46 protein-coding genes and 1 pseudogene (2 of these 47 running past the window's edge) are annotated in these 57671 nt (G+C 58.9%); 23 read left to right on the plus strand and 24 right to left on the minus strand.

Annotated elements, in window-relative coordinates:
- Nucleotides 1-369: the 3' portion of a 6-pyruvoyl trahydropterin synthase family protein gene (locus RAD15_RS24735; protein ID WP_458180801.1), read on the plus strand. Its footprint begins 96 nt before the window's first position; only the last 369 of its 465 coding nucleotides appear in the window; its start codon lies off the left edge, out of view; it ends in the stop codon at nt 367-369.
- Nucleotides 356-1012, plus strand: coding sequence for a 7-carboxy-7-deazaguanine synthase QueE (gene queE, locus RAD15_RS24740; protein WP_458180802.1), 657 nt, complete (start codon nt 356-358; stop codon nt 1010-1012). The genes RAD15_RS24735 and queE overlap by 14 nt, the downstream gene beginning before the upstream one ends.
- Before the next feature lie 126 nt (nt 1013-1138).
- Here the strand turns inward: queE and RAD15_RS24745 are convergent, their stop codons facing one another.
- From RAD15_RS24745 to RAD15_RS24755, 3 genes are all read right to left on the minus strand, one after another.
- Entirely contained in the window at nt 1139-1579 is a 441-nt protein-coding gene (locus tag RAD15_RS24745; RefSeq protein ID WP_458180803.1) for a hypothetical protein, read from the minus strand.
- A 171-nt stretch (nt 1580-1750) separates the two neighbouring features.
- Entirely contained in the window at nt 1751-2248 is a 498-nt protein-coding gene (locus RAD15_RS24750) for a hypothetical protein (protein WP_458180804.1), read from the minus strand.
- 360 nt (nt 2249-2608) lie between these two features.
- The gene (locus RAD15_RS24755; RefSeq protein WP_458180805.1) at nt 2609-3136 is read right to left on the minus strand and encodes a transglutaminase-like cysteine peptidase; all 528 of its coding nucleotides are present in this window, start codon (nt 3134-3136) and stop codon (nt 2609-2611) included.
- A gap of 530 nt (nt 3137-3666) precedes the next feature.
- Between RAD15_RS24755 and RAD15_RS24760 the strand changes: the two genes are divergently transcribed.
- On the plus strand, nt 3667-4014 hold the full coding sequence (locus RAD15_RS24760) for a hypothetical protein (protein WP_458180806.1): 348 nt from the start codon (nt 3667-3669) through the stop codon (nt 4012-4014).
- Between the two features lie 1167 nt (nt 4015-5181).
- Here RAD15_RS24760 and RAD15_RS24765 read toward each other — a convergent pair.
- Complete coding sequence (locus RAD15_RS24765; RefSeq protein WP_458180807.1) at nt 5182-5454, minus strand: hypothetical protein; 273 nt, start codon at nt 5452-5454, stop codon at nt 5182-5184.
- Nucleotides 5455-6375: 921 nt separating this feature from the next.
- Here RAD15_RS24765 and RAD15_RS24770 point away from each other — a divergent pair.
- Nucleotides 6376-6795: a DUF7694 domain-containing protein gene (locus RAD15_RS24770; RefSeq protein ID WP_458180808.1), complete on the plus strand. Its 420-nt coding sequence runs from the start codon at nt 6376-6378 to the stop codon at nt 6793-6795.
- 123 nt (nt 6796-6918) lie between these two features.
- On the opposite strand, the gene RAD15_RS24775 is transcribed toward RAD15_RS24770, so the two are convergent.
- The 6 genes from RAD15_RS24775 to tnpA form a co-directional block, all read right to left on the minus strand.
- Entirely contained in the window at nt 6919-7590 is a 672-nt protein-coding gene (locus tag RAD15_RS24775; protein WP_458180841.1) for a hypothetical protein, read from the minus strand.
- Between the two features lie 53 nt (nt 7591-7643).
- A complete protein-coding gene (locus RAD15_RS24780) occupies nt 7644-8393 on the minus strand; it encodes a P-loop NTPase family protein (protein ID WP_426411869.1) in 750 nt (249 codons plus the stop codon).
- 1550 nt (nt 8394-9943) lie between these two features.
- The gene (locus tag RAD15_RS24785; RefSeq protein ID WP_458180809.1) at nt 9944-10186 is read right to left on the minus strand and encodes a hypothetical protein; all 243 of its coding nucleotides are present in this window, start codon (nt 10184-10186) and stop codon (nt 9944-9946) included.
- Between the two features lie 2 nt (nt 10187-10188).
- A protein-coding gene (gene tnpC, locus RAD15_RS24790; RefSeq protein ID WP_458180810.1) for an IS66 family transposase occupies nt 10189-11837 on the minus strand; the annotation gives its coding sequence in 2 pieces (ribosomal slippage) (nt 10189-10853 and nt 10853-11837; 1650 coding nt in all).
- Complete coding sequence (gene tnpB, locus RAD15_RS24795) at nt 11789-12199, minus strand: IS66 family insertion sequence element accessory protein TnpB (RefSeq protein WP_458180811.1); 411 nt, start codon at nt 12197-12199, stop codon at nt 11789-11791. The genes tnpC and tnpB overlap by 49 nt, the downstream gene beginning before the upstream one ends.
- Before the next feature lie 23 nt (nt 12200-12222).
- Entirely contained in the window at nt 12223-12630 is a 408-nt protein-coding gene (tnpA, locus tag RAD15_RS24800) for an IS66-like element accessory protein TnpA (protein WP_458180812.1), read from the minus strand.
- Between the two features lie 1087 nt (nt 12631-13717).
- Here tnpA and RAD15_RS24805 point away from each other — a divergent pair.
- Complete coding sequence (locus RAD15_RS24805) at nt 13718-14443, plus strand: autoinducer binding domain-containing protein (RefSeq protein ID WP_458180813.1); 726 nt, start codon at nt 13718-13720, stop codon at nt 14441-14443.
- A gap of 279 nt (nt 14444-14722) precedes the next feature.
- On the opposite strand, the gene RAD15_RS24810 is transcribed toward RAD15_RS24805, so the two are convergent.
- The 5 genes from RAD15_RS24810 to RAD15_RS24830 all read right to left on the minus strand — a co-directional run bounded on the left by RAD15_RS24810 (nt 14723) and on the right by RAD15_RS24830 (nt 20814).
- The gene (locus RAD15_RS24810; protein WP_458180814.1) at nt 14723-15901 is read right to left on the minus strand and encodes a hypothetical protein; all 1179 of its coding nucleotides are present in this window, start codon (nt 15899-15901) and stop codon (nt 14723-14725) included.
- Between the two features lie 209 nt (nt 15902-16110).
- Nucleotides 16111-17214 carry a branched-chain amino acid ABC transporter substrate-binding protein gene (locus RAD15_RS24815; protein ID WP_458180815.1) on the minus strand — a complete coding sequence of 368 codons (1104 nt, stop codon included), beginning with the start codon at nt 17212-17214 and terminating at the stop codon, nt 16111-16113.
- Between the two features lie 600 nt (nt 17215-17814).
- A complete protein-coding gene (locus tag RAD15_RS24820) occupies nt 17815-18525 on the minus strand; it encodes a MerR family transcriptional regulator (RefSeq protein WP_458180842.1) in 711 nt (236 codons plus the stop codon).
- Nucleotides 18526-19323: 798 nt separating this feature from the next.
- Nucleotides 19324-19500, minus strand: a complete 177-nt coding sequence (locus RAD15_RS24825; RefSeq protein WP_375849101.1) for a hypothetical protein — start codon at nt 19498-19500, stop codon at nt 19324-19326.
- A 348-nt stretch (nt 19501-19848) separates the two neighbouring features.
- On the minus strand, nt 19849-20814 hold the full coding sequence (locus tag RAD15_RS24830) for a LysR family transcriptional regulator (RefSeq protein ID WP_458180816.1): 966 nt from the start codon (nt 20812-20814) through the stop codon (nt 19849-19851).
- A 482-nt stretch (nt 20815-21296) separates the two neighbouring features.
- Between RAD15_RS24830 and RAD15_RS24835 the strand changes: the two genes are divergently transcribed.
- The 9 genes from RAD15_RS24835 to RAD15_RS24875 all read left to right on the plus strand — a co-directional run bounded on the left by RAD15_RS24835 (nt 21297) and on the right by RAD15_RS24875 (nt 29665).
- Complete coding sequence (locus RAD15_RS24835; protein WP_049823391.1) at nt 21297-21932, plus strand: NodA family N-acyltransferase; 636 nt, start codon at nt 21297-21299, stop codon at nt 21930-21932.
- Nucleotides 21887-22585 carry a chitooligosaccharide deacetylase NodB gene (gene nodB, locus RAD15_RS24840; protein WP_270163074.1) on the plus strand — a complete coding sequence of 233 codons (699 nt, stop codon included), beginning with the start codon at nt 21887-21889 and terminating at the stop codon, nt 22583-22585. Before RAD15_RS24835 ends, nodB begins: the two co-directional genes overlap by 46 nt.
- 16 nt (nt 22586-22601) lie before the next feature.
- Complete coding sequence (gene nodC, locus RAD15_RS24845) at nt 22602-23936, plus strand: chitooligosaccharide synthase NodC (RefSeq protein ID WP_458180817.1); 1335 nt, start codon at nt 22602-22604, stop codon at nt 23934-23936.
- A 50-nt stretch (nt 23937-23986) separates the two neighbouring features.
- On the plus strand, nt 23987-24589 hold the full coding sequence (nodS, locus tag RAD15_RS24850; RefSeq protein ID WP_458180818.1) for a nodulation methyltransferase NodS: 603 nt from the start codon (nt 23987-23989) through the stop codon (nt 24587-24589).
- 175 nt (nt 24590-24764) lie between these two features.
- Nucleotides 24765-25724, plus strand: coding sequence for a nodulation factor ABC transporter ATP-binding protein NodI (nodI, locus tag RAD15_RS24855; protein WP_458180843.1), 960 nt, complete (start codon nt 24765-24767; stop codon nt 25722-25724).
- A gap of 3 nt (nt 25725-25727) precedes the next feature.
- The gene (locus tag RAD15_RS24860) at nt 25728-26516 is read left to right on the plus strand and encodes an ABC transporter permease (RefSeq protein WP_458180844.1); all 789 of its coding nucleotides are present in this window, start codon (nt 25728-25730) and stop codon (nt 26514-26516) included.
- A 188-nt stretch (nt 26517-26704) separates the two neighbouring features.
- A complete protein-coding gene (locus RAD15_RS24865; protein ID WP_458180819.1) occupies nt 26705-27451 on the plus strand; it encodes a sulfotransferase in 747 nt (248 codons plus the stop codon).
- A gap of 506 nt (nt 27452-27957) precedes the next feature.
- A complete protein-coding gene (locus RAD15_RS24870; RefSeq protein WP_458180845.1) occupies nt 27958-28752 on the plus strand; it encodes an SDR family NAD(P)-dependent oxidoreductase in 795 nt (264 codons plus the stop codon).
- A gap of 307 nt (nt 28753-29059) precedes the next feature.
- On the plus strand, nt 29060-29665 hold the full coding sequence (locus RAD15_RS24875) for an LOG family protein (protein WP_458180820.1): 606 nt from the start codon (nt 29060-29062) through the stop codon (nt 29663-29665).
- Here RAD15_RS24875 and RAD15_RS24880 read toward each other — a convergent pair.
- Nucleotides 29662-30044, minus strand: a pseudogene (locus RAD15_RS24880) (VOC family protein). The gene RAD15_RS24875 and the pseudogene RAD15_RS24880 sit on opposite strands and share 4 nt — an antisense overlap.
- 2879 nt (nt 30045-32923) lie before the next feature.
- Here RAD15_RS24880 and RAD15_RS24885 point away from each other — a divergent pair.
- Entirely contained in the window at nt 32924-33340 is a 417-nt protein-coding gene (locus tag RAD15_RS24885) for a hypothetical protein (RefSeq protein WP_458180821.1), read from the plus strand.
- Nucleotides 33341-34573: 1233 nt separating this feature from the next.
- Entirely contained in the window at nt 34574-34879 is a 306-nt protein-coding gene (locus RAD15_RS24890) for an HU family DNA-binding protein (RefSeq protein ID WP_458180822.1), read from the plus strand.
- 183 nt (nt 34880-35062) lie between these two features.
- Here RAD15_RS24890 and RAD15_RS24895 read toward each other — a convergent pair whose 3' ends face one another.
- Complete coding sequence (locus RAD15_RS24895) at nt 35063-35278, minus strand: hypothetical protein (protein ID WP_458180823.1); 216 nt, start codon at nt 35276-35278, stop codon at nt 35063-35065.
- A gap of 735 nt (nt 35279-36013) precedes the next feature.
- Here RAD15_RS24895 and RAD15_RS24900 point away from each other — a divergent pair.
- Nucleotides 36014-36406 carry a hypothetical protein gene (locus tag RAD15_RS24900; protein ID WP_458180824.1) on the plus strand — a complete coding sequence of 131 codons (393 nt, stop codon included), beginning with the start codon at nt 36014-36016 and terminating at the stop codon, nt 36404-36406.
- A 934-nt stretch (nt 36407-37340) separates the two neighbouring features.
- Here the strand turns inward: RAD15_RS24900 and RAD15_RS24905 are convergent.
- Together RAD15_RS24905 and RAD15_RS24910 are read right to left on the minus strand one after the other, a co-directional pair.
- Complete coding sequence (locus tag RAD15_RS24905; protein WP_027544430.1) at nt 37341-37547, minus strand: hypothetical protein; 207 nt, start codon at nt 37545-37547, stop codon at nt 37341-37343.
- 1157 nt (nt 37548-38704) lie between these two features.
- Nucleotides 38705-40090 carry a pectate lyase family protein gene (locus RAD15_RS24910; RefSeq protein WP_458180825.1) on the minus strand — a complete coding sequence of 462 codons (1386 nt, stop codon included), beginning with the start codon at nt 40088-40090 and terminating at the stop codon, nt 38705-38707.
- Nucleotides 40091-40579: 489 nt separating this feature from the next.
- Here RAD15_RS24910 and RAD15_RS24915 point away from each other — a divergent pair, with 489 nt between their 5' ends.
- Complete coding sequence (locus RAD15_RS24915) at nt 40580-40786, plus strand: cold-shock protein (protein WP_426411886.1); 207 nt, start codon at nt 40580-40582, stop codon at nt 40784-40786.
- A gap of 408 nt (nt 40787-41194) precedes the next feature.
- On the opposite strand, the gene RAD15_RS24920 is transcribed toward RAD15_RS24915, so the two are convergent.
- Both RAD15_RS24920 and RAD15_RS24925 read right to left on the minus strand, forming a co-directional pair.
- Nucleotides 41195-42565, minus strand: a complete 1371-nt coding sequence (locus tag RAD15_RS24920; RefSeq protein WP_458180826.1) for a M16 family metallopeptidase — start codon at nt 42563-42565, stop codon at nt 41195-41197.
- Nucleotides 42562-43995: a M16 family metallopeptidase gene (locus RAD15_RS24925; RefSeq protein ID WP_458180827.1), complete on the minus strand. Its 1434-nt coding sequence runs from the start codon at nt 43993-43995 to the stop codon at nt 42562-42564. Before RAD15_RS24925 ends, RAD15_RS24920 begins: the two co-directional genes overlap by 4 nt.
- A 902-nt stretch (nt 43996-44897) precedes the next feature.
- Between RAD15_RS24925 and RAD15_RS24930 the strand changes: the two genes are divergently transcribed.
- The 3 genes from RAD15_RS24930 (at nt 44898) to RAD15_RS24940 (ending at nt 50908) form a co-directional block, all read left to right on the plus strand.
- Nucleotides 44898-47225, plus strand: a complete 2328-nt coding sequence (locus RAD15_RS24930; RefSeq protein WP_458180828.1) for a prolyl oligopeptidase family serine peptidase — start codon at nt 44898-44900, stop codon at nt 47223-47225.
- 1314 nt (nt 47226-48539) lie between these two features.
- The gene (locus RAD15_RS24935; RefSeq protein WP_027544434.1) at nt 48540-49112 is read left to right on the plus strand and encodes a GNAT family N-acetyltransferase; all 573 of its coding nucleotides are present in this window, start codon (nt 48540-48542) and stop codon (nt 49110-49112) included.
- 1271 nt (nt 49113-50383) lie between these two features.
- On the plus strand, nt 50384-50908 hold the full coding sequence (locus RAD15_RS24940; RefSeq protein WP_458180829.1) for a hypothetical protein: 525 nt from the start codon (nt 50384-50386) through the stop codon (nt 50906-50908).
- Nucleotides 50909-51248: 340 nt separating this feature from the next.
- Here RAD15_RS24940 and RAD15_RS24945 read toward each other — a convergent pair whose 3' ends face one another.
- The 3 genes from RAD15_RS24945 to RAD15_RS24955 form a co-directional block, all read right to left on the minus strand.
- Nucleotides 51249-52157, minus strand: coding sequence for a LysR family transcriptional regulator (locus RAD15_RS24945; RefSeq protein WP_049823368.1), 909 nt, complete (start codon nt 52155-52157; stop codon nt 51249-51251).
- Nucleotides 52158-52657: 500 nt separating this feature from the next.
- Nucleotides 52658-53845 (minus strand): diaminopropionate ammonia-lyase, encoded by a 1188-nt coding sequence (locus tag RAD15_RS24950; RefSeq protein WP_458180830.1) that lies wholly within the window; start codon nt 53843-53845, stop codon nt 52658-52660.
- A 99-nt stretch (nt 53846-53944) separates the two neighbouring features.
- A complete protein-coding gene (locus tag RAD15_RS24955) occupies nt 53945-55486 on the minus strand; it encodes an acyl-CoA synthetase (protein WP_458180831.1) in 1542 nt (513 codons plus the stop codon).
- Between the two features lie 248 nt (nt 55487-55734).
- On the opposite strand from RAD15_RS24955, the gene RAD15_RS24960 reads away from it, so the two are divergent.
- Nucleotides 55735-56406 (plus strand): TetR/AcrR family transcriptional regulator, encoded by a 672-nt coding sequence (locus RAD15_RS24960; RefSeq protein WP_375865986.1) that lies wholly within the window; start codon nt 55735-55737, stop codon nt 56404-56406.
- Nucleotides 56407-56775: 369 nt separating this feature from the next.
- A protein-coding gene (locus RAD15_RS24965) for an acyl-CoA dehydrogenase family protein (RefSeq protein ID WP_198033740.1) crosses the window boundary here: on the plus strand, nt 56776-57671 show its 5' portion. 256 nt of this gene lie beyond the right edge of the window; the window shows 896 of its 1152 coding nt (coding positions 1-896); the start codon lies at nt 56776-56778; the stop codon falls past the right edge of the window.

Raw genomic sequence — 57671 nt, forward strand, 5'->3', positions numbered from 1 at the left:
GGTTACTCGCTGTCGTTTCGTTTCGAGTTCGAAGCCTACACCCTGGACGACAAGAATTGGGTCGTCGATTTTGGCGGCCTCAAAGAGCTGAGGGCGATCCTCGAAGGTACGTTCGACCACAAGACGGTCGTGGCCGCAGACGACCCCGAGCTCGAATGGTTTCGCGAAGCCGCACGGCGCGGCTTAGCAGACGTCGTTGTGCTGCCGGCAGTTGGCTGTGAAAAATTTGCCGAACACGTCTACCGCGTCGGCAGCAACTGGTTGTCGGAAAAGGGACTTGCTCCGCGTTGCCGGCTGGTGTCAGTCGAGGTGAAGGAGCACGGCGCGAACAGCGCCATGTATCGGGAGGCAGGCCGTGCTGCCGATTAACGAAATATTTGAAACCATCCAAGGGGAAGCCTGCAAGGCGGGCACACCGTCCGTGTTCGTACGGTTGCAGGCATGCCCGGTCAGGTGTCCCTGGTGCGACACCAAGCACACTTGGTTCGTCGATCCAGAGCGGCGAGTGTCGATAGCCGATATGATGATCAAGACCGAGGACACCAACACCTGGGCCATGATGTCGCCGGAGGACGTCCTGCTCGCGGTGCAGGCGTTCAGCGCCCGGCATGTCGTGATTACGGGTGGCGAGCCCGCGCTGTACGACCTGCGGCCACTGACCACGCTGCTCGTCGATTCCGGATTCTCGGTGCAATTGGAGACATCGGGCACCCAAGCCATTCAGGCGCATCCCTACACATGGGTGACCGTTAGTCCGAAAGTTGGCATGCCGGGTCGGCGATCTGTTCTAGGTGAGGCCTTGCTGCGTGCCAATGAGATCAAACACCCGGTGGGCAGGCCTGCCGACATCCAAAACCTGCTGAGCCTGCCTATCGAGTATGCGCTCAAGCCAGAGATATGGCTACAACCATTGAGCCAAAGCCGGAAAGCGACGGAGCTGTGCATCCGAGAGGCAACTGTACGCAACTGGCGCGTCAGCATCCAAATGCAGAAGTATATCGGCGTGCGGTGAATCCCGCTAAAGCAACTGTCACAAAGTCCACGTTTGCTACCGCGGAAATGGTTGTGAATTCGGACAACTTGACCGAAAACCGGGCTCCTCGGGCAAACCGAGCAGGAGCCGGGCAACGCAAGCCGCTTATTGGCTCCTCACAGGAGCCTTGAAGAATCCTTCCTTTGCCAGGCGAAGATGTCTGTCCAGTGTCGTGTGCAGCGACGCACGAAGTTCAAGCGGGATCGAGTCGTCTGTGTCGATCAGTTCCCGAATCTTCAGAAACATGCGGTCGATTGAGGTGAGCGTTGTCGTCATTCGCCCCGGTATCATCGGTTCTTCCTTAGCGACAGCCGCCGACGTCAAGCGAATAGCCAGATATTCTGGCGGCTCAATAATCTCGGCGGTGGCAAGCCAAGCCAGCTTTCGCCGCAACCGCAAGCCTACAATCTTACGCAGCGTAAGGTTCAAGCCCTTTCGATGGCCGAGTGGAGCTTTTTTCACTCTCAAAACAACAAAATGTGCCTCCTCGCAATCACCGGCATTGAGACAAGCGGCTCCATCGTCATGGCTAACGGTCGAGACCACGTCTGCGGGCACTTCCACACGCCCCGTCAAGCTCCAATGGGCCGGGTTTCAGCTTTGCAACTGATCATCGAGACTTGCCAGACATCAACCCGTCGCGGATGCCAGTGCAACGAGACTCCGATCGTGTCTGATTCCGCGGGCACGGAATGAGGTAGGTCGAGGGAAATCGCGTCAGGAGCCGCTGATTGTCAGGCCGGCATTCTCCAGCGCCTGGAGAATCTTGCTCGCAATGGGCCGCGCGTCAGCCTGCCCCTCACCGACCAAATCATCCGCCAGCGTCCGGGCAATCACATCGTGCGCATCCTCACGTTTGAGCGCCTCGAGCTCGGCATATTCGCCGCAGATCTTGCAGGCGATCACCGGCCGACCGCTCCAGGGATCGTGCGTTGCAACTTCGTACCATTTGTCGGCCTCACATTTCGGGCAGCGCATAGGTGAACTCTCCTGGTACGGTTCTGATCGATCCGCTTGATCTGCCTTTCGCTCCAAACCACGCATCTCGTCTGCTGCTGCCAAATCGGGGTTGAAGAGCCGATCTCCTCGAAATGCTTCGGGGATACGATGGGGGGACAGTGGTAGCGAATCCGCTCCTTCAGGCTGGAGGAGGACAATACCGACGGCACTGCAAATAGCGGTCCGTGAGAGCGTCCGATCGGCTTTGACGTTCATTCATCGTGATCATCCATATTCTCTCGGAGCGGCCAAAAGAGGCGTGATGTCCGCCGGCTCTGCTTACGAAGCTCCGCAGATTCCAGATGCGCGACCACGCCAGGCAAATATCCAAGGAACAAGGGGAATGGATCAATCAAAACGGGGCCTGGCGATCTCAACAGCGCGCGATGCTGGTCTGATAGCAGGCGATTTCATCATAGCTGACGGGCCCCGATCAGAGCGCGGACCACAGATCAGTTACAGCGCCGGTCGAAGACCGGCCGGTGGCGTGCTGAACGAAGTCGCCCAAGGGTTCGATCATCTGCAGTGCGTCCGTGGCGCTAGCCGGGAACATTTCCGATCTCCTCCGTGAGGCGCTTACTCGCCGCGCTGCGCGATAGTACGCCAATATCGCGGATCGCCTGGCGACTGAACTCGAACCCAGCGATAGGGAGCACGCGACCACGATCGGATCTGCGGAGTCAGATTGTCCAGCACGAGGTCGCCGCTCTTAGTCCGTACCACCAGGACCAGATGATGTTTGCCCGAGGCGGTCACGACCTCGGCGAGCAACAGCGCTCGCGGCGGCCATCCACGCTGTAGAAGTTGGTGGCGCTTGCTGACGGCGTAATCGTTGCAGTCGCCGCGCTCCGGATCAATGAGCCAGGCTTCCACCGGGGGACCGGGTTCACTGGCTTCCGGGATAATGGCGCTGTTCACCGTCTGGTTAGCTTCTTTCAAATCTGCCCACCGTGCCTCGGTCAGGTGGACCGGACCGCCGCGAAACAGGAGGCGGAGGCGGCATTCATCCTGATAGCGCAGGCAGAACATGGTGTATGCCATTGGAGGGAGCGCCGGACGGTCGAGCTTGAGGTGCGGAGACGCCGACACCGCGATCGCCGGCATACCCGACGATCTCTGATCGGCAGATCGAGCGGTCGTCATCGTTTGAGAGACCATTGTGGTGGCTGCGACTGCAGCCAGGATTAACGTCCTGCGCATGCTGTAGCTGACGGACGGCCGATCAGACCCGAGGTCACGAGCACGAAACGACAGATCCACTGCGGCGGAGCTACGAGGCGCAGAGACCCGAGGAACGCCATCATCCAAAGGGTCTGTCGTCCGCAGCACCTCTGCGACGCCGCGGTCCGCCAGTCATGCGCAGGTCCACTCCGTACCGGCAGCCCGTGCGCGGTGCCCCCAAAACAGCAAGACATGTGCAACCCCTTGTGACTGCGCGGGAAGAGATCGAGGACGAGCAAAGGCCCGCCTGCCTGATCCGAAAACCGTACAATCTGACGCCACGTGCGATTCAAGCCCCCATGAAGGCGGTGCGAGCGTGTTCTGGCTCACGCCGTTCCGCGGACAATTCGCTGCGCAGAAGTCGTCACCAGATCCTGGTCCGCAGGGCGGTCCAACCGCCGACGACTCTTCACTTGTCAGCGCGGAGAGTCCGTTCAGACAACCAGGACCTGCGCTCGTTTTGCCTCTCGGGTATTACCGCCAACGATCTTCGCGACATCAATAATGTCCGCCCTGACCAAAAATGGCGCCGCTTCACCTGGTCTAGCCGTTGCATATCCATTTCCATGAAGCGCAAAGGCCCATCGAGCGGTCCAACACACTGGCGGCAGCGAGCTCAGGCGACGCTTGCCAAGGCGGAGTCGTTCGATTGTCCAAAGTCAAAAGCCAAGCTGCTTAAAATCGCCGAGGAATATGAAAAGCTGGAACGGTGGGCCGACGAGCGGGAAAGATTGAGAAGAGATGCCGACGAGGAGCAATGAATATCTTCAATCCGGTGGCTTTCCGAGAAGATCTCTCTCGGCTCTGGCCCGCAGCATTTGAAGTGACCTCGACCCATGCGCCCGCACCCCTGACATCCCGCGCCCATGATCCGCACGTCGCCTTCGATCTCCGGAATTCGAAGGATGTCTCACCGACTCGAATTCGATGGAACTTTTAAGTGGATCTAGCAATGCGACGACAACGTGTGCTGTCGCCCAGCGGCATCGAACTAGACGTTCGGATAGGCTCGCGTACCTGGAAGTGAGCACGCGCGTCGCCCCCGCCCATTCACAGACGCGACGGATCATCGCGGCAGCCTTCAGGGTGGCACGTGGTTTGCTGAAGCCTCTGAGGGGAAGGGCTCTCCAGTGCCTATGCCTCGCCGGCCCGACGCGCCTTTTTACCCGGCAAGGCGCGTCGGGCTTTTTCGGGCTGTTCAGCCGAGAGACGCGCAATGAGCTGTATCAACCAGCATGCGACATCGTTGGCCGTGTTGAACATCGACGCACGTCGTGTTGGGTTCGTAAGATTTGGGACATTGTCGGGCAGGCAAGACATAGTGGACCAACCCTCACGCAGGAGTATCGGCGATAGCTCGCGGCAACACATTCAATGATCGTCGGGTTTCTCGGCCAAGCTCAGCGGCACATCATTTGCAACAATCATCGTGGGCATGGACATGGGCTTCCCCAGCGCCACGTCGATGCCTCAACCTCGCCAGGTTGAGCCCGACGCCCCTCCAGCCTGCTCCGAGGGCGTCGGGCGTTTTTACGTTGAGGCATTGCGATCGTTTTCATCCTTGCTATCGACCGGCGACATCGCTCTTAGGACCAGGGCGCGGCTCGAACCGAGCAACGCCGCAGCTCAGGATCTACCTTCCAAGAGCGAGGCTGAGTGGCTCAAGACGGGAGGTGTGATCACGGAGCGAAGACGAACGCCAACCCGACGCGGGTGAGGCGCCGATCCGATGATCGGCGTGCCGCAAGGGAGACTCGTGCGCAACTCTCGTCGGCAGATATGCGTCATCCTCCGGGTACTTGGCTAATCTAAGAGCCGGCACAGGCTTACCGCTGCGGCAAGACTCGCAGCGATGAAGGCCTCCGGAGCGTCAACGCAATAGGCGATAAGCATGGCCCACAAGCTTACCGAAAACGCGATGGCCCACTTCATTTGTATCTGTCTTTGGCGCGGGCGAGGCTCGGCGAGCCGGGTCGTCGGCGCATTAAGCGCAGCACGCACCTGTGGCGGGTTGCAGTCGCCCATCGAAAAACCCCGGCAAGCCCGTAGATGCTCATCCAGGCAAGCGCGGCGAGGATTGCCGCAAGCGACCAAAGTTGTGGCGTGCCCGACTTCAGGGTGAGATCACAACGCGCCGTTCGCAGCGCGTCCTGCGCGTTGATCAGGCGTCGTCTTGGTTCACGCCAGTGCATCATCAGCACTCATCTATCCTAGTGAATCGAGGCGAGCGTCGCATCCGCGAGAAATCGAATGTCACCATGACCAGGCGAAACGGCCCGTTGCTCGCAAATTGATGATCGGAACGGCCAACGCCCGGCCGACCTCATCGACAGCCGATTGGGACGTTAAGCCAAGCCTAGCCCTGGCCAATCTCCGGATTGGTCGAGGCAGGTATCGGTTCGATCGTGATTGCGAGACCGTCAAGTGCATCTCGGACAATTGCCAAGCCGCGATTCGTCCGCGTGTTGATCTGCGTGGGTTGACCAAGTGTCATCGAGAGATCCCGCGTTGGTGGGCTGCACGCAAGCGCTCGCTGCCGCATATTCCGCTCAGCAATTGGCGTGCCGCAGGAAGCGGTGCTGTAGGCGTTCGTTGACGCAAGAAAGCCCAGCGTTTTGGCGTCGCCGCGGCAAATGGTGTCGCGCTTAGGGTCCGGTTTCCGACATCTTCGTCACGAACCGGACCTGAATGCTAAGCGGTGCGCAGGCGGTCTTTTCCGTTTGTGTCAACCAAACTCGTGTGAGGCAATATCGAAGTTGCTCGAATCCCGCGGTTTGGAGTCTACGACATCTTGGATTGACGCGCTCGCAGCCCATGATTTGGTTCTTGCTCCACGCGTCCCAGCGGGGATATTCGAATCTGAAGCTGCCCAAGGTCTTTCGGAATGCGTCGCTGAACGCCACTTTCCCACAGACTGATCATTCGAGAGAGAGTGATGCAGCGACGAATGCGAGCGCGAGCTTGATTGACCTGACGAACTCAACGGCTGCGGCCACATAGATGACGTATTGGGATTGTTTCAGGCTGACCTATGTGCGGTAGCATTGGGTGAAGTCGATGAAGCACCGGCGAAACCTTCGTGTGCGCCGACTTCAGATGAGTTGAAAAGCCAAGGAGGACGCGTGAGAGCGCAGATCATAGATAGATTGGAGGCCGGCCGCGTACAGCATGGGCAGTTCGCCAGCGCGCCAGGGTCAGGTCCTTGTGGTCTCTTTTTTGTTCAAGGACCTTGCGGCTGTAAACTGCAAATCGCAGCATTGGTCCGTCCGGGATGGGAGCACGTCTCCGTCTCGACGCCGCGGCGTTGTCCGAACTGGGAAGAGATGTGCTTCGTCAAGGACCTGTTTTGGGATGAAGAGGAATGCGTCATGCAGCTGCACCCGCCATACTCGCAATATGTGAACAACAGCAGGTACTGCCTGCACCTCTGGAAGCCCATTCGTGAGAATATTCCAAGGCCACCGGCATCCTTCATAGGCGTCGTCGGCCTCGGACCGTCCGAGGCCGCGTCGCTGGTGGCACAAATGAGAGCACGATCGTGATCGAAGTGTGCGGTTGACACCCGGCCCAATGCACTCGGACGCTGGACCTCGTCGGTCCACGTCTCCTATTTCAAGATGGAGAGGGCCCGTCGACTGCACGGGTCAGCGATTCATCGCTTGGCCTCAAAATGAGCGCGCCGGCATGAGGCTCAATTCGAGGTCTCGGAACAGGGTGTAATTCCGCCGAATCCATTGATGCAGCTCCGTGGTCGAATCCTTCTCGTGGCGCAAATACCCCGTAAAGGAAAACGTCAGGCGATCGATATAGGTCTTCAAAAATTGCGGCAGTGCGAAGATGCGCAGCACAGGAGCGCGGTCCATTGCTTCGGGCAACTCGCTGCGCAGCACGAACTGATTATGGACGGTGATCAGCGCTGGTGCCCGGATCTGGTGCCGCAACACCTCATAGCTCCGTGAGGAGACGCGATCTGCGCACCCGACAAATAGGATGATTGGTGCGACCTGGTTGCGTACCGCCTCCCTCATGAACCCAATCTCGATGCACATTTTGAAGAACTCGTCGAATGCGTGGAAACCGAGATCAATCACCTTCGCGACCCCGTCGTCCAGGATGAGCCGGTCCATCAACTGCATCTTGCCCCAAGTGTCTGTCACATCTGCCGTCTCGGTAATTGTGGGCAGGTAGTCGACCAGCGACGGCTCCCTCAAACTGATGTCGAAGGAGAGCACAGATCCGTTCTTGAGCAACAGGAACTCGCTCAAGAGCCGCGCGATCAGAGTCTTGCCGACCTGCAGGCCGGGAGAGCAGATGATGTAGACCGGCGTGGGCGGCATCTCCAGCGACATCACACGACTTCGTATATTCCCCAAGGTGCATACCAAAAGGGCTACGTTTCACTGCTGCGGGGCCTTGATGTGGCGCCAGTCACATCGGTCAAATTGATGCGGTCATACTCGGACCAGACGTTGGCCAGCCAGTGCCGGACATAGCCCCGCAGCACAAAGGAGTAGTTCGCGATCTCATCGAGCGGCCCCTTGTTCGCGACGAAATTGACGAACGAAACGGAAGCGACCTCGACCTGCTCATAGGCCATCTCGTTGAGTTTCGGGATCGTCAGTTCGGTGGCTCCCTTGATGCGGTGAAAATACGAGTCGTAAGTCGACTGATCCCACTGAAAGAACTGGGTATCATTTATGAAATTTTTGACGAGGAAGTATTTCGCGCCGTTCATGAAATTGGAAGTTTCGGCGATCTCGTCCAGAGAGGCGATCGAAGGGCCAAGGATATGGAAGACGGCAAAGGTGATCTGACCAGACTTTACTGAATCCAGGAACCCGATGTCCCGCAACGAGTTCAGAGCGACCGATAGCAAACCTGCGCGGACGTCGATCACCGTGACCGACAGCCCGGCGTTCAGGGTGTCGAAGATCCTCATCTGGTCTGCCGTCGTCGTCATATCGACGATCTCAGTGATGTCGGAATGAAAGCGCTTCAGCGTACCTCGCGGTGACTCCGTGTCAAAGGCGCGGGTCTGCACCTTGTTCACGCTGAAATAGTCCAGAAGCGTCCGACATACGGTCGTCTTGCCGACCCCACCCTTGTCCGCGCCCACCACAATCACAACCGGCTTCGCCATCGAATTCCCTTTAAGACACGCGCTACGCCAACCGCGAGGCGCGATCGACAGTCTTTGCTTTGGACCTGAACATGGCAGAAAGAAGAGGTCGTCGAAGTTTTGCAAATTTATGCGAGCGAGGTCTGACGTGGCAGCGCTCTACGTCAGGTTTGCGGCCATCTAACAGCTCGGAGAATCCGGACTGCGGCCTTCGTCGTCGATCTGACGTGACGTCAGGTTTGAACTCGGAACGCCAGGCACATTCGGCGTCTATCGCGTATGGGCAACACAGAGCCAACGGTGCGGCGTCATATGCCGCCTGCTCGCTTGCAGGCGAGGGGACCACGCAGAGATATCTTGGGCAAAACGAGAGCGGTCGCGAAAGCTAGACAAACTGGATCGGCGGCAGGACCAGCTTGGCCGAAAGAGGGCATCGTGCCTCGGTCGAATCAAGAGAGCGAGCTTTCGACTGAAGTGTTGCCTTGATGGACGTGTCGACGGCTTTACAGTTGAGCGACATTGCGCAGCCAAGTGTGCAGCATGAGCGTCGACATAAGCCACCGCGGGGTTGTGAAATGAGCGCACATCATGCTAGGGCCGTCGCAAGGCTGGCGCCGCCGCAGGACGGTTCGCTGTTTTGTCGGTCATAACTTGGCCGTCAATTCGCGAGATGACGTTTGCGGGCGGGCCAACAGCTGAAAGAAGGAAGAGGGGTGCGTCAGGCTGAAATGGATGTCGTCGAGCACATGCTCGCCTCGCTAACTACATGCGCGCTTCAGACCCGGGTTGCCCCCAGTAACGAACAGGTTGCGCATCATTTCGAGCTCGCCTGCAAGAGAGTTGGACTCCTTGTTACGCCGGCGTCTGCCATTCGAATCTTCAAGCGCCTCGCGCACGAGGTTCAGAAGGCAGAGTGGATTCTGGAATTCGTCGGTCCTAATACCGGTGAGTTGCAATGAGCAACCAATAGAGTTGATGTGAGTTTGCGAGCGGAACCACTGTCCGTGCACGCAAAAGCCCTCGGCGTACGTCGGATGTAAACGGCGCCGAGGGTGTTGCTCGCGGGTCGCGCATTTGGATTGTGGCGCATTCCCGTTTGGCGCGAGGTAACGTTCCAGGATGACGCGATACTGGTCCGCGGCACAATCCCCGTCGTCACACTTTCTGTATCTGGTGCAACGCAACCGGGCTTGTTGGCAGCAACCATTGCGACGTTTGGTCCGCCGCGTGACACACGATCGCAGCTTGATAAGCCCAATTGAGGAGTAGTGCCGCTTCAGATTGCCAGCGCGTCACGCCAAATTGTCGGAAACCGCGCAGGTCGGCGGCAGCTCGTTCCTCGTGCGATGAGCGCCGGTCTATCGTACAGATCTTGAAGGTAGCGGCCATTCAGCCGCGTGTGTCGTCCAGCATCCAGTCAGGGCGAGCTGGCCGACGATCCGCAAGTCGACCAGCCAACGGCTGAGTATGCAGTGCCATCGAGTGGGAGCGCGATCGCTGATCGCAACCCAGAGCATTGGTGCCGGACCGGGATGTTCGGTATCCATCCGAGCTAGGCCGCGGACAGGGGCTCACCGATTCCACCGCTTGAGGAGTTCGGGGTCCTCCTTGTGCATCCTGATGAGCTCCGTCAGGTTTTCGATGCCGAAGTCGGTGAACGCCTTGACCTGGTCGTCACCTATGCCGTAAACCCAGATGACGCCATCCTCTGTGTCCATTCCGTTGGCCACGTCCCAGAGCCAGTCTTGGTCTACGCCGAGGTCTTTTGCGACGCGAGCGATGGTGAAGACGGTGTGAACCTTGTTGACGTGCATGGCTACGCCGCCTGGGCGGAGGACCTTGACGCAGGAGGCGTCCAGTTCCAGGGCAACAATTCGTGCAGGCGGTTCTGCGGCATGTCGGCGATGCGCGCGAAGACGTCGGCAAGCCAGGCTTTCGGGTCGATGTCGTTGAGACGCGCCGTCATGATAAGCGTGGCCATCACGGCAGCCCGCTCGGCGCCGCGATCAGAACCGGCGAACAACCATGCCTTTCTTCCCAGAGCAAAACCGCGCAACGCTCGCTCTGCTGCATTGTTCGTCATGCAGATCCTTCCGTCGTGGACAAGGCGGGCAAAGCCCTCCCAACGGTTGAGCAGATAGTTGATCGGCTTAATCACGTTGGACGAACGCGAGAGCCGGGCAGATTCCGCCCGGAGCCAAGCCTCAAGGTCGGTCAGCAGTGGCGCGCTTCTCTCCCGACGGATCCGCAGCCGCTCCTCAGCATTCAATCCGTAGATCTCGCGCTCGATCTCGAACAGCTGGTCAATTCGACGAACCGCTTCCAGCGCGATCGGCGAGATCGCCGTCGCCGACCGTCCGCGGCGCGCGTTCTGGGCGATATCGGCCAGTTCGAAGAACGCCCTCCGGCCGTGCGCCCAGCAGAAGGCGGGCGTGGCAGGCGACGCCTTGCGCCCGGGATCGAAGAGAGCGTTGAACCCCTATAGGCATCGACCTGCAGGATCCCAGCGAAGTTCTGAAGATGCCGCGCGGGATGCTCGCCGCGCCGATCACGTGAGGAGTAGAACAGCGCCGCCGGTGGATCTCGCCCGCCGAATGGCCGATCGTCGCGAACATAGGTCCGAATCCGGCCGGTATCTGCTTTCCCCTTCGCCAGTATCGGGATCTTGGTGTCGTCACCGTGGAGCCTGTCGGCGGAGAGCACATAGGCTTCGATCAGTTCAAAGATCGGCCTGGTCGCAAAGGCTCCCGCGCCCACCTGGTCCGCCAGCGTGGAGACCGACAGGTCGATCCCTTCGCATTTGAAGCGCTGGCTCTGTCGATTTAGCGGCTGATGCTGACCAAATTTGTCGAACAGGATCGTTGCCAGAAGCTGGGGTCCGATATAGCCCCGCGGCGTGGCATGGAACGGCGCCGGCGGCTGCGTGATCGCCTCGCAATCCCGGCAACTGAACTTCTCCCGCACTGCGTCGATCACCTTGAACCGGCGTGGGATCTCCTCCAGCGTCGAGGTCACGCTTTCGCCGAGCTTCGACAGTCGCGCCGACCCGCAGCAGCGACACTGCGTCGGGGCCGGCAGCACCACGCGCTCCCGCTCGATATCATCGGGAAAGGGCTGGCGCACCGGCCGCCTGCGCTCAAACGAACGCACCGTCTGCGTCTTCCCGGCCGCCTTCTCGGCAGCGAGTTCATCTTCAGTCGCGGCCGCCTCGAGTTCCTCAAGCTCAAGCTCCAACTGATCGAGCAGCCGCGCCGACCGCTCGGAGCGCGCGCCATATATCGTGCGTCGTAGCTTCTCGATCTCGAGCTTGAGATGGGCAATCAGCGCTTCGGTGCTCGATTGCTTCGCCTGGGCATTGGCCGCTTCAGCAAGTCTGGCTTCCGCCGCAAGCCTGGCCGTGCGCTCGGCTAGGATCATTACATGCGCGGCGGCAAGATCGGGCGGCAGGTCGGCGCTGGAGTCCATAGCCAGATGGAATCACATTCGCTGCCAAACTCAAATGACAAAGTCTCAGCCACCAGCGGACGCCAGGCCTCTTGGGGATTGCGCCAGTCGATGCCGGACAAGAGATAACTCATCTGCGCCTGCGAGATCGACACAACGCCATCCGCCAGCGACGGCCATATAAAACGGCCTCTCTCCAATTTTTTTGTAAACAGGCATGCTCCCTGGCCGTCATGCCAGATCACTTTCAATAAATCACCCCTGCGTCCGCGGAAGCAGAACAAATGACCACTCAGCGGATCGCGGCGCAGCACCTCTTGCACCTGCAACGACAATGAGGCGAAGCCTTTGCGCATGTCGGTGTGGCCCGTCGCCAGCCACACCCGAACTCCCGTAGGAACCGGAATCATCGCGAATCCAAAACCTCGATGATCCGGCGAAGCGCCTCAACGTCGACGCCCGCATCGACAATGACCCGCCGCCTGCCGGTTAGCTCGATCTCGATCCGACGCTCCGTCGAATGTGCGGTCGCGCTCTCCGATGGCGCCGCCACCGACGCAGCGGGCACCCCATCGGCCACAACTGCCTTGACAAAGCCAGTCTCGGATTTGGTCCGGGTCGCCGCGAAGGCTCTTCGCCAAGTCACCAACAGAGAACGCGAGAAGCCGTATCGCCGCGCTGTCGCCGCAACCAGGCGCGGCTCCGATAGGCTCTCCAAAACAATCCGCGCCTTCTCTTCCTCAGACCAACGCCGCCGCCGGCCTGTATCAACCACTTCCAGTCGATTCACCGTACTGATCGTATGGCTGTCCATACGTACAGTTCTCAACCATCAGGCCAACCCGCCGCAAGGCGTCTCCCCTCTGAGGCTTACGATGTTCGATGGCTGTTGGCAGGAACTGAAACGGCGCCCGCTCTGGCGGTCGGCCGCGCTCAGCAGCTCTCGACCATACGCTTCGCGGCGCATGGGATTACAGGGGCGCCCCTTTGTGCCGCAGACGGGCTACGTATCTTGTTGTTGGCAGCTTTGCTGACCTGCAAATGTCGCTTCTGTAGCAAAGCGCAGTGTCGCATTCGGACGAATGTCGGAGTTGCTTCGATCCTCCGACCCGTCGAATGACCGACGAGTGGCTCAACACACTGCTTTCAGACGTGAATTCATGACTGCCGGAAATTGGTACGACACTTGCTGTCCTAAGGCCAGCTCGGAAGTTCCGGAGTCCCGCATGCACCGTTTCGTCTCGATGAAGCAAAGTTGCAACTGCGCGCGGGTCCGCGTCGGACGCGCTGAGACGCTTGGTCATTGGCGCTTGAGATGGCATGCGGTTCTTGTGCGAGGTTCTCGTCTTCGGCAACGGCCATCTCGTGCGGCTCGCCGAGGGCGTCTTCACCAGCATCGAACAAAGAGAGCGCATGCGCTTTGCTCTACCGCGGATCCGGGTTGCGGAAACGCAAATAGGCATCCCGAGGCTCCGCCACCGCTATGGCGCCTGCGATTGCACAACCGCACTCTTTTAGAAGTCGGTCATCCTCAACTCAGCGAGGAGCTCGCCGGCAGTCCGATAGCGGCCGCTCTCACTGTTCATGATAGCCGGCCCTGCGCGCTGCGACGAGCCGAATCGCAGCTGTCCACACGACAGTTAAGACGTGGCGGGCTTAATCCGTCGACACGCGTCCGCGGCCTTCTCGACTCGTCGCTGCTTCGAGGCGCCTATCCCTTCCGAGCGCGTTTCGGGAGAGTTTACCCAGCTCTGGAACTGCGTGCCGCAGCGCTCGAGCGCTCGCATTGCAAAGACGCGAAGCCCAACGGTGAAGGCGAGTGAACGACGCCCGCCCTCACCAAGCTCTGCGCGCAATGACGCAGTACGACTTTTGGGCCGTGGGGCCTCGTGAGGCGCTACATGGATCTTTTCAATTTCATCGAATGCGCCAAGGCTACTCACTCTATCAAAGTCTTGTTTGACCTTCTCGTAAGCTGTGCGAGCGAGAAAGGCTTCAGTGAAGTCGCTTATGGAGCCCTCACTTTCGCGGAGGCATGTGGTCTGCCTGAATATCTGCCCTCCGGGGTAACGGTAACCTTCCCGTCCGATTGGTGCGGCCGGTACGTTGAACGCAAGTACCGTGTCATCGATCCGGTGGTACGACGGGCGCCAACGCTTTCGCGGCCGTTCCTGTGGGATCAACTTGCCAAAAAATGTCAATTGCAACCCAGCGAGCAGCGCGTACTCGCAGAAGCCAGAGAGGCAGGTCTGAAGCACGGTGTGAGCGTGCCGTTGTACGGACCATTGGGCCAAGTGGCTCTGGCATCCTTTGCATCCCCGTTCGACGATGCTGATCCGCACTGCCAGATGGGTCATCTCAACGTACTGGCCTGGCACTTCCACATTGCTCTTGCGGAGATCTCGCGGCCCTCCGGTAGCGGATCAAATTGCGAAGTTGCACTGTCTGAGCGGGAAAAAGATTGCTTGCGATGGGTGGGAGAGGGCAAGTCCTCCTGGGAAATAGGCAAGATACTCGAGGTGAGCGAGAATACAGTCAACTTCCATCTCAAGAACGCGATACGAAAGCTCGGGACTTCAAACCGGACCCACGGAATTGCAAAGGCCATTCGCCAAAACCTCATTTGAATGCCCGGCCCGCCCCTGCACCCGGCAGTATCATTCGGTAAGGGACGACCGTCCTGCCCGCGATGTGCAACCGACCAAGCTGGACATCGCCTTGAGCCGCACGTCGCCGTGGCGAGCGGTGCCCGTGGACGGCCAATTTCGCAGCTTCCTTACCGCCAAGGAAGGGTTGAGCGGACGCCGAGTGTTTCAGCAAGCAGGGGCTTAGGTTCGCACGGGCAGTGACGGATCAGTCCTGATCGTGCCTGCGCAGACAAGGCTGGGCGGCGGTCCAAACCGCTGTCATTTCTGGGGTGGCGGCAAGGTCATTCCCGCGTTGGTCCAGCTACCAAATATCGGTCCTGACAGATCCTTCGGCAGACCGATCAGCACGCCAATGGGACCTGCGTGGCCGTGGCGATAAGCCATGACCACAGACCGATCATCGCTAGAGGTAAACTGGAATGTCCCGGTAAAATGTCGACTTCGCAACACCGCAATGTTTGTGCTCCGACACAATGGGCAGCTGGTTGGCGGAGGACCGGCGGCATCGCGGTCAGAAATCGGTGCAGTCGATTCGATCAACTCAGATCGCTTGGAGAAGTTGTCGAGTTCCCCTCGTTCGGGAGTGCTGATCGTACCGGCGTCGGCCTTCAAGTTGAGGTCATACATGCGATCGATCTCCGCGTCGCGCTGCTGACGCATCTGCATCGCCGCACAATACGCAGCTTGTGCTTGCTGTTGCTGCTCGGTGAGTTGGGCCAGCCGCAAGTTGTCGCCGTTGTCCGCGGCTCGCTGAATCTCATCTGCCAGAAAGCCTTGACTGGCATGATAACGTCGATCCGCATCCTCGCGTCGCATCATCTCGTCCAGCAGCTCGGGGGCGAGATCGTTCATCTGCCGGACTTTGCTCTCGCTAACATATGTCTCATTGCCTTGTGCGTCGACATAGATGAGGCTCGAATAGACCGGTGCCGCTTCAATCGTCCACACGGGAGGATACGGTCCGTCAACGAACCCGAACACAGTGTCATTTAGGGTCCCGCCGCCCACGTAATAGTGAGCCGGTGTCTCCCGATACTCGAGTTCGTGTTGCGGTGCTATGCCGTTCGAACCACGATGGTCGATGACGTCTTCGATAAACAGCACGCCAGGCGTACCCGGATGCGCGTCAATATATCTCTTGGCTTGTTCATAACGAAGAGTGCGACGCTGCGTTGTTTCCGGCGCGGGTCCATATACGTCCGCGAGAAACATGACGGTCGCGTCAATGGACCCAGACTCCGCGGTATCAGTCGGAACTGGGGTTGGAGCCTCTGGCGTTTCAAATGGCTTCCTTGCAGACATTGCTTGGGGCGATCGATCATCAGCCTCACCTGGCGCGGCATGTTCCTCCACCGCGGCAAGCAGGTGGGAATGTTGAGCACTGGCTTGAGCTTGAGCGAGAACAAGCATGCTACAAGCTACAAATATCTTACGCATTGGAGAGCCTCCGTCTTGGTGTGGTGCAGCCCAGGTCAACAAGCGCGGAGAACCGCACCAGTTGACCATCTGGCTCGACTAGTGAGAGTGCCGAGGAAGTCCTGTTACGGGGTGCGAAAGGCACGAGCGTGCGCTCGTCCCCTTGACATGTGCATCAGGGTATCGAGCGGCTGAATGAACCCATCGAACCGTGATGAGTTGCGATCAATTCACTCGGCCTGTTCGACGATGTTGTCTTGCCAACGGTAGACAATGAAGCCGGGAGCCGAATTGTCGCCCTTGGCGTCGAATCGGACGGCACCGATCACCGTGTCAATTGGCTGCGAACGAAGCGCAGCTGCCACTTTCGATGAATCAAAAGTGCCGGCGCGCTTTGCGGCCTTCGCCCATGCCTGCACAGCCGCATAGGCGTAAAGCGAATAACCTTCCGAAGACCGGTTGGAGGCCTTGAGACGTGCCACGACGCTCGCCGCCTCAGCATTCGTGGTGGGATCCGGCATAAAGGTGAACAGTGTTCCGTTTCCGGCTTTGCCCGCGATCATCGAAAAATCGTGGGTCATCAGAGGATCATTGCCCATCACGGTCATACCTGCACCTGCTTCTGAGGCCTGACGCACGATCAGCCCGATCTCATTGTAGTAGCCACCGATGTAAGCAAGTTTGATTCCGTCCGCTTTCATCCTCGAAACCAGGGCCATGTAATCCTTCTCCCCGGCCACGTAACTTTGTCGCTTCACATCCGATATCCCGACCTCCCGAAGATGAGTCGCAACGACATCGGCGATGCCTTTGCCAGCGGTGCTCTTGTCGTCAAGGACGGCAATCTTGGTGTTGGGGAAATGCCGTCGGATATATTCGGCCGCCACGACACCCTGTTGGTCGTCGCGCCCACAGATACGAAACACGGATTTGATGCCACGCTCCGTGAGCGCGGGATTGGTGGATCCGGGCGATATCTGAATAAGTTGCGCCTCGTCGTAAACGTTGGAAGCCGGTATCGACGAGGAAGAACAAAAGTGGCCAACGACCAACTTGACCTGATCTGATGCAAGCCGATTGGCGACTACGACCGCCTGCTTGGGATCGCACGCGTCGTCGGCGACGCTCAACACGACCTTCGTTCCTGGAAGGAGGCCTGACGCATTCAAATCATCGACGGCGGCAGCAGCACCGTCCCGCATCTGCGCTCCAAGCGCAGCATTGCTTCCAGTTATCGGTCCTGCCACAGCAATATTGACGTCGGCCGCAGATGCAACGGACATCAAAGCAAGGAGTGGAATAGCTGCGAGAGAAATGGCGCCATGGATTGACATTATGAGAGTCCATGCGGGCTTGAGTTTGTGGCTGGTTTTGCCTTGAAAAATGTTTGCTGAGGCGTCGAACAATGACAGCCGTCGGACCGGCGGCCCTTGCTGTGAGCCGTTCTCCGCCCGGTGCTCGCGCGCGTGCCGTGGTAAGCGAAAGATGGGCCGAAGGATGCCCCAAAGATCCCTTCTTCCGGCAGGCACTCGGGCAGGGTCAGACGAAAGCTGGCTCGAACCGCACTCGCGGTCGGCGCAAACGCGCTGATCAGACTCTGGTAGCGCCATAACGATCCTTCATTGCTTGTCGAACGCCGAGAACGCAGCTTGGAAAACCAGGCGTACGGGGCCAGGGCAACCCTCGCCCGTGAGAGCGTTCCGCGCGTTAATCCGGTATCAGCCAGATTCCATCGTACAATCTGACGTTACGTCCGATTCAAGCCTGTTCGAGAGACGCATCTCTCGAGGTCGCGAGCGGTTCTCGTGGAAGGAGCGACAGCAACTAGGTTGATGGGGAGGCACTGACGGAAGAGGCCGAGCCGGAAACGCAGCAGTCGCGACGTGCGGCCGCCAATCATTTAAATGAAGCACGCATCTGAATCGGCTGCTGCGTCAGTGCCTGTCCTGCAATGCGGCCATTGCGAGATCAAGGTACTGCATCAGACTGTGGTTCCAGCCGGCCAGGTTGCGCGGCGTGCTCAGTCGCGCAAGAACTTTCAGCATGGTTGAGGCCGCCGGGTCGATCCCCGCAATTTCTGTGATGAGCGCGCGCGCCTTCAGCGCCACGGCAGCGGCCCGCTCGCCGCAAGGGTGCTCGCCACGATCGACACAATCGCGCAACTCATCCCGGATCTTTCGCCAGCGCTCTTCTCGATCAGCGCCGAGCGCGCACGTGCATCGTGGAGTCTGGGGGCGCGCTTCAGCGCGCGAAGCTGCATTCAGAGCAGCAGGCAGCTCATGCATGCTGACTTGCGTGTCAGAGTCCGTCGTCATGTTACGCAAACGATCCCGCAACTGGGTCGTGCGCGTGACCTGAAGTTCAATTTGCTCCAAATGCTTGCGCAGGAGGTCAGTAAGTGACGTCTTGCCTCCCATTGCCGTGCGAATATCATTCAGCGAGAAGCCGAGTTCGCGCAGCGCGCGAATTTGCGACACCCGTTGAATGCTTTCGCGTTCGTACATTCGATGACCGCCATCCGTGCGTTCGGACGCACTGAGCAGACCCGTGTGCTCGTAGTGATGCAGCGTGCGTACCGTTACCCCGGTAGCCTCCGCAAGTTCTCCAATGCGCCAGCGACGCCTTCGTGGTGTAGCTTTGATCATGATGTTCAATTGGCAAGCCTACAACCTGACGTCACGTGAGAATCAAGCTACTTGAATTAGCTGGTTGGGCAGTCGTCCATTCTGGCGCAAGCAGGCTGGCTCTGCTCCGATCGCCGCTCAACCGAGTGGGCAGATGGAAGGGCGTCGAGCAAGAGCATAAGGGACGCCAAGCCGGATTGGCTTGCTGCTGTACGCTCCAAAACAAGTTTGGCGATTGTGATCCGGTTTTCAGGCGTTCGCATAGATGCCGGCAATGACGCGATGGCTTTATCAAAGATCGCGCCGAGGACCGTGAGATCTTCCGGATCGTAGACACCACTATACTGCAGCAATGTTCGGCTCCCTGTTTGTGATCGTTAGCTGGCCGAGGCGCTTGACTGCGCCGTTGGGCGAAAAGACGACAGAGCGGCGCCGTTCAGCGCGGAAGGCGCGATACGCACTCAAGTGACGCGGTTGTGCAACAGCGACGGACTTGCCTTGCCTGAAATCCAGGCAGCGGATGCCAGACGAATCTGAACAATCGAATGCTCTGCGGAATCCCCAGCTGACTCGTGCGCGAAACTGACGGCGAACTGTTCGGGTCAGCGCATCGCGGCGCCTGAACGATCACCGCGAGGGGCCGGCGGTGCGCGGTGATGGCAAGTGAGAAGACCGATGAGAGCGGGTGGTTTGGGGCCCGTCATTGAGGGAGAGCAGGCGCTCGTTTGCGCGAGGGGTGAACGACTTTCGAACTATCATTCCCGTGCCCATGCGGATACCGGAGCGGGATCACCGGCTGATATCTGCGCGGTGGTGAGTTCAGGGGGACACCGGCTGGCGCAGGCGCGAGGCGGCTTTCGCATGATCTGGAACGAGATCAACTTGAACGTCCGTGTAGCCCTTGGCGTGTTCGACATGTGAATCGGCCGCAAATTGCGCTTCGCCAGTCGCACCAACTGATTCGCAATTTCGTCGTCGATCGACATCGATCAGCACTGTCAGAGACCAATGACATGTTGGCTCCATTCCTAGAGACTATCGCAAGCGACACATTCCATGTCGATGAGAACGACGGGACTGCGCGGCTATCACCAAAGTGGGGCGTCGTCAAATTTTCGCGGCGACTGGGTGATGTTGACGCAACACACCTTGGCGCCATCAGCAGCCCGAGTGTGTTGCGTCTCCGCAGCCCTTTGCTCTCGGCTCGGCGTCATGCGCCGGCTCGGATGGCGGGGCGAAACAGTTGAACGCGAAGATGCAACAAGAGAACGTTTGGCTCCTTCTGCCGCCGTTCACTAGCAGGTCGCTTTCAGTTCACATCTGAACTTTGCAATAGTGTTCCATTCACTTGGAAGGCGAATGCTCTACCAAGGCCTTTCGAGTTGCTGCAGTCGCGCGCGCCGAAGGCATGCGCGAAGCCTGCTCCAACAATATTGTCCGCATCCAGATGCTCGCCGGATCGGTATTGTGAAGGGCCGGCCATTGAACGGCCTCTGTGAAAGACGGAATTGGCAGCGGAAGATCGACGATCCGCAGGGGCATCGTCTTTCCGTAATGCCTAGCCAGCAACGAGGGCATCGTGCCAATACGAGCAGTGCCCAGGAGCATGGGTGGAATCATGCTGAAGCTCTGCACGACAACCTCGATGCGTCGCTTGAGACCGTGCTCAATCAAGAACCATTCCTCGATCGAAGGCCTTCGGGTACGCCCGAATTTAGCCGCTACGTGTCCCATCGACATGTATTTCTCGAACGTCAGCTTGCGTGAGAGCTGCTTGTTGCTCCGGCACCCCACGCATACGAGTTTTTCCTCGAACAGCGTCGCTCTTGGATGGGAGCGCGACATGTACATTTCCGGCAAGACAAGGAAGTCAATCTCACCGCGCTGGAGAAGCTCATCGGGGTCGTCGGCGAGGGGCAGAAAGTCGAACGCAACGCCAGGTGCCTCCCGTGCGACTCTCTCCACGATGGCCTGAAAAAACACGACCATGACGAAGTCGGAAACGCCGATCCTGAACCTGCGGTCCGATAGAGCTGGATTAAACGCATCCCGCGAAATAATCGACAGCTGGATGTGCAGCAGGGCTTCGCGAATTGGGCCGGCGAGTCCTTCGGCGCGTGGTGTCGGGACGAGTTCTCGGCCTCTCATCGCGAATAGATCGTCGCGAAAGTAGGAACGCAACCGGCCAACCGCCGCGCTCATGGCCGGCTGGCTCAAGTTGATTCTGCGCGCTGCCGCCGTGAGATTGCGCTCCGTCATCAGAGCGTCGAGCGCGACGAGAAGGTTCAGATCAAGCCCTTTGAAACGCATGGTGGGAAGTATCCAGCCCGTGGATGTCTACCATAGAAACAATCGATTTTACCAATTTGATGCAGTGCGAGATACCAAAAACGTCGGATCGGAGTGAGGCGTACCACAATGATTATTAATCGTTGGACCAGCCCCGAGAGGGATTATCTAGCATCCTCTAAGTATCCACCGCGGCTCATCTCGAACGCGACCCCGCCGTTCCTCGGTCCGCTTACGGATGTCAAGCACGCTGGCGGCGCGTCCAATTGGATCGCGGCTCGAAGGCGATCTGCCCAAAGCGCGGCTGAAATATCCGCCCGATCTCATGCGAATGGCGCCGCGCCTCAATGTCATCTGCATCGTGAACGCGGCTCCTCCGACCGGTGGGCACTGGCCAACGCGCGCCGAGGTGTCCCGTTGGCGCATGAATGCGCCGGCGAGAATGAGTGACGCGCGTGCACAAAGTACCAGATCAGATCTCGAACGTCGCAACGGGGACCACCATGAACATTGCCATATCCAACGATACAGGAGTGTTCTCCACGCACTCCAAAGTCCGGTGGAGGGTGTGCTGGGAAAACGAGTTGCAACTTGCTGAACACATCGAACTGTCCGAGTTCTTTCGTAAGACGTACGGGCCGACCGGTGAATTCAATGCAAAGCCGTTCGAAGGCGGACGAAGCTGGGCCGGCGCGAGGCCCGAGATTCGTGTCATCGGCTACGATGCGCACGGCATCGCAGCTCATATTGGCGCACTGCGCCGCTTCATCAAAGTCGGGGACGTCGACCTGCTCGTGGCTGAGCTAGGATTGTACGGTGTTCGTCCGGATCTGGAGGGGCTGGGGATCACGCACTCAATGCGGGTGATGTATCCGGTGCTGCAGCAGCTCGCGGTCCCGTTTGGCTTTGGTGCAGTACGGCAGGCGTTACAGAAGCATGTGACCAAGCTGGTCGGCCGTCAGGGTCTCGCGACGGTTTTGCCGGGAGTGAGCGTGCGTTCAACGCGCCCGGATATTCATCTCGACTTGCCGCCGACCCGTACCGACGACGACTTGGTGGTTCTGGTCTTCCCAATCGGACGTCCGATAAGCGAATGGCCGGTCGGGACCATGATCGATCGGAACGGGCCAGAGCTGTGACCTGCCCCGGCCGCTTGTCGGAAGCGCGAAGCGAGCACGTTAGCGCCACCGGAGATCGTAACGTTTACCTGACCTTTGACGACGGTCCGGATCCACGTTGGACGGCGTCTATCCTTGATGTTCTTGCCGAGCACGAGGCTCCGGCGACTTTCTTCGTCATCGGGACGTGCGCGGCAGCTCACCCGAAACTGATCCAACGAATAATCGCAGAAGGGCATGAAGTCGGAAACCACACGATGACACATCCCGATCTCTCCCGATGCGAACCAGCTGAGGTGCAACATGAGATTCAGTCGGCGAGCGACGTCATCAGGACGGTTTGTCCCGAGGCGTCACTGCGGCACATACGTGCTCCGTATGGCATCTGGACTGACCAGGTATTCACGATGTCAACCAGAGCTGGACTGGTTCCCTTGCACTGGTCAGTAGACCCGAGAGACTGGTCTCGTCCAGGCGTTCCGGCGATTGTTGACGCAGTGCTGGCGTCGGTCCGGCCCGGTGCTGTTGTGCTCTTGCACGACGGATGTCCTCCCGTCGAGCGCGAACAAGCCATCGATTGCGGTCGCGATCAGACCCTCGAGGCGCTTTCCCGGCTTATTCCGGCATTGGGCGAGCAAGGATTCGCCATCTGCTCACTTCCTCAGTCTCATTGAAAAAGAGCCGCCCCCCATGAATCTGCTTGCCACAACAAGCGTTGTCGCCGTGTCGTCCTATGCCCTGCTGTCCGCCATCTACAGGAGCATGCAGACGCTCAACGCGCTCCGAACACAGATCCCGTCCCCGACTGACGAGGCTTCCGAGACCGGCGCGCTGCCGAGCGTCGATGTGATCGTGCCCTGCTTTAACGAGGACCCGCGTACGCTGGCGGCGTGCCTGGAGTCGATCGCAAGCCAAGACTACGAAGGGCAAGTGCGGGTGTACGTGGTAGATGACGGCTCGGAAAATCGTAGGTACCTGTGGCCTGTACAGGACGCCTACACAGATGATCCGCGGTTCAACTTCATGTGGCTGGGAAAGAATGTTGGCAAGCGCAAGGCACAAATTGCAGCGCTGCGCCGCTCGTCCGGCGATTTGGTTCTCAACGTCGATTCAGATTCGACAATCGCCGTCGACGTGGTGACCAAGCTTGTCCGGAAGATGCAAAATCCAGCGGTTGGCGCTGTTATGGGGCAGCTCACAGCCAGCAATCGAAGCGGCACTTGGCTGACCAGGCTGATAGATATGGAGTACTGGCTGGCCTGTAATGAAGAGCGTTTGGCGGAAGCTCGCTTCGGAGCCGTCTTGTGTTGCTGTGGCCCGTGCGCCATGTATCGCCGATCGGCGCTCGATTTGGTCCTCCACGAGTACGAGACGCAGTATTTTCGAGGAAAGCCAAGCGACTTTGGCGAGGATCGCCATCTCACGATCCTGATGCTCGCGGCCGGATTTCGAACTGAGTACGTTCCTGATGCGATCGCAGCAACCGTCGTTCCGGATAGGCTGGTGCCATATCTGCGTCAACAATTGCGTTGGGCACGGAGTACCTTCCGGGATACAGCGCTTGCGCTACCCCTGCTGCCACGCCTCGACTTCTACATCACGCTGGACATTGCGGGGCAGAACCTCCTTCCGCTTCTGCTCGGCGTTTCAATACTGACCGCGCTTGCGCAAATCGCACTGACGAGCGAGTTGCCGTGGCCGACGGTACTGATCATCGCGTCAATGACCATGGTTCGCTGCAGCTTGGCAGCATTTCGTGCCCGACAGCTTCGCTTTCTCGCTTTCGCTCTACACAAACCGATTAGCATGTTCCTGTTACTTCCTGTGAAGGTATATGCGTTGTGCACATTGAGCAACAGTGACTGGTTGTCGCGCAAGTCCGCCAATATGCCAGATTCAGGTGAAGGTCAGGCCAGCACGCCGAGGCAGAGCGCCAGGTTAGATGCCACAGGCCATTCGGGTATTGCGCCGTCGATGGGCGAAACGGCTACACGTGCACATGCTTTTGACGTTGACGGTACCTGACAGGCCTGGAGGCGACGCGTAACTGTGCGCGTCAAAGAGGTGAGAAGCTCGTGAGCCTAGACAAGAACTATCAGTTGCTAGAGCGAGAAATGGTTGCCGATGATCCGTGGCGTCTGGACGCGAATCCGTTCGAGCGGGAGCGATACACGCAAATGCTTCGGATGTCGCTCTCCCGCCAAAGCATCACAAGTGCGTTGGAGGTCGGTTGCGCTGCCGGCGCATTCACCGAGATGCTCGCGCCTCACTGCAAGCGGCTTACGGTCGTCGACGTCGTGCCGCAGGCCATTAGCCGCGCACGTCACCGGACGGAGAGATGGTCACACATCGGCTGGAAAGTCGCTGACCTCCAACACTTTTCACCACCAGAGCAGTTCGACCTTATTGTTGTAGCAGAAGTCCTCTATTACCTCAGCGACACGCTGGAGATGCGCACGGCGGTCGACAACTTGGTCGGAATGCTCGCGCCAGGCGGGCTTGTGGTGTTCGGATCGGCGCGCGACCACATCTGCCGACGCTGGGGACACGTGGCCGGTGCAGAGACCGTCATCGCCATGTTGAATGAAGCGTTGGTCGAGATCGAGCGTGTCCACTGCCAAGGTGAGTCGGATAACGAAGATTGCTTGATCGCCAGCTTTCGGAGGCCGTCTGCATAAGCAACCCGCTTCGGAGGCTGACAAGTGACTATGTCAGAGTTGCCGTATCGCAGACGGATCGCGGTCGTTGAAGGCGAGATCAGCGAGCTGGTCCGGCCGACAAATTGTAGCAGAAGGAATGGAAAAAATGCTTGGCGGCGTCGAAGCAGCGCCAATCTCAAGGCGAACAATCGCGATGGAGCCGGCGCCGGTCACGCCGGCTGACACGGGGGCCGGGCGCGTATCGAACGTGGCCATCGATTTCACGGCCGTGAAAAAGTCCTATGGCGAGAAGGTGGTCGTCGACCAGCTGACGTTCACGGTGGCATCGGGAGAGTGCTTCGGCCTGTTGGGACCGAACGGCGCGGGCAAGAGCACGATTGCGCGTTTGATTCTCGGGATGTCCACGCCCGAGGCTGGCAAGATAACGGTGCTCGGCGAGAAAGTGCCGGCACGCGCTCGATTGGCGCGCAAGCGCATCGGCGTCGTTCCGCAAGCTGACAATCTTGATCTCGAGTTCACCGTACGCGAAAACCTGCTGGTGTTCGGGCGCTATTTCGGGATGACAGCAAAGGATGTCGAGAAGATCACTCCGTCCCTTCTCGAGTTCGCCCGCCTTGAGAGCAAGGCAGACGCGCGGGTGACCGAACTGTCCGGTGGCATGAAGCGGCGTCTTACGCTGGCGCGGGCGCTCATCAACGATCCGGAGATCCTTATCTTGGATGAGCCGACCACCGGGCTCGATCCGCATGCGCGGCATTTGATTTGGGAGCGGCTGCGCGCGCTGCTGTCGCGCGGCAAGACGATTCTTCTGACGACGCACTTCATGGAGGAGGCGGAGCGATTGTGCGATCGCCTATGCGTCCTCGAGGCAGGACGCAAGATCGCCGAAGGGCCGCCACACACATTGATCGACGAACAGATCGGTTGCCCAGTCATTGAGGTCTACGGTGGCGATCCGAACGAGCTCTGCGGCCTCATCAAGCCGCTCGCTCAACGCACCGAAATCAGCGGCGAGACGCTCTTTTGCTATGCGCCAAATCCAGAGCAGGTGCTCGCGCGGCTGCGTGGGCGGGCCGGTCTTCGTCTGCTTCAGCGGCCACCGAACCTCGAGGACGTCTTCTTACGGTTGACCGGTCGGGAGATGAGGGACTGAATGATGTGGGAGCAGTATGCGGCGGCTCTGCCCGCCAATGCGTGGAACTGGAGCGCCGTATGGCGCCGGAATTATATGGCTTGGCGCAAAGCGGCGCTGGCATCGCTTCTGGGAAACCTCGCTGAGCCCATGAGCGCCTTGTTCGGTCTCGGCTTCGGCCTGGGACTGATGATCGGCCAAGTCGATGGCATTTCATACGTCGCCTTTCTGGCGGCTGGGATGGTCGCGACAAGCGCGATGATTTCGGCGACCTTTGAAACCGTCTATGGGGCCTTCGCTCGGATGAACGCCCAGCGCACCTGGGACGCCATCCTTTGCACGGAGCTCACGCTTGGCGACGTCGTTCTCGGTGAATTGGCGTGGGCAGCGACAAAGGCTGTACTGGCAGGAACGGGAATTACGATTGTAGCCGCCGCGCTGGGCTATGCGGCGTGGCCGTCCATCCCTTATGCGCTGCCAGCTATCGCGCTCACTGGTGTTGCCTTCGCCAGCCTCGCCATGGTTGTGATAGCGCTCGCTCCCAGTTACGACTACTTCGTGTTCTATCAGACCCTCTTTCTCACACCCATGATGTACTTGTGCGGCGCGATCTTTCCCGTTGCTCAACTGCCCATCGCGCTGCAGCGCGTAGCAGAGGCGTTGCCCTTAGCACATTCGATTGACCTCATTCGGCCGGCAATGCTGGACCGGGACGCCAGCAGCGTCGGCCTGCATGTGGGCGTACTTTGCATATACACTTTGGTCGCGTTCGTCGTATCGGCTTTGCTGCTTCGCCGCCGGCTGATGCGTTGAACAAACCATGCCCCACATAGTGTGAATCAGTTCTGCGGAAATTTGCGGGTGTGGAAGCCAGCGGCAAGAATGCTCGTATCTCACCGATATATCCCGCCTTGTGGAACGATAGTATCACGTGCGGGCTGATCTAGCCTCATTGGTTAGGGGCCCAACTGTCTCGACCGAGTCAATCAGGAGCTGTCACAATGTTGAAATCGGAACGATCGCCTGAGCCATTCGTCATCCTCGCGATGCCGAGGAGCGGCACCCACTATCTGGAAGAATTGCTCAATGAACATCCGAACGTGGTGAGCAACGGGGAATTGCTCAATGAGTATGATCCAAATTGGCCCGACAAGACGCGGCTCCTACGTAGCGATCGTGAGCTTCTGGAGTGCGCCTACTTGCGCTATCCAACGCCGAGCGACAAAATCGACGTGACTCATGTTGGCTGCAAGATCAACGAACCGCAGTTTCATGACCGTCCGGGGATGATGGCTGAGCTGGCCGGTTGGCCGCGCCTTAAGGTCATCGTGTGTCGTAGAAATCCGCTGGAATCGCTCCGCTCACTCGTGCAGGCGAGGCAAACCGGTGAATGGCTGAAATACAGCTCTGATAGCGACGACTCGCAACCGCCACTCGTCAGCCTAAGCGTCAGCACCTGCGAAACCTACTTCAAGACCACCGCTGAGTTCCACGATAGGATCAGGCAGTCCTTCGCGTCGACCAACATCCTCGAGCTGGAGTATGAGACGCTTCTTCGCGAGCCGCACCTGTGCTTGGAGTTGGTTTGGGAATTCCTCGGGGTTCGTATGCGGAATGTTTCCGGTCGCGTCAAACTTCAGCGCCAGGAAGTGCGGCCGCTCGACCAAACCGTAGAGGATTTTGATGAGTTGCGTCGCCAATTCAAAGAGGGACCTTACGCCAGGTACTTTGAGGCTGTTGACGCCTGAGGATGGCCTTCTATTCCTCGGCGCCCGCGTTCGAATGCCCCTTGGTGGATTGGGGCAAGAGCAGCGGTATGAACCGCTGGGGTTGCTAGCGAGCGGGCGTCTTGAATTGGCAGGCACTATTGGATGGCCGGATGGGTGCCATCCCTCCTGTTGCTAATAGCTCCGCGAGGATCGGGACGAGCCGCGTGCGGCGGCATTCAACATCGGCAGGACCTTCACTCGCGCGTTCAGCCCAGATCTACGGAACGAAGTTTTGCGCAGCTGTGCGCGAAAAGAGTGAAGGTCATTTGCCGCGGTCCTCGCGTTGCCGCTGTCGGAAAGCCAACGGACTTGATGTCTGGAACTCGCCAAGCAGGTCGTAAACCACGGGGCCTGGCTTCGCAACACGCGTGAATCACTCTGTCGGTAGAGATGGCCCAAATCCTGCACCGAGAAGGTTGAGTGTAACCTGATAGGAGGCGTGTTTGAGGGCCGATCTGCCGAACAAGGATGCGGTCGCCAGACGAATGTCGGTTGACAACGAGGGCAGTTCATTCAAATCGGACAAGGCACGCAGCCGGCGGAGAGACCGAAAGACGCTGCTCCTGACCGGAGCATCGCGTGGGATAGGTTACGCCACCGGAAAGCTGTTTTCGGAAGCAGGCTGGCGGATCATCTCCTGCGCGCGGCAACCGATCGATGCCCGGCGATGTCCTTGGGAGGCCGCATCCGACAATCATGTCCAGCTCGACCTCAGCGAGCATCGGTTGCTGCCGCGCGCTATCACCGAGGTTAAAGAGCGCCTCGCGGGCGCGCCGTTGCACGCCCTGGTCAACAACGCCGCGATGTCACCGAAGACGACGAGCGGCGCACGACTAACATCGTTGGCGACATCGATCGAGACCTGGATGGACGTATTCCATCTCAATTTGGTGGCTCCAATTCTGCTCGCGCAGGGGCTCTTTGGCGAATTGAAAGCCGCGTCTGGATCGATCGTCAACGTAACCTCAATTGCAGGCTCGCGGGTGCACCCCTTCGCCGGCAGTGCCTACGCGACTTCGAAAGCCGCTCTTGCGTGTCTCACGCGCGAGATGGCTCACGACTACGCGCCGCATGGAATTCGTGTGAATGCGATCGCCCCGGGCGAGATCAAGACGGATATTTTGTCACCGGATACGGAAGCACGGGTCGTACCGAACATTCCACTGCGCCGGGTGGGGACCCCTGAAGAGGTCGCTAAGGTCATCTTCTTCCTGTGCTCGGATGACGCCAGTTATATCACCGGCGTCGAAGTGCCGATCAATGGTGGCCAACACCTCTGATCGGCTGAAGATGGACCGATCGGTGCACGACACAAGCTTGTCTCTCTGGCCGACACCTGCGACCGTCAATCGAAACTGCAATGAAGCGACACGTCAAAGAATTCAGGTCTGCAATCTGGCCAGGAGATCCGTTGCCCCGGACGAAGGTGCAACACATTTGCTCGTGCGGTCGCGTTGCCGAAGAGCGCCGTTTGCGATCAGGAGTCGTCAACCCAAAGCTTGCCTGTTCAGATGCAAACTGGCTCCCGTCATTGAACGCAACACCTTGGACTAGCGAAAGACTTCGCTGCAAAGCATCATGGTACCAATGAGCACGATCAAAACCGTCTGTGTCTATTGCGGCTCCGGTCCCGGGACCAATTCCCACTTCATCGAAGGCGCCAAGGCATTCGGCAAGGCGCTCGCCGAGAACAACATCCGCCTGGTCTATGGCGGCGGTTCGCTTGGCCTGATGGGCTCGGTCGCGACCTCCGTGCTGGATCACGGCGGCACCGTCACCGGCATCATTCCTGAATTCCTCCGGAAGCGCGAGAATGCGCTGACCCGCGTGCAGGAGATGATCGTCACCCCCGACATGCACGAGCGCAAGCGGCTGATGTTCGAGCGCTCCGACGCCTTCGTGGCGCTGCCGGGCGGCGTCGGCACGCTGGAGGAACTGGTCGAGCAACTGACCTGGAAGCAGCTCGGCCGTCACGCCAAGCCGGTGCTCCTCGCCAATATCGCCAATTTCTGGGAGCCGCTGTTCTTGCTGCTGTCGCACATGCGCCAGATCGAGTTCATCCGCACCGGCTTTTCCGTCGATATCCTCAAGGCCGATCGCGTCGAGGACATCCTGCCGAAGCTGAAATCGGCGGCGGCCCAGATCGCCGAGGCGGAAAAGCAGCTCGAGCCGGACATCGTGCGGAAGCTCTAAGATTGTTCAGCCGGAAACGTCCCGTTTCGATCCGGTTGCCATCGGGATCGACGACGAAGGCTGCGTAGTAACGCACGCGGTCGTGCGGGCGCAGGCTCGGTGCGTCCTCGGATGCGCCGCCAGCCACAAGCGCGGCAGCGTGGAATGCATCGACCTCGGCGGTTGTCTTCGCCCGCAGGCAGATATGCACGCCGCTCTCCGGTGCTACGTACGGCATCGCCTCGCGCAGATTGATCCAGAACTCCGGATAGGCCTTGCGGAAGCCAGTTGTGCGATGCCGTGTGACCAGGCGCGGGAGCCCGCGGGCAGCGAGCGTGGCGTCGTAAAATCTTGCAGAGCGTTTGAGATAGCTGACGCCGACGGAGATGTGGTCGATCATTGCTAGTGCTCCCCCTCTCTCCTCCTCGTCATTGCGAGCGAAGCGAAGCAATCCGGACTGTTACCGCGGAAAGACTTTTGGATTGCTTCGCTTCGCTCGGTGTTTGTGGTGCCGCCGGTACGTCCGCCGCCGCAGCCTACGCCGGCGCACCGACTTCACACGGTAGCAGGCCGCGTTCACCCAATGTCACTGTAAAGACTTGCCGCTACGGGCATCCGGCGGAGTTTCTCGTAGTGCAAAATTGCGGGCCTAAGGTCCAGTGTTCTTTCAACGCATTTAGGAAACGAAATGTGCCGAGCAGGCTGATCACGTGGTGGCTCTATGCAAAAAGTGATACTGACTATTGCACCTCAAAACTGATGGAACTCGGAAGCCAAATGCTGGCGTATCGCCACCGGATTAGTTTTCGGCGGCGGGTACTTCAGCCGCTCTGCGAGGACGCGCCGTCATTCGTCTTCCCGCCTAGCAGCTTTCCGGTCTTGCGATCTACGAAGTGCAGCTGGGAACAGGCCGGGCAAAACACGCCTTGAAACTGGTGTTCGGCAGCTTCGTCGTCGATTAGCCGATGCTGAACCACAACTCGTGTGATCGGGCAGAGGAAAGTGATGGTGCGCATATCTGCCCCATGCTGCTGGGCTCGGGTGAACAGGAAAACGGCCCGGCAGTGCGTGACCTCGCAACCAGCGCAGGTCCCGGCGTGCCACTCGGGATTAATCCAAACTACGACACCTGAACCGGGGCCGCCTTGTTCTCGCGCAAAACGCCATCACCGATTTTTCAGATCGATGATCAATGCGTCGATGGCACGACTAATGTCTCGCGATCTTCTTCAATCGGAGTGAATCGAACTCCAAAGCTGCGGCATCTCGATGGTGCATAGCACAAACACGGATAGAGGTCGGTCAGGAGCGGCCTTCTGACGAAATGTGCTTCAGGAGCTGCAAGCGCTGCGCAAGCTTCCGAGAAAAGTCGGGTTGGACATCGCGTGCGCTCGCTGCCAGCTCCAGCGACAGGCTGCATGAACACGGTCGCCGCCCGTAGGCGCTAAATGAGTCCGGATGACGGTCATACGGGAACTTGCGCCCTTGGCGTTAGAGAGCGCAAGCAGGCGCTGCTGCATGATCGTTCAGGAGAGTTGCGCTCTCGGCAGTTTCCGTATGCGGCCCGGGCCGACCAACCGCATCGACGCAGCTGGCGGCCTTGGTCGCGCCCATGGCGGGACGAGCTTGGCTCGATCGCGTCTAGCTGCGAATCGTACTGACAACGGCATTGCGACCAGCACGAGGCAGTCCTGGAACCAACGATTGCTTGTGAAACGCACATAGCTTTTCGGCCCTGAAGAGGGCGTGTCGCTGAACTCGAAACCTGGCTGATATCTCGATCCATCGAGGATGCTTGCTCGTGCAAGTCGCTCGGGAGCGCCGGAGCCGGTGAGTGGCATGGCGCTCACGAGAACGTGGCGAAGAGCAAGAGAGCGCCCCAAAGCACCAAGCTGAGGAGAAGTGCCGCGAGCGGCCACCGAGTCCAGGTCCTCAGGGGTTGGGAGGCATCAGGAGATAAATAGCCATCGCCCTCGTTCAGGTGTAGTTTTGGTGTGCGCCAGTGCATCATTCATCTCCTATTTCGTGTGCTTCAATTGTCGACGAGGGGCCGATCTCGTCGACCAGAACGATCGCGCCCGCCACCGAGCGGTCACGATCTTGGTGTGGACAAGCTCCGATCATCAGCCGTCACATGCCGCCGGGAAATCTCTTGCGGCGCAGCGCCTGGTTCCCGGGCTCGATTGTTGCCCGAGAGTGCCGCGATAAATGTCTTCCGCGGCTCGTTCCCGCTCCTCAGCGGCCGAGGTCGCGCGCAGCCAGACGATCAGGCTTTTGCAGCACGAGTCAGGAAGTGAGCTCGGCTCATGTCGAGAAACTCGAAACATCACGGAACGGTCTCGTCATAGCTGAACTCCGCTGTCGACCTAGATGATGTTCTAGCTGGACATCCTGCGGCTCGTTGCCAGATCAATGTAGGATGGCTTTGACTGCTTCGAAGACCTCTGACAGCTTTGCATCAAGGAGACGCTCTACCTTGGTCCGATCCAGTTCCGTTCGTCGGAATCGCCCAGCGGACAACCTCGGCTTGCATCGCCAGCGCGCCATTTAAGGTCGAAGTAACGGTCGGTTCGGCGGTCCATGGTGGATCAGGTTCCTCTCTGTGAATCGTCTACAGCGCCAAGGCTGGTCAAGCCGGCGAGGGGTCATAGTCAGCGTAGCTGACCGCCAGCTGACGGACTTGAGGGTCTATGCGAGCGCGAGCCGCCTTTAAGGGCACGCGTTGGCTCGCCGCGATGGCGGGCCTCCAGCACGCCAAGGCGATCTTGGCGACCAGCGGCCAGGATTGGGCCGGAGGCCAGACGACCGGCTTCGCACATTCCCAATCTGACATTTTTTCATAAGCGCTGATCGAGCGTACGAACCGCGGGTGCTGCACAACCGAAAACAGGACGCGCCGTGTCGGAGAGTATGGAAGCTCGTCGTAGGGATTCAACGCGGCGGCCGAAAAAGCTCAACCTGAGTGCTCCAGACTTTGCCATCGCAGCTTGCCGCGTTGACGCATCACGGTCGGCGCGTACGCCGTCAGCGCCGGCGCGTCGCCCGCGAGCAGGGCGAATGCTTTCTGACGGTGCTGAATTTGCGCAGATAGTCAGAACGCCTTCGACTTGGAAAAGGTCGTTTGCGCCGCGGTCCAAACGCGAGGGCGGCCGGCGCTCGTCTGCTCGCCTTCAAACCCCAGCTTGAGCCGATCCAACTGAGCGCAAATGCACCGCCTCCTGAATGATCTGATCCTGACACCGCTGCTGGCGAAGTGCGGATGACTGATGGCCATTATGAATGTCACGCGGTTTGCATCGGCGCATTTCCTGCCCAAACGACCGTGCCCTATCCATCAGGTCAGCAAGGAAATGGCTGTTCCGCACCATCCCTCTTGTCACTTCGGGGCTCCATATTTCACGCAAATGGTGCAAAAGTTACGGATTTCATGGAAAATTACGCCTTTTCATGCCAAGCTGTGCTCAACACCAAGTTCGCTACGTCCGCCTTCATCGCTATCTGATCGATTACGTTCTGGCGGAACGCGGCTTCAATCCGCCGGGCATGATGTTTCCGGTCTCCGCGGCCATTTTGGATAACATCAACGCTTATCAGCGGAGTCTTGAAAGCTATTCTGTCCGCCTGCTCCCCTTCATCAAATGGAAGGCGACGGGCGAACGGAGTGTTCGCGTCCTCAACGAGACGGCAGATTTCTAACGCTTCTTCGATGCCACTGCCACGCCTCACGCCGAATTTCTCTATGAATGGCGTGGCAAGGACAATCGATACAGATATTCCGGCGGAGACGAGATATCTGGTATCTTAGGATACGTTCAGGCGTAGCGTGACGGAGATCGTCGACATGCGGGGCGGCACTGTCGATCTATTATTTCGCTTCTCCACCAGAACGAGGGTGTTCTGTCGATACGTGGCCGGGAAAAGGAATTTGCCAACTGACCGACAACGAGGCCGCCGAGATCGAGGTGAGCTAGGAATTCGTTTCCTGAGTGACTGCATCCGAGTGCAGGCGCACACCGAGATGATTCAGCGCCGCGCGACCAGGTCCCAGTACCACATCGCTCCTATCGCATGCGAGTCACACTTGACGGCGCTACTATGGCGCGCCCCCGAACATCGGGCCGCCATTGTGTCCGGAAAACCCTTCAGTATTTCAATTGTAGTTGACTGAATAGAAGGCAGCACTTTTGCAGATATCAGGACGGAAGTGAACTCGCAAAAGCGGTTTATAAATCGCACGAAATGCGACGCGTCGCAACATTGCTAATTTGATCTTTCGTGCTAGAAGCCCCGCTCAACAACGAGTGGAGATTTCCAATGGCGAAGAAAGTGAAGAAGGTAGTCCGCCGCGAGTACACGAAGGCGGATGTCAAAGAACTTCGCGCGCACTCCAAGGCTAGGGTGCCCGTAGCGAAGATCGCGAAGTCTATGAAAAGGACGGAAGGTTCTCTCCGTCAAAAGGCAATCAAGCTCGGCATCTCTCTAGGGCATCGCCGGTAAGAGAGAGGGGATCAGCTTTGTGCTTCTGTCCCGACGCCACCAGTATTCGCAGGCCCCGAGTTTCCTTCAGAGGTGACCTGTCCGCGCGAGCGTTACGAAGTTTGAAATAAAATGAGGTTCGCTCTGCGATCATCACTCGTCTGCGAGATCCAAGAGGGATTGGCTCTGATTGCTGCGCTGACTGCTGCATCGGCCAATTTCAAACATTGACCTGCATACCGAATAGGGCATGCGCCGTCCACCTGTGACGCGTGAGCGAATGCTGGAAACAAAGATCGTTGTGTTTTTGCTTCCGATAGGTTTTAAACCGGTCGACTTCATCACCTCAGTGAATGAAAGCAATTTCGTGTAGTTTTGCCGTGCTCGAACAAGAGCAAAAGAGCCGGCGATACGTCACGCACTGTATCGTTCCGCGCTACAAAGGAATTCATCGTGGCCAAGATGACCAAGAACCAGCTCATTGACGCAATTGCGCAAGGAACGCAAGTTTCCAAAAGTGACGTAAAGGCCGTCATCGAGCAGTTGGCGACCGTCGGCTACAAGGAGTTGAACGAGTCTGGCGAGTTCGTCATCCCTGGCTTCGTCAAGATGTCGGTCGTGAGCAAGCCTGCCACTGAAGCCCGCAGCGGAATCAATCCTTTCACGAAGGAGCCGATGGAATTCGCAGCCAAGCCAGCCAGCAAGTCGGTCAAGGCGTCGCCGCTCAAGGTTGCTAAAGACGCAGTCGCGACATCATGAGGTCAGCTGCCGTGGATCGCGCTACGTGGCGTTGGTGCGAGGACGGATGGCGGACCGAGGTTGCCACTGCCGGCGTAGGCATGCCGTAAGAAGCTCATCGGCCAACAGCTGGTTGTCAGCCGAGCGAGTGCTGACCCGCCTGACAGGGAGCCGCCAGTTGGGAAACGCAGTCCGGGACGACGGTCACGACCAGACGTGCGGATCGTTGGCGAAGACGAAGCGGATCTCGCTCGTCTTGCCGCCAGTCGAGGCGCTGGCGAGGCATGGCCGTCGGCGGCAGACGTCAAAATCGTCGCGATCGATAACGCAAAAGTAAAAAGCAAACCCTAATGGACGCCGCGGCGCGCGAATTGGTGCGATCCGAACGTTGCTTTCACCGAGCCCGAGGAAAGACGCCATTCATTCCGGCGATGCGACGATCGTGGCCTTTGCGCTTCCGGCCGTAGTACTGCGCCGAAACGAACTAAGCCGGACAATGGCCGCGGCCTTGGTGTGGCGGATGGAGTCGTAGCCGTTGTGACACTGCTGCCTACGACATGCCGATGATGATGGTTGTCATGACAGCGCTGTCGGCGTCGGATCGGCAGCTGCATCATCATTTGGGGTAATCGGCGGCAACCGGCAGCCGCCTGGATCCCGCGAACTCATACGGACGTTGATGATCGGCGCCGATCGGCCGGCGGTTCTTGACGTCTTGAGCCAACGGCCTGTCATCGGCAGCAATGCCGTGGGAAGGACTCGGCACTGCGCGGAACGGACGTGGTCTGCGCCCCAGTCGGTGAGTTGCTTCGGTATGGCTACTCGGACTATGCAGGTATCGTCGAGGGGCCGTTGCACCTTGCGATCGCGAGGCGTAGTTTGGGTTTCGGCCAGTCCTATTTATACCAGCATAGCCCGCCCATTATTCCAGTTTATGGACATTCAGGTGGTCATTCTTGCTCGGATGCGCAGGGTTGTTGACAAGATCTGCGAGTATGTGTCCCGGTACGACACCGGCGGCCGGACCAATGTCGCCTCAAAAGTCCTGGGAGCAACCACCGGGGGAGAGACGTCGACCGACTGTGTACGGCAGGTTCGCCGCGAAGCGCTCTCGAAGGCGCCGACGATGTGGCGATAGTCACAAGAGGGTGCCGCGTGAACTTCCAGGTCACGGTTCTTAAGATCCTGGTGAGCTATCGGGATGGGTTTGCCGTGATGGCGGACTTGAAGCGCGACATGGCGATCCTGGCGACCAGCGGTAGCGATTGGGCCGAACGCACCCGACGTCTGGGTTCGCTTGTGCCCGACCTTGACATCTTTTCGCAAGCCTTGATTGAACGTATCAACGGCGGGTGGCGCATAACGGAAAAGGGACGCGCCGTCTTGGAGTTCATGGAAGCGCGCCCCAGGCGTCCGGAGCCCGCAAAAGGTCCGCCCGAGTGCTCCATCCCCGCGGCCCCGCTGCCGGTGCTCGCGCGCTCAGGTCGGCACGGGCGGCGGCAGCGCCGCCGCTCCGACCACGCGCGAAGAAGCGCAAACGCTTCCTGATCCGCTCGCACAAAAGGGACATTCGGCCGGACCGCAGGTTCACAGGATCAAGGCAGGCGTCAGCCCGCGCCGATAATCCGGTCTACTCGCATGGTCCCGTTAGTTTCGAGGGCGTGCTCTAGAGGCTTGATTGGACAACACTCCATCGCAGGGGGAGAAAAAGAGGACCACGATCAGGAAACTCGCGCGATTTGCACTACCATTGAAGCGCGGCCGTGAAAATGCGCCCAGAAAAACGCAGCTGGTCTTCTCGGATTACACAACCGGGACAATCCACAAATCTGCTGGGTTAAAGACGAACGGCTCTCGTGTTTGCGCTAGATCAATTCAACCTGCCCGGGAACCGATACTGTTTTGCACATGCCAAAACCGCTCGCCGACTGAGCTGTTGCGGCTGCGTAGCTTGGGAGGTCCGGACACCTCCTCGCCACGCTCCTCGCGAAAGGGTGGGAGAAGTGCAAGATCCAGTCAGAAACCAAAACTGCCGTCCTCAAATCTTCCTTGTTGATGAGACGAGCGCGCGCATGACCGCAGCAGCGCAAGTGGCCTCAACTGACGCATGGCTTGAGGCATGGCTTGCCCGCTTCCTGCAGGTCCTCAGACAACTTGGAAAGCGAGGCTCCGCCTAACGCAAACCGGTCCGAATTCTCAGAGAGACAGAAGCACGTTGTAGCGCAATACGCGCTGGTTGCGCCAAACCTTCGGTTCTAAGGTACATTGACCGGTGGCATGGATGCGGTTGGGCGCGGCACGAAACCAATCTGATGCTGGCTGCGCGCCGCCAGCATAATCACAAAGGTCACAAAGAGGATTAGCAGGCCGCGCATCTAAAAAAGGCTCCAATATCGGTAGCCGATATATGAATTCGTTGACGTGAGTGCCATAGCGGCGCTCCTGCGCGCGTAGGCCGTCGCCATCGACACGGCCGTACCGGCTAGGAGGCCGATATCATCGGCCTGGGGCTCTCGAACACCATGGGAAAAATCGACGCTCGCAAGCTTTCGAGCGCGCACTCTTCCTCCGACAGGCGTCTGCAGACGTACTGCCGGTCGTGTTCGGTGAGCTTGGTCTTCAGCAGTCTTCGGTGGCGCTGGATGGCGCTCAGATGTGTGCGCATGCGCGCCAAATTGTCGTCCATCATGGCCGTCATCCTTCCAATGCTCGTTGATGATGCTTTCGCTTGCCTGATCGGCCTGAGCTTCCGATCAATTCAAGAAGGTCAGTCGGCTCAAGCGAAGCAGCCGAGAGCGAGAGCGCTTGGTTTCGCGCTCGACAACTAGTTGAGATCCAATTCCGTGCTCAGCCGGTCTGAAATGTGTCCCGGACCCATGCCGCTTGATCCAGTCCCGTTCAACCGCCAATGTCAGGCCCGTTTGGAAAACGCCGCCGGTGCGGCTGGCATCGCAAAGGAACTGGCCGTTGGTTGGGCTCGATGCCGCCGGCGATCGCTTGCGTGCCGCGGCTCTCCGGATCGGCGAACGGGTGGCCTGCACCGACATCCAGCTTCGCCCGGACCTGAAAAGATCGATGCGGGCGGCGCGGTACGCGGAATCGGCAGCGGACGCTCCGTCGGGCGTGGCGCCCGCGCCAGATTTCCGCCCTTCACGTCGTAGCTACCGGCCAGCTTCAGCGACCGCTGCCTGGTGAACGGATCGGCCCGCTCGGCGAGATCACGCGCCTGCTGCGCCAGTTTTCTGTAGAATTCATGCCCCATAACACACTCTTACTGGCCGCCCGGGATCCTTGGGCGTGGCGCCAAGCCGTCGCTCCGGAAGACTGCTGATCCAAATTACTCATGCCAGCCCTCTCAAATCTGAGATATTCCTTTATTTGCGCCGCAAGACCGCTAAATGCCCTGCAGTCACGATGGAAAAACGCGTTCTTTGGTTGCAACAGCAGGAATAGGGCGCCGCATCCGAAAGTCTTTTTGTTAGCCCATCGAAGCAGCGCGGCGCAGCAAGAGCTGCTTTCGTCGACACATGCCGGGCATTTTGTTTTGAACCGATCGCATCTGCCGATGAGGTCTCAATCAGTTCGGAGAATATCGTGTTTCGTGGACGGTGACTTGGGCGAGCAGGAGGCTGAACTAGACCCGCCAAAGCTTCGAGGCAGTTGCGCGCTTGCAAAAAAATCGATGCGTCTCGGAGTGAGGATCGACTGGCCTGAACGCTCAAGGCGCTCTTTGAAGCGCAGCTGCCACGGACCGGCAATTGGTCTGCCCGGAAGAGGGAGAATTCCGCTGTACTTCGGCCAGATGCGTGCGCGCGGTCGCAGCTTCGCTGGATCCTATCGGAAAATTCAAATGTGGCCGGGACCTGCGTTGCCGGTGACCAATGCCGGGACATCATCCGCCTGGAAGGGACGATGAATAGCCGCCTTCGGAAGAGCGCCAAAAGATCTAATGACGCTTTCATCCAGCCGGAATCCATTGATCCGCGGCGTGGGCCTCGCGATGTTGCCCGCACACATGCGTCTAAGCATGGCTAGGCAGAGGTCTTGCATTTCTCGATTTACGCCTCCCAGCGCGCCAAAGACATGCCCACTCTCGGCCTTGATCGGGGTTTCAATGTTGTCGAAGTAGTTGCCCTCAATCAGGCCTTGAACAGATGGTCCAGCATCCAGGGCGTGGAAGAAACCATTGCGCTGCAGCAGCTCGGCGTTGTGAAAGTAGTTGTTCACCAGGTGAATGACCGACCGTAGACCGTCAATGTGCGGAGCCCGTCCGGAGACCTCATGGAAGTAGTTGTTGGCAACCGTAATCGACTGAGGACTGCCAAGAAAAAGGAGGTTCCAGTAATGTGCTCCGTTGCAATAAGAGGAGTAGTTATCCCTGCCATCAAAATCGTTCCACGAGACCGTGATATTCGTCGTCTCCCCAAGGCCGCCGGCAATCATCTGGCGCCCGATGTTATGAAAACGGTTATGATCGATCCAGACCCGGTTCGCTCGCGAAATCGCAATCGCATCGCCCGCGAAGACAATGCCGGGATTGATGTCAACGATGGTCAGGTTGCGGACAATGACGTTGCTCACACCATTCAGTCGCAGTCCCTTGCCCCTGATTATAGCGCTTGATCCGACGCCAATCACGGTCTTGTTTGATCCGACCTCCAAGGGATGTTTGCCCGCTTTATCGAAGCTGACTTCCATTTTGAGCTTGCCGTCGCAGTGCGTGTCGAGCCCATCCAAGAGGAGAAGCGATTCACCCTTGTAGGGCGTCTGACAGGTGTTGCTGTATTGGCAACCCGGACCCTCGCCACGCCCTTCCGCTCCTGTGAAGTCTATGGTCCCGACAATCTGGACAACGCGCGGACTATCGTCCTTGCAGATTCCGGAGCTATACGAACGACACAATTGATAAGTCAGATCTTTGAGTGAGTTGACCTGAACAACTTCGCCTCCCAGGCCGCCCGTGGTTCCAGCACCAAATCCCTGTGCGCTGTCCCATCTCGGATTGCTCGCTGCGATAGCACCGGAGATCCCAACAATGCCGGCGAGTCCAGCGAGCATCCCCAATAACTGTTTCAGCTGGCACACCGCTTGCCTCGTATACATCGAATCTCCATCGGCAATTGAAAGAAACGTTGAAACGACCCATCGTCTGATCCAACGGCCAGCCACGCGGATCGAGTCTTTGTGGCATTGTTTGCATCCCGGCTCGACGGTGCCGATCCTGTGATCCATCTAAATGCACCAGCCTAGCATGTCACAAGAAAAATCTGGAACGTAGCGCACACGTTCCGTGGTCTGGCGGTGGATGGCCCATTCCCATAAGATTCAAGTCTGCCAATGATTGAGCGGCCCGCCCGGTCCGCAGAGGTCTGCTGATCAATTGGATCGCTGCCAACGTCAGTCGCAACGAACTTCAACATCACCTGGATAAGCCGATCCAGTGAGTCTCGTGATGTGATCTACACAGGACGGATGAGTACAGGAGAGAGCGGTCGAAGTCATCGCCTTCCGTATTTTGTCGTACCAGGGTTGTCGGATTGAAGACATTCGCTGCGTGGCACTCAAGAACGACAGACAAAGAATCCCGCAAATCCGCACCAAACACACGGTCTTCTACAACTATTCAAGCGCGTTGGGAGCGGCACGCGAGTTGCTGAGGTGAGCAACGCGGCTGCTAGATCGCAGCGCGCGATTCAGTGTCGTTTTTAAGGAGCAAAGACAGTGGCGACTGGAAGCGTGAGATGGTTCAACCCGACTAAAGGCTACGGCTACATCGTGCCGGACGATGGCGGCCGTGACGTGTTTGTTCATATCTCTGCGGTGCAGAGGGCTGGCTTGGTCCTACTCCCACAAGGAGACAAGATCAGCTATGAACCAAAGATCGGTCGCTCGGGGAAAATATCAGCCGAAAACCTGCGCCTCATCTAGCTTCTGCTTTGGCAAGCGGGGGCTGAGGTCAGGGGCATATTGGCGTGCGCCTTGTGCTTTCATGACTTGGTTTCACTTTTCCAAAGTAAGTTTCTGGCGACGCTTATCCCATAGGGATATCGATCATCGTTTTCGAACGAAGGGCCGGCTCCCAGCCGGCGTCAATACAGTTGCCAGTTGGGAAGCTTCGCCAGCAGATATCGCTCGACGGCTTTATTCTTTGTCCGGCCGCGCTTGAGGCGCAGGCGAAGCCGGGTCAGCATGTCGGGTTGGCGATGGCAATGTCGCGGGACTACCCGGAGCAGAGTGTACCAGCGTGGGCGCCGAGAATTACCAAGCATGCATATCGATAACGCGGCGTCACTGACGTTGATGGCCGGGACAAGCCCGGCCATCGACGTGCGCCAATCAGTCTGACTTCGGCGCCGGAACGCCGGCAGGCAGCGCCGCAGCTTGCGGCGGCCGGCCGACAATGACGGTGAGGAGGCCCTGGCCCCACAGTCGCTTGGCAGCCGCCTTGGCGTCGTCCAGCGTGACCGCATCGACAATGGCGTTGTGCTTCTCGATATAATCGATCGGCAGCTGATCATGTTGATCTTGCAGCAGCGAATAGGCCAGCTTGGAGGAGGTGTCGAGCGCCAGCATCTGCGAGCCCTTGAGGTACGACTTGGCCTCGTCGAGCTCTTTCTGCGTCGGGCCCGCCTCGGCGATGCGGCGTACCTCCTTCTCGACGACGTCGATGGTGTCGCCGGCGCGGTCGGCGCGGGTGCCGGTGTTGCCGATGAACAGCGCCGAATGCTGCATCCAGTGCAGCGAGTCGAACGCCGAATAGGCGAGGCCCCGCTTCTCGCGGACCTCGCGATAGAGCCGTGAGGACATCCCGCCGCCGAGGATGTGACTGACGACATAAGCTGCCATGAAGTTCGGGTCGTTGCGCTTCACGCCGGGACCACCGAAGGTGATCACGGTCTGCGGCACGTCGAGCGGCACGAAGGCGCGCTGCGGCGGGTTTGCCGCCGCGATGTCGGGGACCGGTACCAGATTGGCCTTGGCGGGCAGGGCGCCAAAGGTGTGGTCGAGCAGTTTGCCGAGCGTGTCCGGATCGACGTCGCCGACGACGGCGACCTTCAGCGTGTCCTTGGCCAGCACGCGGCCGACATAGTCCTTCATGTCGGCGATCGTGATGGTCGGCACGCTCTCCAGCGTGCCGTTGGTCTGCCGCCCGTAGGGATGATCGCCGAAGGCGACCTCCAGGAACTTGCGGTTTGCCAGCGACGTCGGGTCGGTGGTCTGGTGGCGCAGACCGGCGATCACGTGCGAGCGAACGCGCTCGACATCGGCGGCGTCGAAATGCGGCGAGGTCAGCGCGGACCGCAGCAGGTCGAAGGCCTCATCCTTGTTGTCGCGCAGCATGCGCAGGCTGCCACGGAAGGTGTCGCGGCTGGCGCTGAAGGAGAGCACGATGGCGCGGCGATCGAGCCGCTCATGGAACGTCTTGGAATCGAGATGGCCGGAGCCCTCGTCGAGGAGGTCGCCGACGAGATTGGCGACGCCGGGCTTGTCCCTGGGATCCTGCGCCGAGCCGCCGGCGAAGGAATATTCCATCGCGATCAGCGGCACGGTTGCGTCCTGGACGAACCAGGCCTCGATGCCGCCCGGCGAGATCAGGCGCTGAATCTTTGCGGCGGCCTCGGAGGGGAAGGTCTGAGTCAAAGTGAGCGCTGCGCCGGCGGCCAACGACAGAACGATGCGTCGGGAGTGAAGGAAGGGATGGGTCACGAACGTTTCTCCTCGCGCTTGGTGGTAGTCTTTGCGCCAGTCTTGGCTGTGCTGGTGTCCTTGATCAGATAGCCGGTGACCGAGCGCTTCTTATCGAGCCATTTTTGCGCAGCTGCACGGACTTGTACGTCGGTGACGCCGCGAATTCGGTCCGGCCAGCTTCGGATGTCCTTGACGGAGAGCCCGGTGCTCAGCGCGCCGCCATACCAGCCCGCCAGCGCCGCCTGGTCGTCCTGGGCGTAGATCGTTCCTGCAATGAGGTGCGTCTTGACTCGCTCGAGGTCCTCGGCGCGGATCGGGTTCTGCGCGATGTCGGCGATGACGCCGTCGATCACCTGCTCGATGTCTGCAAAGCTGACGCCGGACTTCGGTGAGGCCGAGATCGCAAACTGGGTCGGGTCGAGCGAGATGCTGGAATAGCTGGCGCTGGCGGAGACCGCGAGCGGTTTGTCGACGACGAGGGCGCGGTAGAGATAGGAGTTGCTGCCGCTGCCCATCAATTGCGCCAGCACGTCGAGTGCCGCACTCTCGCCGGCCGCGGCCGTCGTTGCCGAGGGCACGAGGTAATAGCGTTGCACGCTGGGTTGCTCGACGCGCGGGTCGGACAGCGTGACGGTGCGCGGTGCGGCCGGGTCCGGCTCCTGCGGGCGGATACGCCGCGTCGGGATCGCAGGCTGGGCCGGGATCGAGCCGAAATTGCGTTCGACCAGCGGACGTATGTCGGCGGCCTCGACGTCGCCCGCGATCACCAGGATCGCGTTGTTCGGTGCGTAGAAGCGGCGATAGAAGGCGAGCGCGTCCTCGCGATTGAGCTTTTCGATCTCCTGGTGCCACCCGATGATCGGGCGGCCATAGGGATGGTTGAGATAGAGCGCGGCCATGATCTGCTCGTTGAGCCGCGCGTCGGGGCTGTTGGCGACGCGCATGTTGTACTCTTCGAGCACGACGTCGCGCTCGAGCAGTACGTTTTCGTCCTTGAGGATGAGGCCGTTCATACGGTCGGCCTCGAATTCCATCATGGTCGGCAGTTGCTCGCGCGGGACGCGCTGAAAGTAGCTGGTGTAATCAAGTGAGGTGAAAGCGTTTTCGTTACCGCCGACGCGAAACACGGTCTTGGAAAATTCGCCGATCGGGTGCTTTTCCGTGCCCTTGAACATCAGATGCTCGAGAAAGTGGGCAAGCCCGGATTTGCCGGGCGGCTCGTCGGCGGAGCCGACCTTGTACCAGATCATCTCCGTGACCACGGGCGTGCGATGGTCCGGGATCACCACGACCTGAAGCCCGTTGCTGAGCGTGAAGCTGGCGGGGGGCGCCGACGTGAGCGTCGTCTGGGCAAATGCGCTGCCGGTAGAAAGACTGCAAGTGCTGAGCAGTGCAGCAAGAAGGCAAGCCGCCGATCGGTATGAGGGTGTTGGGATTCGTGTCAACATCCGAACCCAAAGATCCCAGGAGAAAGCACGATAAAGCGCTCGGCATTTGGCTCTATTATAGCCGTCGACATAGTTCGTCAGCTGCTGGATCGGCATAGCTGTTCAAAAGCTCCATTGCGGTTCGTCAGGAATGCGGATGAGTGATGAACAAATTTCATCTCTCGGTGGCTCTATGCTCTCGATCATCCAATCGAGAGTCTTTGCGTTTCGGCAGGACCTTGTCGGTCCAACGCGATGCGCATTCCCCAAAGCATTAGCCATGCCAAAAAGAAAGCTTCGCAAATACAAGGAGCAGCTCGCACAAGCGATGTTGCGTCTCCGACATGGTCGTACATCGGACAATGCCAATCTTCATTCCAACATAGTTCAGGGAAGTGAACGCCTTTCAGACCCACCACCGCCTTCAGAAATAGAGCGCGAGACTGATGGTGCCGCTCGAATTCTGACGCAAGTCAATTGCCCTCACACGGCACCCACTCAGTGTCACAGTACTGGAACGATAATGATTGCTCGTCACCGAAGCGGCCTGGTGAATCCGCATCGTGGTAAGCCGCGCAATCGGACCCTCGTGCTACTGATCCGGTGTTGCATTCACGGATGCGTCGCCCCTCTAGCATCATGTGATGCGCTCACCTTGTTGTTTCGACTAGGCGGAGCTGCGCAGCGTGACTCTTTGAGAGGCGTGACGCGAAGATTGTTCTGGAGCAGCCGTGCGAGCCTGCACCGTAGAAGTCATTGACCAGCAACGGCGCGCTGCTGTCGTATTTGATTACGAATGTCGGTAGTTGACGGCGACGCAGAAGTCAGCGCCCATCACCCGTTGTTGCCAATATCCATTTGCAGCGTATGACTTGGGTCGACCATGCTCGCGGCGTCTTGGCCGAAATCCCTCCAATGCATGCGTGTGGAATGACTGTGAAAGCGCCAATTACGAACTGCAGCTCGCCAGCGAACTGAAGGGCGCCGCGCCAACGTCAATGATGAAATCTGCGGAGCAGCGTTTACTTCGCAAGAATGAACTTGAATCGCATGCTGCGTCAGGTTGTAGGCTTCGTGTCTCGACCGAACCACATCATGCAAACCGCGATCGCAAATCGAAAGCGAACGCCAATGCCAGCCCTGGGAGTGAACGGGTGTCTAAAGCAAGCTCGCCGACAAAGTCGCAAGCTGGAGCGCCAACGCTCTCCGCTCCCGATGATGATCCCTATCTTTGGCTGGAAGAGATAGAGGGCCGGCGCGCGCTAAACTTTGTCGAGCGGCAGAACGACAGGACGTTGCGAGCGTTTGGCGGCGCGACCTTCGAGCGGGATCGCGACGTGCTGGCGTCGATCTACGATCGGCCGGACAATATTCCCTATATCGCGCGGCGTGGTGGCTATCTCTACAATGTCTGGAAGGACGCCAGCAATCGACGAGGCCTCTGGCGACGGACCACGCTAGACGAATTTCGCAAGCCGAACCCGTCCTGGGAAATCTTGCTCGATGTCGACCAGCTCGCGGCAAAGGAAGGTGAGGACTGGCTTCTGAACGCGACGGCTTCACTGCCGGGAGATCATCCGCGAACCATTGTGAGCCTGTCGCGCGGCGGCAGCGATGCCGTCGTCTTGCGAGAATTCGACCTCAATGCGAAAAGCTTTGTGGCCGACGGCTTCACCCTGCCGGAAGCGAAGAGTAGCGCCACATGGGTCGATCCCGATACGCTGCTGTTGTCCAGCGCGCATGGCGACGGCATGGCAACCACATCGGGCTATCCGAGGACAGTGCGGTTGTGGCGCCGCGGCGAACCCGTGGATCGCGCGGCCGTGGTGTTCGAGACGACGCCCGATCGCATGTGGGCCTTTTGCGAAGTCGATCGGACTGGAAAAAGGCCACGCGTCTGGTTCTTCGATCAGCTGGACTTCTTCAATCTTGACGTCTGGCCCGGGACCGAAATCGGCGCGAGCGTGAAGCTCGATCTTCCCTCCGACATCTGGCTCCGGGCGCACCGGGACTGGTTAATCGTCAAATTGCGCTCGGCATGGAGGATTGCCGGCGTCACCCACGCGCCTGACACCGCGCTTGGCATATCGCTGTCGGCCTTTCTCGCCGGCGATCGCAACTTCACGGTCATTTTCGCGCCGCGCCCGCGCCGCGCGCTGCAGGGATTTTTCTGGGCCAGCGGCAAACTCGTGCTTTCCATCCTCGACGAGCTGCGCCCTTCATTCGAGACTTGGACGCCCTCGTCTGCGGGCTGGAGCCATGAGGAGCTGCGCGGCCTTCCCGGCATCGGCGTCGTCGACGTGTGGCCCCTCGATTGCGATCGGTCCGAAAGCAACGGCGACCTGCTTGCCTGTGTCCAGGATCCGCTCACGTCGCCTTCGCTGATGCTGATCGAACGGAGTGTCTCGAGCCCAATCGTGCTGAAGCAGGCGCCAAAGACGTTTAGCCCCGAGGGCCTTGTGGTTACGCAGCACGAGGCTATCTCGATCGATGGTGAGCGGATTCCATATGTGCAGACCGGTCCCGCCGCGGAGAGCGGCAACGCGCCGGTCCATATGAGCGGCTACGGCGGCTTCGGACTTTCCATGAGGCCGTACTACAATTCGGCCCTCGGCAAGCTCTGGTTGGAGCGTGGTGGCACGACCGTACAGGCGAACCTGCGCGGTGGGGGCGAGTTCGGCACACGTTGGCACGACGCCGGACGGCTTGCTGGCAAGAAACTGTCGCATGATGACTTCGCGGCCGTGGCCGCCGATCTGGTGCGTCGCGGCGTGACTGAGCCGAGGCGGATAGCCGCCGAAAGTGGGTCGAACGGCGGCATCCTCATAAGCAACATGCTCACGCGCTATCCGGCGCGGTTCGGCGCATTGTTTTGCACGATTCCTCTGATCGACATGCGTCGCTACACAAAGCTCCTTGCCGGTGCGAGCTGGATCGCGGAATTTGGTGATCCCGACAAGCCTGCGGAGTGGGAATGGCTCAAGACGTATTCCGCCTATCATGCGGCAAGACCGAGTCAAAACTATCCGCCGATCCTGATTGCCACCACGCGGCGCGACGATCGGGTTCATCCGGCGCACGCCCGCAAGATGGTCGCGAAACTGCAGGTGATGGGCTACGAGGCTTATTTGTACGAGGCAGCCGCGGGGGGCCACGGCTATGGCAGGGACAACAAGGAGCGTGCCAGCTTTCAGGTGCTTGGTTTTCGGTTCCTGAGGAGCAAGATCGGCTGGTTGGATGAAGAGGCCTGAGCGAGCTTCACCCTTAACCTACGGCAAGCGCTGATCGCGCGGGGCTGAAATCTTGGGCGCAGACGGGGAGAGGGGTGCCGTCACTGCTCCAGGCTCTGGCGAAGGTGAGAACGCCATGAGAGTGGTAGAGGTATTCTACAGCGATAGTCGAAATGAGCGCGGCAAGGGCATGCTCCGCCGCTTAGGCCTCGATGACCGGGCCGAGGTGGATCGGTCGGGCCGGCCAAAAGCACGGCACGGCCCACGGAACGCCTTCGCGGCATTTTGGCTTAAGGCGTCGCGTCCTGCGTCGACAGCCGAAAAAGAGCGCGAAAGCGGACAGTCCGCATCATTGCTGCGCTTGCGCAGGCGTGCTCCTGATCGGCAAGTTCGGCCGCCAAACCTTCCCGAGAACGTCGGGCGCAACGCCGCCGCGGCCATCACTGCGGCACGTCACAGCTGGTCGCGCTCGACGAGGCTCGATGAGCGGCTTCGAGCAAGTCAACGAATGACTCCGACCGGAGAACAGAATCGATGAGATGGCGCAAGATGGTGTTTCGACCAAAGCTCGGCACCTTCTTTAGCTTCCCCCAAATTCGAGGGATGCCTGCAACCGTGGTCGAGGAAACAAACGATCCGTTCGTCGCAAAATATAAGAAAGCTGGTTTTTCAACCACGACAAAAATGAGTGCGTCTTCGACTCGCGCCGTAGTTCATTCTCAGAGACTATTGGTGCCAACCGGTTCGTTCATAGTGGTGGGTTGATGAGATCGAATGATGTCTTCGACGAACTCCACAACTCCGATCCACCCGGCACGATGCGACATGCGTGCCGTTTTGTTGACCTAATTCACATCGTGTCCTCGTGCTGACACCGGCGATCGTGAAACACTTAAACGATTGTTTGGCGTCGCATTAAACACCCGCCGGCCCGCTCGCATGGACCAAAATGCTACCTGCGTCAATTGGCCGCCAGTTTGATCGAGCTCATCTAGCTCGCCAAGCAAAGCAGGATTCCACCGAACGACTCATAGGGGCGCCGCATCGAATGCGGAATGTGTTTGGTGACCAGGCCGTTGCGTTGGCCAAACAGCGCTCTAGCTTGAGGCCGGATTACAATCGAAAGCTCGCGTAGATCAGCGGGAAGGCAGGTTTCGATTATGTCTTGAGCCAGAACCATCAGCTAAGCGCCAAGTGAAAATCTAGCGACCTCTCAATGGTGTGAACGAAAGCGTCATTGGACTTTCAAAGTAACAGCATATCTACTTTGAGTTGATGGCTGCGGGAGCTTCTGTCTCCGTTGCTGCCGCTGAACCACGTGGTGGAGGATTTGACATGGTGAAGACGAGTGAGGTGTCCGTCGATGATGCCGCAACGGTGACTCAGATGGTCAGTGCTCTGCTTGCCGAACTTGGGGCCGGTCACGTGCAGGCCGGAGTAGATACTCGACTGGTTGCCGACCTGCTGGCCATGAAAGAGCGCATCTCGGGGTTTCTTGCTTTTACGGAGGAACGCCCCGTCGGCCTCATCATGCTATCGGAAAGTGCCGCCCTCTTTGCGCGCGGAACCTACGGCATTATCACTGAGCTCTACGTGGTGCCTGACCAGCGATCATCTGGTGTTGCGATGGCGCTCATCGACGCAGCCGTTACCCTTGGGGCGACAAAAGGCTGGGGCCAACTTGAAGTCGGGGCGCCAAGGCAGCCGATGTGGAGCCGCAGTCCCAACTCAGCATTGTACCTGAAGCTCGGCTTCTCAGAGATTGGCCCGCGTCTCAAATTGCCATTGCACGGCTTAGCTGGTCCACGTGGGCAGGGTAGTCCTGCGGCCCCATCGGGGCTAGATCCTCGGCGGCGACGCACACCGCGGCGCCGTATCCCGAATTCATCCGATGCAAGAGTTGCATAAATTGTGCGTAGCGCATTCGGTGGATTGTGGCGGCTATGTCGTGCCGCCAGGCGAGGTTGATCTCTCACGGGGAAAGGCGGACATGCTCATTGGCGTCTTACACGACCGGATCGAGCATATGCCTAGCTAAGCCCTTCGCGGCTTTTTAATTGAAGCCTGCAAACGTGGAGGGCCCTCAGCCGAGCCATTCTTGCAGGCCAGAACTCCGACGGTGACTTCTATTTCGGACAACTCCATTGCGAATTGGGCCGGCCTGCACGATCAATTGCCATCGGATCGATCCTTGCGCTGGCGAATGCGTATGATGTCCCTATGGCGGCATGACGATGCAATACCGATCTCGCGAAGACAGCCCATACGCCGGTAAATTCCGGCAAAGGGAGTCCCGGGCCGCGATCAAAAGCCTCGGTGGCAGATGATTGCCGAACGTTCGCATTCTATAGACACCTGTTCGACCTCTCCCACGATCAATTATGTTACCACCTTGCGTTCTTCTTCGGGCGTCCGAGTCTTCAAATGAAATGCACACACCCTGAAGACGAGATCAGGACGCGAGTTAACGGTTGCCCTGCGCACAAGCGGGCCCCACAACGTAAGTTATCCAATGTCGCGATAAAGTTAGGCTCGAGACCGGGTTTGGAGTCTGCGTCTTTCTATTCACGATGCAGCATTTGTGCGTGATACCGCGTCTTGCGCAAGAAAGCGTTGAACGATTGAGGCGCGCTGGAGTGAAACCCACGATCTCTTTCATGCAGCCGCCGATTCGCAGGCCAAAGCGCAAGCGGAAAGCTGCATTTGACTGTCCGCGAAAATACCGGCATCTCGCGACAACGGGCTGAACTCGACGGGCCCCCGTGCAAGCCACGACTGGATATCTAAATATCGGATAGCGAGGCATACAGCCCTGCTGTTGGTTCGCTCTCGAACAGCTCCGAACCGTTTTGCGGCGAAGAAGCGCTGAAAGCGGACAGGCGCTCCCAATAACGCTCGTGCAAGGAGATCACTGGAGCTCGACGAGAGCGATCTTGCCAAGATGGCAACTCCCTTTGGCACCGCTCACTCTTTGAATCGCAACTTCGGATCGTTCAGTTTCAAGGAAATATGGGTATCAGGGCCTCGCCGCGCCGGCTTGTTAATGCGCCTTATGGGATAAAACCATGCGCTCAGACAAAGTTGCGCAAGGCTGCGCGCTCGGCTCCGGATGCTCTTGACCATTGCCCTTTATCGCGTCACGAGAAAAACCAACACGGATGAGAATGGCAGGCTCAGGGATGACGAATGTGATTGATCAAGTGAGCAGCTTGGAACCACCCTCTGTCTTGCACAGGTCGTCAAGACGTTTTGCGTCGGTCTTCGCGCTCGTGGCGGTGTCCATCGGCCTGTGCGCCGGAGCAGCCTATTATTGGATCAGTGTCGAAGAGTTTTTCGAGAAGCCGTCGGCTCATGAAGTCGTCCCAACGACAGGCCTGTCACCTGAAGATAGGGAGGCACTTTTGGAGATTCGGTCCGAGCAGCAGAAGGCAAGTGATCAAATTGGAGAGATCAATCGTAACATCGGTGCGCAGCAGGACGATTTGAAACGCATGGCAGATCAGATCGAGGCGCTGACATCGAGAATTGAGTTGTTGCAGAAACCGGCCGTCGCTGCCCCCGTTCTTCTCGCGCCTTCTTCTCCCCCGCCTTCCCATCCCGTTTCGAGCCCGGCCAAGCGAGCCGTCCAACCCGCTAAGCCAGAAGGGCCGGTCTCGGTCGGGGGTAAGCCACTGATCTCCGAACCGAGCACGAACCGGCGTTGATGATCAGGCGACGCCTTTCGCGAAGGGTGTTGTGTTTCGGCGAAACGAAGACTGGCTGCGGGATTCGTCGACGAATGGAGATCGAGGACGGCGTCATCCGATTCCATCTTTTCCGAGAAAAGGGGTGTCGCAGCCTCCACCGAATTCGGTATGAACAACCTGCTCGAAGTCGGCCGGATAGACAACGAAGATCCCGCCTGGCTCAAGCACTGGCAGCCAAAATAAGCCAATCAGGCTACCGCTCACGCGGATGCGTATGCGTCTCAAGTCGGTGACTCGATAGATCGTGGATCACCACGTGCTGTGGTTGATTACGCCGCGCATTCAAGTTCAGGCGAACTCATGCGATGCGGGACGCCTCCTGCACAAAAATGTTGCGCATCCAAATGCTCGCCGGATCAGCGTTGTGAAGAGCAGGCCACTGGACGGATTCGGTGAACGCAAAGTCCGGCAAAGGAGCTTGGATCGTTCGCAAGGGCATCGTGTTCTTGAAATGCTTGAACATCCTCGATGGCATTGTCGCTATGCGATCAGTTCCCAATATCAGGGGTGGGATCAGGCTAAAGCCCGGCACAGCGACTTCGACGCGAATCTTGAGATCATGCTCGAGCAAAAGCCATTCAGCGAACGAAGGTCTGATCGTCGGCCCAAACCTGGCCGTAACCTGTCCAATCGATAAGTATCGCTCCAATGTAAGCGGCTTAGCTAGCTGCTTGTTCTTGGGACAGCCGACGTACACGAATCTTTCGTCAAACAGCGGCATTTTGGGATGCGTGTGCGACATGAACAATTCCGGACAAACCAAGAAGTCAATCTCACTCCGCCGGAGAAGTTGATCGGGGTCCTCTTCGGGTGGCAGCAATTCGAAGGAGACGGCGGGCGCTTCCTGCGCGACGCGGTCCACGACCTTTCGAAGAAACACGGTCATCATGAAATCTGACAGGATGATCCTGAAGCGACGAGTCGACTGCGCCGGCTTAAATCCGTCGGGGGAGATAATGGAGAGTTGGATGTGCGACAGAGCCTCCCGAACCGGGGCAGCAAGCGCTTCGGCTCGCGGCGTGGGCACAAGCTTGCGGCCCATCATCGTAAAGAGCTCATCGCGGAAATAGGCGCGCAACCGGGCCACGGCGGCGCTCATGGCCGGCTGACTCAGGTTGATTCGCCGCGCCGCCGCGGTGAGGTTCGGCTCCGTCATGAGAGCGTCGAACGCGACGAGAAGATTTAGATCAAGGCCGTTGAAACGCATGGTGCGAATTTATCCATCGTGTGGATGTGCTTCATCTAAACAATCGATTTTACCTGCTCACGGGAGTGCGGCAAAATTTTAGATGGAGTGTTAGAGTTAAGACATAGCAGTTCGATGACGAACTGCTGCATACAAAGGGTTGGAAAAGCTATACCAAGGTTTGCCGTGCGCGATCCGGCGAACGCCTGCCGCTTCTATATCAGCTACTTGCTTCCGTAGAGTCGTGGGGCCCTCCGACTTCGCTTTGGGTTTGGCGCGAAACGCGAGCGGGCGACTGCAGCTATCAACTGTAGCTGCAAGCCGGCGAAGGAATCGCGAACCATTCCAGAGTGGAGAATCGTGTTTGAAATCCACATGCAATGGCCGGTGGTTGCAAGGCATGTGAAAAACCGAAAGCCCTGTCTCATCGCGACCGCCGCAGACAGAGCAGTCACGCGCGGCCACTGCAAACCACATAAACGTCGGGCAACTCGGCATGCTATGTGCTCTCCTTCGTCGGTTCAGCCGGTCACGTCCTCGGGGCGAGCGCCCACGAGCTTCTCATAGAGCGCTGGATCAGTCGCGCCCTCGGTATTGATCAGGAAGACACGGGCATTTGAGTCGAGCCCGATGTCCGAACGCAACGCTGGATCACCCGCCACCTTTGCCAATCCAGCGAGACCTACTGCGCCACTTTCGCCGGCGACGATCGCCGGATCCCCGTCGACGGGATAGGCAAGCGCCTTCATCATCGTAACCGCCTCGTCGTCCTCGACGGTCATAAAGGCATCGGCAACGCGCGAGAGAATGCGCCAGGCAACAAGTGATGGCTCGTAGCATTCAAGCATCGCCATGACGGTTGGTCTGTCGTGCGGCACCTTCACGATCTTGCCGGCCTTTGCGCTCTCGAGAAGGCAGGCGGCTCGATCCGGCTCCACCACAGTGAAGAAGGGTCTGTCCTTTCCGAATACAAGGGAAAAATGAGCGGCAGTCGCCGCTGCGATGCCGCCGACACCGGCCTGGACAAACACGTGGGTTGGAGGCTTTGGCAGTGCGCCAAGGGCCTCACGAAGTAATGCTGTATAACCTTGCATAACGAGGTGAGGGATCCGTTCGTAGCCTGGCCAAGATGTGTCGGAGACCACAATCCAGTCCCGTTCGCTGGCGAGTCTAGATGCCGACGCAACGGAATCATCGTAGTTGCCCTGAACACGTTCGATACGGGCGCCATACCTCGCGATAGCTCCGCAGCGTTCGTCACTCACTCCAGCATGAACAAAGATGACGCAGTTTGCGCCGACGAGTTGGGCGCCTTGTGCAACCGATCGGCCGTGATTGCCGTCCGTGGCGCACGTCAGGGTTATTCCGGCGGCGACTGTGGCGACTTCCGGTGAGCGCCACTCAGAAATGTCGACTGGACGGCCCCATCGTTGCGACGCGAGCCCAAGGACAAGCTGTATGACCGCATAGGCTCCCCCCAGTGCTTTGAAGCTGCCGAGACCCAGTCGTTGTCCTTCGTCCTTGATGTGGATGGATCCGACATCCAGACGACGGGCAAGGGCAGGAAGTGAAACCATCGGGGTAGGGGCGGTCCCCTGCCTATGCTGGAGGAAGCGCTCCACTGCCAGGGCCCCCTCGATGCCGAGAGCATCGGCATCTGAGGAATCGAGCGGCAAGCGATAGTCACTGAGCGTATTGCGGAGCAGCATGGCGTTGTGTTGTGTTGACCAAATTCATCGGCATACATACGACAGGGCATTGGCGAGGCCGCTGAGTAGAGCGGTTCATTCCATTCCAGGCGCTTTATGTCAGGCTGCCTTCTCCGACCAATACCGATTACGCAACTCCTGCTTCATGAGCTTGCCCGTCTGTGAACGCGGGACTTCAGGCACAAAATCGATGCTGCGGGGCGCCTTGTAGCCGGCAACACGATTCTTCACGAAGGCGATGATTTCTTCCGCCAAGTTCTCGCTGCCTTCCGTGCCAGGCAGCAATTGCACTATGGCTTTGACCTGTTCGCCCATATCAGGATCGGGGATTCCGATGACGGCTACGTCCGCGATAGCAGGATGCAGCACCAGAACGTTCTCAATCTCTTGAGGATAGATGTTGACCCCGCCTGAGATGATCATGAACGCCTTGCGATCGGTCAAGAAGAGGTAGCCGTCCGCATCGACGTGTCCGATGTCGCCGACAGTGGTCCAGGACAGATGCGCCGGATGTTGCGCGGCCCGCGTCTTTTCCGGCTCGTCATGGTAGACGAACGGCATCCTGTCGCGTTCGAAATAGATGGTACCCGTCTGACCGGCTGGAAGTTCGCTACCTTCCTCATCGCAGATGTGGATCTTCCCGAGCACGGCGCGACCAACGGAGCCGGGCTTCCGGAGCCACTCGTCGGGGCCGATCACGGTCATCCCGTTCATTTCGGTGGCGGAGTAGTACTCCCACAAGGTCGGCCCCCACCACTTCATCATCACTTGCTTGACTTCAACGGGACATGGTGCGGCAGCGTGAATCGCGATCTGCAAACTGCTCACGTCATATCGATTCCGAACTAACTCGGGCAATTTGAGCATCCGCACGAACATGGTCGGCACCCACTGACTGTGGGTCACCTTGTAGTCTTGGATGGCAGCCAAAGCGGCTTCGGCATCGAATTTGTCCATAACGAGTGCGGTGCCACCCAGCGCCTGGACGGTCGCGCAGGTTCGTAGCGGCGCTGCATGATAGAGAGGCGCAGGGGACAGATAGATTGTCCTCTCATCAAAGCCAAAATTCGACGAAAACATCTGCACCATTGTATCGCCAGGGTCGGAAATCTGTCGCTCCGGCAACGCATGTCTGACGCCTTTTGGCCTCCCGGTCGTGCCGGAAGAGTACAGCATGTCGGCGCCGCGCGGTTGAGACGCCGGGATCGTGGCGCGAGCGGTTTCCAGTATCTGCTGGTACGGTTCGTAACCTGACAGATTTCCCTCAGAACAAACGCGGTGCCTTAGTTTTTCGTGGGCGTCGATTTTTGATGCCGTCTCGAATCCACCACGTCCGACGAACAACGCCGCCGCGCCGGAATTTTCGAGCATATAGTCGACTTCACTGGGGCTCAGCCGAGAATTGATCGGCAATAGATATAGGCCCGAGCGCTGAGTGGCCCAGTAGATATCGAAAATCCAAGGGCTGTTGTCAGAGAGTACGCCCACAACGTCGCCGGGCCGCAAGCCGGCGTCGAAGAGCCAGTTTGCAGCCCGTCGCGACCGATCCTCCAATTCGGCGTATGTCACGATCTCACCGGTTGCCGTCATGATGAGGGCAGGGCGGTCCGGATTTGTTAGTGCGTGGGTGCCCGGATACATCAACACATCCCTGAATGTCGCCTTTCCTACAGAGAGGCGAAATTTGGATTTCGAACGGAATTGCCGCGCCGAGCACCCGAGGGCGCCCCCCTCCACGGGGGTACTGGCTGCATCGACGGGCCGGGCGAGCTCTGCAGCTCCCGGCCCTTGAACTGATGACGATTCGAGCCTAGTCAATAACTGACATTGATGTCATATTACTGGGTTCCGAGCTGGTGGTCAAGCGGCCGCGGTGCTATGGGTGGCAAATGCTGGAGACCGATTCTGCGTTGGAGCCGTTAGCCCCTGCCACCGCGAAGGGGGCGGCGATGCGTCAGCGCCTGCTGAACGCCTCGGCACGCGTATTCGCGCGCAAAGGATACGAGGCCACCCGGGTCCAGGACATCGTCAAGATCGCTCGAACGTCTTACGGCAACTTCTACCGGCACTTTCGAAATAAGGACGAGATTCTGCTCGCCGTTTTGCAGCCATTGGTCGACGAGATCTACGTCGCGAGCAAGCGAAGGTCGGGCCGCTCATTGCAGACAACCGAAGCCGAGTTCGTTGAGAATACCATCGCTTATCTCAAGATCTATGCCCGACATCGCAAGCTGTTGCGCGTCATGCGCGAGGCGGCAGCTCGCGGAGAGAAAGCAACATTCCTTTCTCTCTATGTCACCGAACGTAGCCGCTTCGTAAGGCGCACCGCGACTTGGCTGACTCGCCTTCAGGGATTGGGCGAACTAAGCCGTGAACTCGATCCTGAAATGGCTGCTGAAGTGCTCGGCGCCACGATGGAGCAGGTTGCCTATATGAAGTTTGACCTCGCGTCGGAAGATCCAAGCGACGCGGAGATTGCGCACATAGGGACACACTGCGCAAAGGTCTGGTATCGAGGCGTGTTTGGTACCGCCAAAGACGATCCCGCCGCTCCCAACTAGCATCCGTTCTGCCATTGATGCGAGCACGCGTGTCGCAGCCAAGCAGGCGTGACGCTGCTCGTTCATCAAATCTGCCCAGTGATCGCGACCAGCGTTCGAGCGCTGACAATCATCAATAAAAAGCCAGGTGGACGGACTTGGCCCTGCGCTCCATGGAGCCGGCTTGACGAGGTGGCCTAGCAGTAATATGACATCAATATCACTTTTAAGCGCCGGGACAGAAACGCGGAAATTCAGCAGGGAGGAGCCGGTCATTTCGGCGAAAAATGTAATGAAGCCAAGCACTTCATTGTCTTTCCCTTTAGTGCTTAGCGCAGTCGCGCTCGCTGTCCTGGGCTCGTCTTGGCGAAAAATCGACAGGCGCGCGTCGTGATCCTGACTGAAACGCAAGCCGCTATTCGCGACGAAGTGCGCAAGTTCGCGCAGGCGCGCGTTGCGCCCTTCGCTCGCGACTACGAACAAGCCAAGGAATACCCCGCGCGGTTGTTTGAGGAGCTCGCGAGCCTTGGACTTATGGGAATGACAGCGCCCGAAGCGGCCGGAGGAGCCGGCGCCGACTACGTATCCTATGCACTCTCGCTTGTTGAAATCGCCGCGGCCGACGGTGCGCTATCTACCATTTTGAGCATTCAAAACAGTCTGGTCGTTTCAGGCTTACTCAAGGACGGCACGCCGGAGCAGCAAGCAAGATTTCTGCCCTCGCTCATCTCTGGCCGAATGATTGGCGCATTCGCACTGACCGAGGCGGGAGCGGGTTCGGATGCCTCCGCATTGAGGACCCGGGCTGTTCGCGTGGGACATGGTTACAATCTAAACGGAGCGAAGCAGTTTATCTCGTCGGGGCGAACTGCCGGCCTTGCGATCGTGTTCGCCGTAACCGATCCTGCTGCAGGCAAGCGCGGCATCTCGGCTTTTCTGGTCCGCACCGACAGTCCTGGCTACAGCGTCGAGAGAATCGAACGCAAGCTGGGGCAGGCCGCATCCGACACCTGTGCCATTCGGTTCGACAACGTTTTCGTCGAAGATGCAATGCGGCTCGGTCCGGAAGGTGCCGGCTACTCCATCGCGCTCTCCAATCTTGAGGCCGGCCGCATCGGCATTGCGGCGCAATGCGTGGGAATGGCACGCGCCGCTCTCGACGCGGCGGTAAAGTACGCTGGCGAGCGAACGAGTTTCGGGTCGCCAATCATCGCGCATCAGGCCGTCGGGTTTCGTCTTGCGGATCTCGCCGCAAGACTGGAGGCCGCTCATCAGCTCGTGTTGCA

This window comes from Bradyrhizobium sp. 14AA (genome assembly GCF_054185205.1).

Coding starts and splice junctions, on each gene's coding strand:
- RAD15_RS24750 (WP_458180804.1), bottom strand. CDS start 2,248: ATGAACGTCAAAGCCGATCGGACGCTCTCACGGACCGCTATTTGCAGT.
- RAD15_RS24755 (WP_458180805.1), bottom strand. CDS start 3,136: ATGCCGGCGATCGCGGTGTCGGCGTCTCCGCACCTCAAGCTCGACCGT.
- RAD15_RS24775 (WP_458180841.1), bottom strand. CDS start 7,590: ATGCCGCCCACGCCGGTCTACATCATCTGCTCTCCCGGCCTGCAGGTC.
- RAD15_RS24780 (WP_426411869.1), bottom strand. CDS start 8,393: ATGGCGAAGCCGGTTGTGATTGTGGTGGGCGCGGACAAGGGTGGGGTC.
- RAD15_RS24785 (WP_458180809.1), bottom strand. CDS start 10,186: ATGCACGTCAACAAGGTTCACACCGTCTTCACCATCGCTCGCGTCGCA.
- tnpA (WP_458180812.1), bottom strand. CDS start 12,630: ATGGACAGCCATACGATCAGTACGGTGAATCGACTGGAAGTGGTTGAT.
- RAD15_RS24805 (WP_458180813.1), top strand. CDS start 13,718: ATGGATCTTTTCAATTTCATCGAATGCGCCAAGGCTACTCACTCTATC.
- RAD15_RS24810 (WP_458180814.1), bottom strand. CDS start 15,901: ATGCGTAAGATATTTGTAGCTTGTAGCATGCTTGTTCTCGCTCAAGCT.
- RAD15_RS24815 (WP_458180815.1), bottom strand. CDS start 17,214: ATGTCAATCCATGGCGCCATTTCTCTCGCAGCTATTCCACTCCTTGCT.
- RAD15_RS24820 (WP_458180842.1), bottom strand. CDS start 18,525: ATGATCAAAGCTACACCACGAAGGCGTCGCTGGCGCATTGGAGAACTT.
- RAD15_RS24830 (WP_458180816.1), bottom strand. CDS start 20,814: ATGCGTTTCAAAGGGCTTGATCTGAACCTTCTCGTCGCGCTCGACGCT.
- RAD15_RS24835 (WP_049823391.1), top strand. CDS start 21,297: ATGAACATTGCCATATCCAACGATACAGGAGTGTTCTCCACGCACTCC.
- nodB (WP_270163074.1), top strand. CDS start 21,887: ATGGCCGGTCGGGACCATGATCGATCGGAACGGGCCAGAGCTGTGACC.
- nodC (WP_458180817.1), top strand. CDS start 22,602: ATGAATCTGCTTGCCACAACAAGCGTTGTCGCCGTGTCGTCCTATGCC.
- nodI (WP_458180843.1), top strand. CDS start 24,765: ATGGAGCCGGCGCCGGTCACGCCGGCTGACACGGGGGCCGGGCGCGTA.
- RAD15_RS24860 (WP_458180844.1), top strand. CDS start 25,728: ATGTGGGAGCAGTATGCGGCGGCTCTGCCCGCCAATGCGTGGAACTGG.
- RAD15_RS24865 (WP_458180819.1), top strand. CDS start 26,705: ATGTTGAAATCGGAACGATCGCCTGAGCCATTCGTCATCCTCGCGATG.
- RAD15_RS24870 (WP_458180845.1), top strand. CDS start 27,958: ATGTCGGTTGACAACGAGGGCAGTTCATTCAAATCGGACAAGGCACGC.
- RAD15_RS24875 (WP_458180820.1), top strand. CDS start 29,060: ATGAGCACGATCAAAACCGTCTGTGTCTATTGCGGCTCCGGTCCCGGG.
- RAD15_RS24885 (WP_458180821.1), top strand. CDS start 32,924: ATGTCACGCGGTTTGCATCGGCGCATTTCCTGCCCAAACGACCGTGCC.
- RAD15_RS24895 (WP_458180823.1), bottom strand. CDS start 35,278: ATGGCGTCTTTCCTCGGGCTCGGTGAAAGCAACGTTCGGATCGCACCA.
- RAD15_RS24905 (WP_027544430.1), bottom strand. CDS start 37,547: ATGATGGACGACAATTTGGCGCGCATGCGCACACATCTGAGCGCCATC.
- RAD15_RS24910 (WP_458180825.1), bottom strand. CDS start 40,090: ATGGATCACAGGATCGGCACCGTCGAGCCGGGATGCAAACAATGCCAC.
- RAD15_RS24925 (WP_458180827.1), bottom strand. CDS start 43,995: ATGTTGACACGAATCCCAACACCCTCATACCGATCGGCGGCTTGCCTT.
- RAD15_RS24935 (WP_027544434.1), top strand. CDS start 48,540: ATGGTGAAGACGAGTGAGGTGTCCGTCGATGATGCCGCAACGGTGACT.
- RAD15_RS24940 (WP_458180829.1), top strand. CDS start 50,384: ATGACGAATGTGATTGATCAAGTGAGCAGCTTGGAACCACCCTCTGTC.
- RAD15_RS24945 (WP_049823368.1), bottom strand. CDS start 52,157: ATGCGTTTCAACGGCCTTGATCTAAATCTTCTCGTCGCGTTCGACGCT.
- RAD15_RS24950 (WP_458180830.1), bottom strand. CDS start 53,845: ATGCTGCTCCGCAATACGCTCAGTGACTATCGCTTGCCGCTCGATTCC.
- RAD15_RS24955 (WP_458180831.1), bottom strand. CDS start 55,486: ATGTATCCGGGCACCCACGCACTAACAAATCCGGACCGCCCTGCCCTC.
- RAD15_RS24960 (WP_375865986.1), top strand. CDS start 55,735: ATGCTGGAGACCGATTCTGCGTTGGAGCCGTTAGCCCCTGCCACCGCG.